We start from the raw sequence: 57671 nt of genomic DNA, 5'->3' as shown, positions 1-57671 counted from the left end.
CACCACGTCATAGCTCGTTGGACCGAACGTGGATAGGGCCGCTGCGAGTGCAAGCAACCCAAGCCCCTCCAACTGACCCGCGCCGCCGCCCGCGCCCGCCATACCCGCTAGCATAGATGCCGCGGTGGAAAAGTCCGGAGCGCGAAACAGAACCCATCCGATGACGACGAAGGCCATCGTTATGGCCCAGGACAACAAAAACGGCAGACGCACGCCGTATTGCCCCCACGCCCGGCAGACGACCAGCCCGACCCCGTGCATGAAACCCCAAGCGATGAACGTCCATCCCGCGCCGTGCCAAAGTCCGCACAGACCCATGGTGAGCATCGTTGCGGCAAGGTAGCTACCTACCCCGTGTTTGCTGCCCCCCAAAGGGATGTAAACGTAGTCACGGAGGTAGCGGGACAGCGTCATATGCCATCGTCGCCAGAAATCGCGCAGATCGACGGCTGCATAGGGTGCACGGAAATTCTCGGGCAATGTCAGACCGAGCATCAGCGCGATTCCGATTGCCATCTCCGAATAGGCAGAGAAATCCAGAAACAGCTGGAATGAAAACGCCAAGGCGCCACTCCACGCTGTCGCCACGTCAGGAATGCCGGAGGAGGCCTGCGTAAAGGCCCGATCAGCGATGGGGGCGAGGCTGTCGGCCAGAAACACCTTCTTCGCGAGGCCGATCGTAAGCAGCGTCGCGCCCTTCGCGAGACGTTCGCCAACGCCGGTTCGCAACGGATCGAGATCAAGCTGCGGAATAATCTCATGATGCCGGACGATGGGCCCCGCGATGAGCCGCGGAAACAAGGATACAAAGACGATAAAGCGCCGTAACGGATAGCGCGGGGCTTGATGCCAGCTTACGTCCGCAAGGTATGAGATAATCTCGAACGTGAAAAAGCTGATGCCGATAGGCAGAAGTATTGTAACCGGCGGCACCTCGATGCCGACGCCGACCAGCACGCTTTCCGCAAAGAATGTCCAGTATTTAAAGAAGCCGAGAATGGCGAGATTGGCTGCGATAGCCAGCCAGATCAGCCAACGCGCCCGCCGGCCGGTGGCAATGAATATAACCGCCACGACCCAGGACAGAATCGTTTGCGCCAACAGAAGGGGCACGAACCGGACGTCCCACCATCCGTAAAATACGAGTGAAAGAGCAATAAGCGCCCATTCGCGTCCCACCACGCTGCCCGCCCGCGCGAGTCCGTACCAGACCGCGAGGACGCAAGGGAGCAACCCGAGGAGAAACTCCTGGCTTTGAAAAAGCATCGGGTGATCCCTGCAGAATGCGGTTTAGAAGGCCATTCAAAATGAAAAGGTGCCCTAAGCAATTGGCGGGAAAACGTCCGACCCTCAAGGATGGAATAAACTTCGGCGTCTTTGTCGCAGTAAGCCGAATGGGACCGCATGCAACGCCGTTGACCGCGGAATCGCCCCGCTCTATAAGGGCCCCAGCCAACAGCCGCCTGGAGTCCGTTCTCCGGGCGGTTCATCTATTGCGCCCTCTCGTTTTATCGGCGAAACGGAATGCCAATTTAGGCAGTGCCGGCGAGATGTGGCATCGAAAAAAGGAACGTAACTTCAATGGCCAACACCAAATCGGCAAAAAAAGCCGTCCGTAAGATCACCACGCGCACCGCCGTCAACAAGTCGCGCCGCTCGCACATGCGTACCGAGATTCGTCGGGTCGAGGAAGCGATCGCCGCAGGTGATCAGGATAAGGCTTTTGAAGCGCTCGGTGCTGCTGCACCCCTGATTGCGCGGGCCGCACAGAAGGGCATCGTTCATAAAAACACGGGTTCGCGGAAGATCTCCCGTCTTACGCAGCGCGTTAAAGGAATGTCGGCACCAGCGTAAACGGTGACAACTTCGCTCCCGAACTGGCTGTGACATGTTCGCCACAAATCAATTTCGGAGTGGGCTCGCTAGATGGTTTTCTGAGTGTCACTAAGTAACGGAAAATACGCCCCTCCCGACTATTCCATCGCCACTACGGCGGCCACCCGACTCGGGGCTGGCGGTCAGCTCATCAAGTAAAATCTACTCTCCTGCGGCGCTTCGTTTCGAGGCGTCGTTTTTGTATCTGATGGCTGTGAATGAACGGCCGCAGGCCTGTGGATTCAGTAGGCTTTTGCACAGTCGGCCACTGCTGGAAAAGGGGTGTGATCGGCCCGCCGAAACGGCACTCTTGAAATAAAATGTGTACGCAACCATAGAAAAACGATGCTTGCCACCGCTGTGGTTAACGTCCTATTAATATCCCTCACCAGCGCCACCGCGTATCAGTAGGCGTTAGGGCGTCGCCGTTCGGCAGCGCGGTCTTGTTAACAGTCCAGCGTAAAGACGTGTCGTGTATCCAGTGCAGAAGAGTAAGTACTCTGGGCCACGCTGGGTCGTCTAAATTTGGCAAAGCTCACTTTTGCGCCTGAATTAGCTCGGTGCGCAGCGGGGAAATTTTGTCAAATACTTGAGAACTGTTGAGTGTACGCGGTCGGAGAGGGCAAGCGGCACTGAGTACATAGCGTGGAGGGGCAAGTGGGGTCTTGTGATTCCATCCACATAGAGGACGTTTCGGTTGAAGAGGCGTGGGCGCGCCTGTCCTCCGAAGCGGACACCATTCTGATCGATGTGCGGACGCGAGCAGAATGGGCATTTGTGGGGCTACCTGATTTGTCGAATCTCGGCAAGCAGGTCGTGCGGATCGAATGGCAATCCTTTCCGGAGAACCAGGTTGATGCCGCATTTTCCGAACGGCTTTCCGAGTTTTTGAGTTCGGCCGGGATCGGCAAGGATGCGGAGCTTCTCTTCATCTGCCGATCGGGCAGTCGCAGCCGCCATGCGGCTGAAGTAATGGCGGCGCAGGGATACCAGCGCTGCCGCAATGTGGCCGATGGCTTCGAGGGACCTCTCGATGCGCATCGGCACAGGGGAACCCAGGCCGGATGGAAAGCGGCTGGGCTCCCGTGGGTGCAAGGCTAACGCGCACCCTTCCGCAAGATCAGATAAGCAAAACGGGCTTCCGCGAGGGCTGGAAGCAGCGGGAAAGCTTTGTCTGAGACTGCGGAGACTGAGGGCAAAAGTAACTGATTTAACTAAGTAAAGCGGGGACTACGAAAATGCAGACGGTGCGGAAGGACGAGTTCGAGATCATTTCGGCGCGTCATGTGGCTAATCCTCAAGGGGCCACTATGACGTCGGTGAAACCTGCGGCGTCAGCGGTCCGCGGCACTGCGGGGCAGAAGGCGCGGGCTATGCTGCGCGCGCGGTTGGGGGACGAAGTCTATACGAGCTGGTTCAATGCGCTTGAATTCGACTCGTATGACGACGGCACGGTACAGGTCTCAGTACCAGTGAAGTTCCTTCGCAACTGGATTCAATCGCACTACAGCGAAGATTTGCTGGCGTGCTGCCAGGCAGAATTTAAGGGCGCTGAGCGCGTCGAAGTCGTATTGCGTCAGCCGGGCGGCGCCGGTCGGTCGCGCACACCAGCGCAGCAGGATGCGCCTCAAGCGCAAAGCTATGAAGCGCATCCGGTTGCTTCGGCCGCGACGAACCATCATGCAGCGGCACCAGTTTTTGTGCCTCCCACGCAGCCGACACGCGTCGGTGGCTTCGAGGGGTCACCACTTGATCCGCGCTATACGTTCGACACGTTCGTGGTTGGCGCATCCAATCGCATTGCGCATGCGGCAGCAACACGTGTTGCCGAAGCTGTTTCCGGTGTAAGCCCCGGGTTTAACCCATTGTTTATCCATGCACCTGTCGGCCTCGGCAAATCGCACCTGCTTCACGCGACCGCCTGGGAAGTAAAGCGCCGTAAGCCTGACGCTCAAGTCCTGTACTTGACGGCGGAAGGCTTCCGCTACCGCTTCGTCGAAGCGCTGCGCAGTGAAGATCCGCTGGCCTTCAAGGAAAAGTTCCGGCAGGTAGATATTCTGCTCATCGACGACCTCGAATTTATGCATGGCGCTCAGACGGAGCAGGAATTCGAGCATATTATCAATGCACTGTTGGATGGCGGTAAGCAGGTGGTTGTCGCATCGGCGCGTCCGCCCGCGCACATTGAGCGTCTGAACGAGCGCATGCGTTCGCGGTTGGCACGCGGACTCGTGACCGAACTCGGCTCGCTGGACTATGAACTTCGCCTGAAAGTGCTCGAAATGCGCCTGGCGGAAAAACAGGCGGTCGACCCAACTTTCGTTCTCGCCCCTGAAGTTCTGCGGTTACTCGCCGAGCGGCTCACCGATAATGGCCGCGAGCTGGAAGGTGCGGTCATACGTCTGTTCGCGAATTGGCAGTACATGCGCACGCAGATCACGATGGATATTGCCGAAACGGTGATCCGCGATCTTGTTCAGGGCATCGAGCCACGCCGCATCAAGATTGAAGATATCCTGCGGATCATCTCGCGACACTTTGGTGTTTCGAAGGGCGATTTGCTCTCGCAACGGCGGCATCGCTCCGTTGTGTGGCCGCGCCAGATCGGCATGTACTTGGCAAAGCAGCTGACGCAGCGTTCGCTGCCTGAAATCGGTCGCCGCTTCGGCAACCGCGATCACACCACTGTTTTGCATGCAATCCGCAAAATTGAGGGGCAATTGTCTGACAATCCGCGGCTGCGCGACGAGATTGAGGAGTTGAAGAAACTGCTCAGTCACTAAGACAGGGTGACGCGTCGAGAACGTTTTTGGGCTTGGCGTGAAGAGGGCACAATGCACGTCCGGCCTAAGCGGGGGGAGGGTGGTGCCGAGGCACCACCCTTCTGCTATTTGCTTATTGGAGGCCCCCAAGGGCCCTCTAATGTCCTCTAGAAGGTGAAAATTGGAAAGGGAGTGGGGCCGGCACGGCACAGGCACCACTTGAAAAAACATCGCTTATCAGATCAAAGTGTCGATCCGCGCGAATCCCTTCCGAACAAAGGCAGTAATTTTACGAGCAGGATGCACCACTTCTCGCGGTGATCTCTCAAACGGCCTACGGTCTTTTTCGAGAGGCTGGTTTTGAAACAAAGAAGATTCGAGGATCAGCCATGCGGCTAGTAATCGAGCGGGGCGAGTTGCTTCGCGCCCTGGGCCACGTGACCAGCGTCGTCGAGCGCCGGACGACTATTCCTATTTTGTCCAACGTTCTGCTAAAGGCATCAGACTCGACCATCTCGTTCAAAGCCACCGACCTCGAACGCGAAGTGATCGAGGAGGCACCCGCATCTGTGGAAACACCGGGTACTTTGACGGTGCCGGCTCATATGCTGCACGACATCGTGCGAAAGCTTCCCGATGGCGCGCAGGTCGAATTACAGCGCGAAGCGGAGCGTGAACGCTTGACGTTGACAGCCGGTCACTCACGGTTCGCTCTTCAGTTGTTGCCGGCCGAGGATTTCCCAGACATTGCCGTTGGGCCCCTGCCGCATACGTTTGAGATGTCATCCGCGGACCTGAAACGGCTGATTGAGAAGACCCGGTTCGCCATTTCGACGGAAGAAACGCGGTACTATCTCAACGGCATCTACCTGCACATGGCTACACGCGATGATGGGGCCATGCTACGCGCGGTCGCGACCGATGGTCACCGACTCGCGCAGGTAGATCTGCCACTGCCTTCCGGGGCCGAAGGCATGCCGGGCGTCATCATCCCGAGGAAGACGGTCAATGAATTGCACCGTCTCCTGGAAGCTTCGGCAGGCTCGGTAACCGTAAGCGTGAGCGACACGAAGGTGCGTTTCGAGATCGGCACGGTCACGCTGACCTCAAAGTTGATCGATGGCACGTTCCCGGATTACGCACGCGTCATTCCGCAGGCCAACGATAAAGAGCTAACAGTCTCCAACTCCGATTTCATGAGTGCCGTCGACCGCGTGTCAACGATCGCCAGTGAGCGCGGCCGTGCCGTGAAGCTCAACGTCGATGGCAACAAGCTGGTGCTGTCGGTCAACAATCCAGAAGGCGGTAGCGCCACGGAAGAGATCGGCGTCGACTATGGTGCTAGCGCCCTGGAGATCGGTTTCAATGCGCGCTATTTGCTGGACATCGCTGGCCAGCTAGAGGGCGATCAGGCGCGCTTCATGCTGTCGGACCCGGGCTCGCCAGCCATGGTCCGCGACAGTAGCGACGGCAGCGCGCTTTACGTCGTCATGCCGATGCGCGTCTAGGATCGCCGTTGTTGAAAATCTGCGTTACGTCTGGCCGCACGCTATGCGTGCCGGATGCGTTACTGAAGCGCAGATGAGATAGGCATGGCTCCAAGCTTGTCCCTCGAGCGGCTCTCGCTCACCGATTTTCGCAACTATGCCCACGTCGTGATCGAGACGGGGCCTGGACCGATTGTGCTGTTCGGTTTGAATGGTTCGGGCAAGACCAATATCCTGGAAGCCATTTCCTTGCTCGCGCCGGGCCAAGGCTTGCGGCGCGCGCCCTATCCTGACTTGCTCCGGGCCGGCGCAAATGGTGGCTGGGCTGTCGCAGCGCGAGTGAATTCCCGAAGCGGCCGGGCCGAGATCGGCACTGGTTTCAGCCCGTCAGCCGCTGCGGGCCAGCGTGCGGGTACGGGGCGTGTTGTGCGCATTGACGGTGAGCCCGCGGGAGGCTCGGGCGCTCTAGCTGACTTTGTCGAGATCGTTTGGCTCACACCTGCCATGGACGGACTGTTTACAGGTCCGGCTTCGGAACGCCGTCGCTTTCTGGACCGTCTGGTGTTGTGCTTCGACCCCGGCTTTCGCTCCCTTGCAGGGCGCTTCGAGCGCGCCACCCAGAGCCGCAATCGGCTGTTGGCGGACGGTGTCCGCGACAATGCCAGGCTCGAGGGAGTGGAAATCATCATGGCCGAAGCGGGCACCGCCATCGCGGCTGCACGGATATCGACCGTACGCAGACTGTGCGATGTCATCGCCGCGCGACGTCTACGCGATCCCGACTCGCCCTTTCCCTGGAGTGGCATCGAACTCGAAGGCAGTTTGGAATCGGCACTCGCCTCTGCTCCGGCCGTCGATGTCGAGGATAGCTATGCTCGACGCCTCGCGAGCATGCGTGAACGCGACCGTGCCGCAGGACGTACCCTCGAAGGCCCGCACCGCTCGGATCTCATTGTCTCTCACGGGCCCAAGAACATGCCGGCGCGCCTTAGCTCTACCGGAGAACAGAAAGCCCTGCTGATCGGTTTGGTTATGGCCGAAGCCGAATTGATAGCGATGCGCCATTCGGGCTCCGCACCGCTGCTTCTGCTCGACGAAATCACGGCCCATCTCGACGATAGGCGACGTGCCGGATTGTTCTCTGAGATCCTGAGATTGGGGGCTCAGGCGTGGATGACGGGTACTGATCTCAGCGCATTTTCTGCACTATCGGGGCAGGCGACAATGTTGCGAGTCGCGGATGCCGGATTGCATTCGGTACACGCCTGAATCTCTATGGCGACAGCATTACGCAGATGAGCATGCAAGGCATTGAAAAAATTGAATTTTAAACTATCTTAATATTGTGCTGCCCCCCCTCGATTTTCGCAACTTTTGCGCGCCGATGTGCTAGGGTGCCGGCTACAAGATGAAACAATTTCAAGGACTGTCACGGCATGAGCTCGATGCCCGCCGAAAACACCCCTATTGCTGAAGACTACGGCGCCGATTCCATCAAGATGTTGAAGGGGTTGGAGGCTGTTCGCAAGCGTCCGGGAATGTACATCGGTGATACTGATGACGGCTCCGGCTTGCACCACATGATTTACGAGGCTGTCGACAACGCTGTCGACGAGGTGCTCGCTGGGCACGCCTCTATGTGCAACGTTACTTTGAATGCGGATGGATCTGCGACCGTACGGGACGACGGGCGCGGGATTCCAGTCGGCATCAAGGACGACGATGATCACGAGCCGAAGCGCTCTGCCGTCGAGATCGTTTTCACAGAGCTGCATGCGGGCGGCAAGTTCGACCAGAATTCCTACAAGGTGTCCGGCGGTCTCCACGGTGTTGGCGTGTCTGTCGTCAACGCTCTATCGACGTGGCTGAGATGCCGCGTGTGGCGCAACGGTAAAGAACACTTCATCGAGTTCAATGATGGTGTTCCTGTAGCGCCGCTGGAAATCGTGGGTGATGCGAACGGTGAACAGGGGACTGAAGTCTCGTTTTTGCCTTCCCCGAATACGTTCACGAAGGTCGAGTTTGACTTCAACACGCTTGAGCATCGCCTGCGCGAGCTGGCCTTCCTCAACTCCGGTGCCAAGATTGTTCTGGAAGACCGGCGCCATGCGGATGTTCGCCGCGTTGAGCTGATGTACGAAGGCGGGACCAGCGCGTTCGTCAAATATCTGGATCGCAGCAAGACGGCGCTCCTACCCGAGCCCATCATGATCCGGGCGGAGCGCGACGGTGTTACGGTGGACGCCGCGCTGTGGTGGAACGAGAGCTACCACGAGAACGTACTCTGCTTCACGAACAACATTCCGCAACGTGATGGCGGCACCCACCTTGCGGGCTTCCGCGGCGCACTGACACGCGTCGTCAACCGCTATGCCGAAGAAAGCGGAATCGCGAAGAAAGAGCGCGTCTCCATGACCGGCGACGACGCGCGCGAAGGGTTGACCTGCATCTTGTCCGTCAAGGTGCCCGATCCAAAGTTCTCAAGCCAAACGAAGGATAAGCTGGTTTCCTCCGAAGTGCGTCCGATCGTCGAAAGCGCCGTGTCGGAAGAACTCGCTACATGGTTTGAAGAGCATCCCAAGGAAGCTCGGAGTATCGTTTCGAAAGTCGCCGAGGCTGCAGCGGCACGTGAAGCCGCCCGAAAAGCGCGCGAACTGACTCGCCGGAAAGGCGCTTTGGACATGGCGAATTTGCCGGGCAAGCTCGCCGAATGTCAGGATCGCAACGCGGCAAACACCGAGATGTTCATCGTCGAGGGTGACTCGGCTGGTGGTTCCGCAAAACAAGCGCGGAATCGCGAATATCAGGCCGTGCTGCCGATCCGAGGTAAGATCCTCAACGTTGAGCGCGCGCGCTTTGACAAGATGCTGTCATCGCAAGAAATCGGTACGCTGATCACAGCAATGGGGACCGGCATCGGCCGCGAGGAGTTCAACCTCGACAAGCTGCGCTATCACAAGATCATCATCATGACGGACGCCGACGTCGATGGCGCGCACATCCGCACGCTCTTGTTGACGTTCTTCTATCGTCAAATGCCAGAGCTTATTGAGAGAGGACATCTCTACATTGCCCAGCCCCCCCTTTACAAAGTGATGCGCGGCAAGTCGGAGACATATCTGAAGGATCATCGCGGTCTTGAAGATTACCTGATCAACAATGGTCTCGAAGAAACGGTACTCATCGACGGTTCCAGCAATGAACGGGCTGGAGCAGACCTGCGCGCCATTGTCGAAGAGGCGCGTCGGACCGCAAAATGCCTAGATGATCTGCATTCACGCTATGCCCGATTCGTGGTCGAGCAAGCGACGATTGCTGGTGCCTTCGATCCTGCTTTGCTGGACGACCCTGCCCGAGCCGCTGAGATCGCAAACGAGCTGGCGCGCCGTCTCGATACGCTGGCCGACGAGACGGAAAAGGGCTGGGAAGGCAGTTTCACCGATGACGGATATCTAGTGACGCGGGAAGTTCGCGGCGTGACCGAGGCGCACGCCCTCGACATGGGGCTGCTACGCTCGCTCGACGCTCGGAGGCTGAACGAACACTATGCGCAATTGCGCGAAGTCTATTCCGCACCGGCCAAACTGCGTCGCAAGTCCGGTACGATCGACATTTTCGGACCACGCGATCTGCTCGAAGCGGTCTTTGAAAGCGGGCGCAAGGGCATCTCGATGCAGCGGTACAAAGGTCTTGGCGAAATGAACGCCGACCAGCTCGCGGAGACGACGCTGGATCGCGAAACACGCACACTGCTTCAGGTGAAGATCGGCGAATTGGATGAGGCCGACGAGATCTTCTCGAAGCTGATGGGGGATGTGGTCGAACCGCGTCGCGCGTTTATTCAGGAAAACGCGCTACTGGTCGGCAATCTCGACGTTTAAAGCTTCTGACATACGTATCCAAAAGCGGGGCTCCTTTGACGGGGCCTCGCTTTTTGCACGCGTCAGTAGCTTTTCCCGTCGACCTTCTGCGGCGAGAGCGTGGCGATATCGATGTCGTCGATGCAACGCAGATTGATCGCGGCTGTTTCTGTACCGTCTGGGCCGGTCCCCATGCCGAAGGGTTGAACACCGCACACCGAGCAGAAGCGATGCGCGATCGCACGTTTGTTGAAACGGTATTCGGTGAGCTTGTCTGCGCCCGAGAGTAGATGGAATTTTTCAGCCGGAGTGAACGTCAGGATGAATCCCTTTCTCTGGCAGTGGGAGCAATTGCATTCCATTGCCTGATTGGGATCGGCTTCGGCTTCAAAGCGTACCACACCACAGTGGCAGCCACCGGTCAGTGTTTTCAATTCCGTCATTCCAGCTCCTCCGCGTCTCTAATTTTGGCGGCTCGTCGTTTGAACTGGGCTTGCTTCATACCTGGTTAGAACTTACCTGAGCTATGCCGCTGCGTTCTTACTGCGCCATGAATCGAGGTACAATGATTGCCAGTATCGAAAACTTCTTGAACGGCTTGATCGGGAATCAGACCGTAGAACAGCTCGACGAAAGAGAACTCAACGTCGCCTGCGCGGCCCTTCTCGTGCACTGTGCCAAGGTGGATGGCGAACAATGCAGGATTGAAGACAAAAAAATACGCGAGATTCTGTCCAACAGCTTCGATCTTTCCGGCTCGGACGTGGACGCCGTCATCGAAACGGCAACGGCGCAGCAGGAGAACGCAGTCGATTTGCATAGATTCACACGCGTGATCCACAAGAGCATGGACCGCGAGGGACGTCTGCGCGTAGTGCGGTTACTCTGGGAGATGGCCAACGCCGACGGCACGATCGGACCTGAGGAGCGTAATCTCGTTTCCGTTATGGCGCAGCTTCTCGATGTTGAGGGTCATGACGCCGTCGCCTTACGGCAGGATGTTCTCGCGCAATCAAAACTCCGCAAAGCCAACGAGTAGGCTCATGCCGTGGCGGCCTGTGCTCCTGCTTATGTAGCCTTGATTTCTGGGATGAGAGGCAGCACGACCTGTGTGCGCCAACCTTTTGGGTCATCGTCATCACTGGGATCGCTGAAATAGATTTCCCAAGGCCCTCCGGCCACCTCACGCTGGTTGGTTGAGACCCATTCAGCAAGCGCGGCGTGCGCCTTACCCAATTCTTCATAATGCCCAATGTGCCAGGTCATCACAGCCGGGCCACCTGGCAAAGGTTTGCTCAGGACCTGGCCGTTGCCCTCAAGCGTGGTCGTCAGCGGGAGCCCGACTTCAACCTCGAGTTCAGGCCCTGCCACGTCCAGATAGCGCGCAAAAGGCGCGCCGGCCATCTCGCCGTTTTGAGATTCTGTGACGTCGAGAACCTGCGGGAGCAATTCAAGAAATTTGCGGCCAAGGTCCTCCGGTCGCGCCCTGAAGCGAACGGAAAGAGCTGGTTGGGCCTCAAGGGTAACGACTTCTATGACGTAACTCATAAAGCACTCCGCTCCGATACGGACCGTAGCCACGGACCACTAGAGCTCTCGCGGCAACTTCGAATGAATGCGGCGCATGCTCATTGAGTACCAATGTTGGGCAAAATATGGAATATCTCTGCAGCGAAGCACTCTTTCGAGAAAAGCTCGCACGGGAACGGAAAATCAAACCACGGATGATTGGCGGCCCGTTCATCCCGCGCGCCGGATAGTACCCTCTGTGATGACGAAATCGGTCGGAATTGAAATCGACCAAATAATACCGGTTTCCGCGAATTCATAGCTGACATCAGCTTCAAGTGCTCGTCCAACAACGCGTGCGACGACCACGTGACCAAAGCCAGTGCGCTGCGGTCGCTTGACCGGAGGTCCCCCATGCTCGCGCCATGTGAACTTCAAACGCCGCTGGTCTTTGTCATCCTCGAAGTACCAGCCGATGTGGACGCGGCCCGTTGGAACGGACATCGCGCCATACTTGACCGCATTGGTCGCGAGTTCATGTAGTGCCAGAGCGATATGTTGAATGGCATGGGCATTGAGATATGCGTTCGGCGCGTCAACTTGCACGACTTTAACGAAACCACCTCCGAAAGGTTTCAGGACCGCGTCGATCAGTTCGCGCAAAGAGGCACCGGCCCAATCCTCTGCGACAAGTAAGTCATGTGACGCCGACATAGCGTGAAGGCGCTGCACCAACTCGTCTTGATAGGCCTCGACATCCGTGCACATCCGCGCCGTCTGCCGAACCATGGAGACAATCACAGCAAGGAGATTCTTTGTTCGGTGAGAGAGCTCCCGGGTCACAAGCCGCATACGTGCGTCTGCGCGCTTACGCTCTGTGATATCCTGGAGAACCGCCGAATAACCGAAGATGCGACCGTCTGGCCGCTGAATAGGCGCGGCACTCACCGCGACGTCAACCGAGGTCCCATCCTTATGACGGCGAACACTGTCGCGGTGTACGCTCTTTCCCTGCTTAAGCTGGAGATAGAGGTTGCGAAATTCAGACTCGCTGCCGTTGGGGTACAGGATGGCCTCTGAGCGTCCGATGATCTCCTCGGCCCCATAACCGAGAAGCCGTTCCGCGCCAGGATTCCAGGAGAGGATAGCCCCCTCAGGTGAGAGTGACATGATGGCATCGGCAGATGTCGAGACGATCGTCGCAAGCTGCGCATTGGTGGCCGCGGCTTCGCGCTCCTTGGTGATGTCGGTGTTGGTGCCGAACCACTGTATAATTCTGCCATCATCATCATGGATCGGCATAGCGCGCGACAGGAACCACCGGTATTGGCCATCGCGACCGCGCAGTTGAAAGGTGTCCTCCCACGCTTCTCCAGATGCGAAGCAATGAGAAACTGTCTTAACGACGTGATCGACATCATCGGGATGCAGGAGTTTATGCCAACCGCAGCCTTCCACCTCATCCGGCCCTGTCCCAGTGTATTCATACCACCGTTTGTTGAACCAGAAGACGTTACCGGTTTCGTCCGCCGTCCATGCGAACTGGGCGATATTGTCTGCAAGCATTCGTAGCCGTGCGTCACTCTCTTCATGTGCGCGTTGAGCCCGAACGCGCGGTGACGTGTCGACAACGACGGCAAGAACGCCGGCCGGTTTTCCAGTTTCGTCGGCGATAGGACTGAAGTCGAGGTCGAACCAGAAATCTCTAGGAGAGTGGTGGGTCTCAATCACGAAATGCTTGTCGTGAAAAGATAGACTTGCTCCGCTCAAAACCTCGTCGAGAATGTAGCGATGGAAGTCAGCTATTTCCGGGAAGTTCTCGAGGACTGTTTTGCCGAGCACTTCAGGGTGTCGATGTCTGGCGATTGCGGCATAGCCATCATTGTAGATCATCGTGCCATCTTCACCCCATAGGATCACCATAGGCACGGGAGATGGAAGGATGAGATCCACGGCAGCCTTGAGACTGGCAGGCCAGCCGTGTCTGGCGCCCACACGCGTCTTCGACCAATCCAGACCGTCAATAACGGTTCTCAGATTGCCGGGCTTCTGTACCGCCGGGAGGGAGGATGGATGAAGCATTACGCGAAACACCCCTCTTACGGATCGGCTTCATTCTTTTGCAAGTGAACACGAAACGCCACGCAAAAAGAATGTGTGCGTTGAAGACACTAACGGAGAAACTGAAGAACCGCTACTAATCTCCGCCCTCACGCTTCCTCACGTCGCGGGAGACGCATTTTGCGCCGACAAAAAGGAAATGAGGCCGAAAGATCGCCTCCAGACTGAATAGGCAGAATATTGAGCCTTGCCCCACGTACCCAATGCCGGCATTATTAGAACGGTTCTAAAATAAGGATGGGGCGAGGACGAATGTTTTCAAGATTCACCGTTGGTCGGCGGCACTTTTCGGATCTTTCCGAGAAGGAGATTCTCGCCCTGGCCATCTCGTCTGAGGAAGACGATGCGCAGATTTACCGGACTTATGCGGAACGGCTGCACGCGGATTTTCCGGATACAACTGCAATTTTTGAGGGCATGGCGGCTGAGGAAGACGTCCACCGCAAGCGTTTGATCGAACGCTTCAAGGCCCGCTTCGGGGACACGATTCCACTCGTCCGCCGCGAGCATGTCGCTGGCTACTACGCGCGCCGTCCTGTGTGGCTTGTCGAGAATCTTGGGATTGATCGCATCCGGCAGGAAGTGAGCAACATGGAGATCGATGCGCACAATTTCTACTTGGCTGCGCTCAGGCACGTAAAGGATGCGGATACACGTAAGCTGCTTGGGGATCTGGCGGCAGCGGAGGCGAGCCATGAAAAACTCGCTTGCCGCCTTGAGCACAAATATCTGGACGAAGAAGCGCGCGCAAAGGAGGACAACGAAGCGCATCGCCAGTTCGTCTTGACCTGGGTTCAGCCTGGCTTGGCCGGCCTGATGGATGGTTCCGTATCAACGCTCGCACCTATTTTTGCCACGGCGTTTGCCACACACGATACCTGGACGACATTCATTGTGGGGCTAGCGGCCTCGGTCGGTGCCGGTATCTCTATGGGCTTCACCGAAGCCGCTTCAGATGATGGAGAGATCTCGGGCCGGGGCTCGCCCGTAAAAAGGGGCATCGCCTCGGGCGTCATGACTGCCGTCGGCGGATTGGGCCATGCCTTGCCATATCTGATCCCGCATTTCTGGACGGCGACTGGCATCGCAGCTGTCGTTGTGTTCGTCGAGCTGTGGGCAATCGCGTGGATTCAGAACCGCTATATGGAGACACCGTTTTTGCGTGCCGCGTTCCAGGTGGTGCTCGGCGGCGCTTTGGTGTTCTCGGCCGGAATTCTAATCGGCAGTGCCTAGCGAAGCGGTAGAAGACTTAGGTTCTAAGGTCGTCGGGTTCGGCACCATATCGGTGAAGATCCATGCCGTAGACCTGTAGCCAATTCTTTGCTTCATCCATGCGCGGCATAGACTGCGCGACAAGCTTCCAAAAGCGAGGGCCGTGATTCATCTCGCGCAGGTGGGCAACTTCATGAGCTGCAACGTAATCGAGGACGAACGGCGGCGCCATGATGAGACGCCAGGAAAACGAAAGCGAGCCCGTTGAAGAGCAGGAGCCCCATCGGCTCTTCTGATCGCGAACAGCGATGCGTTTTGGCTTCAGCCCCAGACGTTTGGCGTGAATGATGACGCTCTTGTCGAGGTCGCGCCGGGCTTCGTCGAAGAGCCATTGCCGGAAGCGCTTCGGTGCTTGCTCTAAGGGACCGGAGACGTGGAGTTCGCGATAGTCCGGTCCCTCCACTGGGGTCACCAACCCGGTGCCCGTACGACGCCCGCAGAAAACGACCCGATGCGGAATGCCACGCAACGGCATCAGCGCACGGTTCACCAACGGCACGGGTTCGGGGATGCTGCCCAAACGTTCCCGAACCCAATCGATATGCCGTTCGACAAATGAATTCGCCTCGTTGATTTCGCATTGCGACGGCAGCGTTACGATAACCGCGCGCTGTGTTCGACTCACCCGCAGCGTCAGGCGACGTGCTTGCGGATGGCGTCGTACTTCAACACGTGCGCCAAGATTTTCGAACTGAGCGTCATCAAGCGACAGCGATGCGGAATCATGTCTCCGCCGCATGGGCAAACCCCCGATGAGACTAATGGATGGACGGCAGTCTTGTGGGCACGACACTTGGGCCAGGATATGTTTGACCCTTGTTCTCCCCCACGAACGCTACGCGCCGAGCAAGCGAGTCGTATCAGCTTCAATCCGCAATAGACCAGCAGGAAAAGTCGATCGGCAAAACGCAACTGAAACGGTGTTGCAAGTGCGCCTCAAGGCATGTGCCTTGCGAGCCACGAGTTTGTGCCTGCGCAATGTGATCTAAAGTGTGAGCGTGTTCCGGTAGTAAATTGAATTATAGGAAGATTCAAGAGGGGCGACCTGTGCGATGATGTTGGGCGGCTGAATCGGAGATGTGTGTATCCAAGTCCTCATGGTTCTCTATTGCAGTCTTCCCGGGAGGACCAAACCAGCCGTCGATCATGAGGCGCCCAAGCAGCCCCCACAAACGAAGCGGCTCGAGATACGCGTTGCTTATCTCGGAGGGCTCGGAATCGTCGGCATACTCGGGCCGGAAGCTCCGGCGTAAGCGGTTAGCCATAGGATCCGGAGCGAGATCGTTCGCCGGCGCGAACGTGAATGCTACGGACGAAATCTCCAGCGAATTGTGGCGCTGCGCTTTCGCAGCAGCTTTGCGCCAATCGACAGGCATTGTGGTGATGTGTCGCGAACGTGGATCATGACAACGCACGAACTGCGCGATTCGCGGCGCAACATCCGAGCGGAAACGTGAACCGTTGAAGATACCGTAGTGCCCAACCTCAGGCACTTCCAAATGAAACTTCCGGTCACTACCGAGCGACGGCGTGAGATTGTGCGCGGCGCGGCATTGTCCAAGACCGGTAATGTCGTCTTTCTCGCCCTCGATCGTCATCAGGCCAACTGAGCGAATCTTGTTCGTGTCGATGGGGCGGCCACGATGGCGCATCTGGCCCTTGGCCAGCGAGTGCCGCACGAAGACGGCATCGATTGTCTGCAAATAGAATTCCGCGGTGAGGTCCATCACCGCGAGATACTCGTCATAGAACGCCCGGTGCTTTGCCGCTGAGTTGCCATCCCCGGTTACGAGATGATGGAACAAATCGTTGTGCGCGCTAACGTGCCGGTCGAGGTTCATCGTCATGAACCCGGTGAGCTGGAGAAAACCAGGATAGACAGCGCGTCCAAAGCCGGCGCTCGGCCAAGGTACGGTTTCGATGACGTTGCTACGGAACCAGTCCGTGCCGCGTTCCTGAGCGAGTTGGTTCACCGCTGTCGGACTGATACGCGTATCGATGGGGCCACCGGCAAGGATGAGCGAGCGTGGAGCGCAAGGATCATCCTCAGCTTCCATAATGGCCGTGGCGGCGAGAGCCGGAACGCTCGGTTGGCAGATGGCGAGAAGATGCGCATCACCATTCAGGTGGTGCAGCATCTCAATCAAGTAGTCGATGTAGTCATCGAGATCGAAGCGCCCGGCACTTACAGGAACGTCGCGCGCATTCGTCCAGTCGGTGATGAAGACCTCGTGATTCGGGAGCAGCTCTTCGATGGTGCCCCGCAGAAGGGTCGCGTAGTGCCCTGACATGGGCGCGACCACGAGAATACGCGGATCGCGCGCGCAAACTTCGGATGGTAAATCGCGCGCAAAATGCAAAAGGCGACAGAAGGGCTTCTGCCAGACCACCTGTTCGTGAACGGCAATCTCTCGTTCACCGATTCGGGTGGTGGGGATGTCAAACGCAGGCTTGTGATAGCGCCGCGTTGTGCGTTCAAACACCTCGCAAGCCGCAGCAGCGTGCCGCCCAACGGCTGTATGCGAGAGCGGGTTGAACGGATTGTTGAAAAACATTCGATAGGAATCTGCTGCAGCCCTTGCGGGCTTCACAGCTGCGTGGCCCAGCTCGTACCAATGATAGAGCACGTGCTGTTTCTCCCTTGCATGCGTTCATTGACGCGACGCAACAGTTCATACGGTGGACAAAAATGATTTGGTCAGTGGACTGTGCGTCATCCTGTCGTTTTGACGCCACGTTCCCATCTTGCAGCGTGAAGTGATTCGCTTCTCTCCGGAAGCGTTATCGCGATGTCAGCAAAGCTCTCGGTCGTGAGATAGTCGACGGCATGTTTGCCGAAAGCCGAACGTCCCATCCGCAATAAAGCGCGAATGCAATCTGGCTAGGATCCAGTTTGGTGGCAACCTTGGCTGCTGTCTGTCTCCCGAGAGACACTTTGATATTTGAAAGAAGGTTCGCCGTTGAGCCCATTTCTTCTAGGTTGCTGGCGTGAGATGCGGCGACGCGGTATAGCCAAATTAGGATGAGCGAGGGCTTGCCGCGCAACCGCTCCCCCGATTCCCAATTTGGTCAGCAAGGAAAAGCTAGGAGTAGCTCGGGTGCTGAGAGAAGCCCAGCCGCGTGAACTCTTTAAACTCGCACAAATTTCCGATGGTCAGGTCCGTTTGGCCACGATCGTTCGGCTGCGTTGGATTGCGGTCGTCGGCCAGCTCTTAGCGATCCTGGTCGTTGCTTTCGGGCTGAAGTTTCCGGTGCCGCTCGCGCATTGTCTGACATTGATCGCTCTGTCGGCATGGCTCAATGTTTTCTTGTCTATCCGGCTTCCCGGCAGCCATCGACTTTCCCCTCCGGTCGCTGCGGCGCTGCTGACCTATGACATCCTGCAGCTCAGCGCTCTCCTGTATTTCACAGGTGGAATTGGCAATCCTTTCGTGGTCTTGATCGTGGCCCCTGTAACCGTTTCGGCGGCCACGCTACCGACTCGCTTCACGATTTTTCTGGGGCTGATTGCGCTGCTCGCAACCTATTGGCTGACCTACGATTACTGGCCGCTGCCCTGGTATCAAAACCTCAAGTTCGAACTTCCGGTGCTCTACAAGTTTGGCATCTTCACTGCCATGGGGGCCGGGATGACGTTCATCGCGCTCTATGTGCGCCGCCTGGCGAAGGAAGGGCGTGAGATGTCGGCAGCTCTTGCCGCGACCGAATTGGTGCTCGCGAGTGAGCAAAAACTGCATGCCCTCGATGGGCTTGCGGCTGCCGCGGCCCATGAGTTGGGAACACCTCTATCCACGATCGTGCTTGTGACGAAGGAACTCGAACGCGAGTTCGGGCCTGATCACCCTCACGCTGAGGACATTGCACTGCTGCGCTCGCAGGCGGCGCGTTGCCGTGAGATTCTGCAGACATTGACGCGTAAACCCAGCGCCTCCGACCCCATGCACGAAACCCAGTCGGTCCGCGAATTGGTCGACGAGGCGGCCTCGCCCTATCTCGAATTCGGCAAGCAGCTACGTATTATTGCGAGCCCGATGGAGGCAGTTGAAGACGACGCCGTTGCCAAACAGCCCGTTGGGGCACGACAACCCGGCGTTCTTTATGGTGTACGCAATATTATTGAAAATGCTGTCGATTTTGCTGCTTCGCGGGTTGATGTCACGGCCAGTTGGGATGCCGACCACGTCGTCCTTGAAATTTCTGACGACGGACCCGGCTTCCCGCCCGAACTCTTGAACGCGCTGGGCGACCCCTATCTCACGACAAAGAGCCAAAACGCCGCCCGCCGGAGTAGCAAAACCTATGGATTGGGATTGGGCTTTTTCATTGCCAAAACGCTGCTCGAACGCTCTGGTGCGACTGTGGAGTGCGGAAATCGCACGGCTGACAAGGGAACTGGAGCTATTGTTAGGATAACATGGCCAAGGTCGTTTTTTGTAGCCCCAGCAACTTGGGCGCAATCAAGCTCTTGAAATTACGTGACGATAGCTGTTTATCTGCATTGAAACCATGAACAAGAATGGCGGACACCATATTTGTAGGCCGGGATTTGGTCGCGCACGAAACTGCGTTATAGTACCGCTGATGAGAAGGACTGAAAGCCAGTGACCGTGAACGAGGATCTGTCGTTTCGCCAGGACGAACTGCCGGAGGACGTGTCGTTGGTCATCGTTGATGATGACAAGGCGTTCTTACAGCGTCTGGCCCGCGCCATGGAAGGCCGCGGTTTCAATGTCCGGACGGGGCATTCCGTTTCGGAAGGTATCGATCTGATCCGCCAATCGAGCCCAGCGTTCGCTGTCGTTGATATGCGGCTCGATGACGGTAACGGGCTTGATGTCATTGCTGAGTTAGCGCGTCTACGCCCTGATGCACGCGCCATCGTGTTGACCGGTTATGGAAACATCGCGACGGCCGTTACGGCCGTGAAGCTTGGTGCTGTAGATTATCTGGCGAAGCCCGCTGATGCTGATGAAGTAACAGACGCGTTGCTCGCCCCCGCCAACACCCAGGCGCCGCCACCAGAAAATCCAATGTCAGCAGACCGTGTGCGCTGGGAGCATATCCAGCGGGTTTATGAGCTTTGCAATCGCAATGTCTCGGAAACGGCACGCCGACTGAACATGCACCGCCGTACGCTCCAGCGTATTCTCGCGAAACGCGCGCCCAAGTAAGGCTGGAAAGTTAGCTGCGGGCTGCGTCTGCGCGCGATACGAGATCGGGATCTGCCAGAACGGATAGTCGTTCAGCTGCGGTTCGCGCGAACCGCAGCATCATCGCTTTGCGCCTGGCGCCGGACAGCGTTTGCGTGAGACTTTCGCGGACGATCTCGCCGCCGAACCGGTCGGCGATGATCAGACCGGCTTCCTCCGGCAGCACATCCACAGGAAAATCGCGTCCCACGGCGAACCATAAGCGGTCGCAATAATCCCAGTAGCTTTGCCACTTCTGGTCGGTCCGAAAATCATTGAGGCAGGATTTGATCTCGACGATCCAGATCTGCCCCTTGTCGGAAACGCCCACGACATCGGCCCTACGACCATTCGCAAGTGGCAATTCAGTAACCGCGGAGAGTCCGCTTGCACGCAAAGCGCGAATGGTCCCACGCTGGATATCAGCCGCCGCAGGCGATTGACGCCCATCACACGGTGGTTCGCTTTTTGGCGAAAATGGGTGTCTCGCCGCAATTGTCATTTAGACGCCATCCCCAAGTGCAAACGGACTTCATCAATTTGCGCAGCTGCGCCTATTCAAAACGCGTGAGGCGCGGCTGCGTCGTGTCCCAGAAGACCACGGGAACAAGCTGCCGCTAGGACGAAAGCTGCGGGACGTACGAGGGCTGGAACAAAACGCATGTTCTTTAAACGCGAGAGAAAAGACAAGCTTAAGGTCGTAGAGGCCGCGACACCGCCGTCGGCGCCACCCCCCGCCCCGCAGGAAAGATCTGAGCAACGTTCACAAATCGCGTCCGTCCACCGCTTACCCGCGATCCGGCCCGCCACCGCGTCAGCAGCGGATCTGCGCCGAACGACCAATCCGCAAACGTTAGGTTTCAAGACAACAACTGAGTTGGAACCCCCAGTGGGGCTGCTGGGGCAGGACCAGGCACTTCAGGCTATCGCCATCGGGGCCAGCATCAAAACGCGAGGCCACAATATTGTTGTCACCGGCGCCGAGAGCCTTGCGGACGTTGCCGCAATCCGGGCCCAGATTCAAACCATAGCTGCCAAGCGCCCGCCGCCGTCTGATTGGGTCTATGTTGCGAATTTCGCTGACGGGCAGGCGCCAACAGCACTGCAATTGCCTGCTGGCCTTGGCTCCGTGCTCGCAACCTCAGTAAATGACGCCATGAGCGAAATGGGCAGCGCCATTCTTTCAGCATTGCGTGGCGACAGCTATCAGGCCCGCTGGCGTGCCATCGATGCAGAATTTCAGGCGAGACACCAGGCAGGTCTTGAAGCCCTGGCACGAACCGCCGACTCACACAGCATCGCTCTTTTGCGCACGCCCATGGGTTACGCCGTCGCCCCGGCGCATGATGGCAGTGTGGTGCTGCAGGAAACCTTCTCCAATATGCCACCGACGATGCAGGCGGATGTGCGCGCCCACATCACGGCGCTCGAAGCGGACCTCGCAGAGCTTCTGGAAAAAGCACCGCAAATAGATCGTCAACGCCGCGCGCGTTTGACGAAGCTCAATCGGGAGGTGATAGCCAGTATTGTTCGGGCTGCGCTTTCCGAACCGCGTGAGCTATTTGCTGAGCATCCGGAGGTTTTGGAGTTTTTTTCTGGAGTCGAAGCGGATGTCGTCGCCAATGCGAACCACTTTTTGCCGACGATCGATCTCACGGATATTCTCGACGCGGATCTGTCGAACTCAATCGATGAAGCCCGCCTCGACCGCTACCGCGTAAATGTTTTCGTAAGTTGGGCGTCTGACGCGAATGCCGCGCCCGTAGTCCAGGAGCCGGCGCCGAACGCCACGAGCTTGTTTGGCAGCGAAATAGCGAGCGGGACTTTAGCCCCGCATATGCTCCTCGTACCCGGTGCGTTGCACTATGCGAACGGCGGGTTTCTGTTGCTCGACGCGCGCGCCTTGACGGCATCAGGCCAAGCCTGGCCGGGGCTGTTGGCCGCGTTACAGGCAGGGGCGGTTTGTTCGGCTCTGGCGGGCGATGGCTCCTCTTCCTCAACATTAGCGCCCGCTATCCCGCTCGACGTCAAAGTTGTGCTGCTGAGCGATGCCGAGCATCTCGCACAGATCCTGTCCGTCGATCCGCGCTTTGCGGAGCTATTCAACGTGCGCGTGGCGTTCGCGGACGTTGTCGAGCGGACCCCCGAAACGGAGCGTGCAATGGCCCGCACGATAGCCGGGCTGATTGGACGCGAGGCCGTTGAACCACTGGAACCCGGCGCAGTCGCGGAATTGATTGAGTTGTCCTCGCGCAACGCGCGCGATGCGGGTCTATTGTCGTTGTGCGTGCGCGATTTCGCCAGCATTCTACACCACGCGAACGCGCGAAGAGCGGCCGCGTCACGCAAGCTTATCAGTCGTGACGATATTGTTGAGGCCCGTGCGGCTCAGGGCTCCTCCAGCGGGAGCGCGAGGAAGACAGCCTCATTTCCTGAGCCAGCAGCCATTGGAAGCGTCGTGGGGCTTAAGTCCGATGGCGCGGGACCGCGGCTCCAGCGCGTTTCAGCCCGGGTCCTTCCCGCTTTCGCACGAGCAGACACGCTCGACGTCAAAGTCCTCACCGGTGTATCGGGCACGCGCGAGGCTGGCAAAGTGATCGCATACCTGGCGTCCGAGTTCGGCCACCGGCATCGCATCGCGCTTTCCGCTCTCATTGATGGTGAGAGTGCCAGCTGCGAGGAAGAGAGTTGTGCGGAATTGGTTGCCGTTCTCGCGGCAATTGGCGAATGGACCCTGTCGTCGTCGATAGCCATAGCTGGAACCTTCGACCCATCTGGACACGTCCGACCGACGGGCGACGTGAGCACCGCAATCGAGGAGTTCTTTGACGTCTGCCGCGCAGCCGGTTTCAACAGTGATGCGGGTGTGGTGATCCCTAAAGCCAATCTCTCCGGCCTGATGTTGCGTAAGGACATCGTCGATGCTGTCGAAGCCGGTACGTTTGCTGTTTGGCCTGCTGCGACCGTCACTGAATGCGTTGCAACCATAACGGGACTTTCGGCAGGATATCGCGAAACCGACGGTGGGTTCGCTGAGGGGGACGCCTACCGGCACATCGACGATCAGCTTCAGCAGCTCAATCAACGCACTAAATCACAATTTGCCGTACCGCCGGTTGAGACGGAGCCCCGGCCATGATCGTGCACGTCGCCGAGGCGGGGGAAGCGCGAGGTCGCGTCGTCCTTCACTGTGGCTACAGCCCGGCGGCAAACGATGCCGCCCTTAAGGTAGCCTTACACATCGCCAAGGCTTACCGCTCCGAACTTGAAGGCTTGCTCGTCGAAAACCGGCAGATTTTAGCGCTCGCCGGTCACACATTCGCGCATGAGATTGCCCTGGCCGATGGGGCTGTCCATGGGCTGGATGCTGGCGATCTGCAGCGTCAACATCGCGCTCTCTACGAGGCAGAGCGCCGCCACATAACCAAGGCAGCGACTGTTGCGGGCGTTGAGGCGCGGGTTCAGACAGTACGCGATGACGACATTGCAGCACTCGTTCGCTGTTGTGCCGCCTTAGGTCCCTGGAATGTGGTTGTTCTGCCGGAACCTATGGATGGCTCTGGCAGCGAAAAGATCGGTCGCATCCTCGACGCCGTCCAGGATGCGACGGGCGTTGTGACCGTGCCCCGCAGAGCGCGCCTTTCAAAGGGCCCCATCGTTGTCACCGTCGAAGACGAAGACCGGATGTCTACAATGCTGCGGACGGCCGAACGCCTCGCGGCTATCACGGGGGCTGAGATCAAGCTCCTGCTGACCACCGCTGGAGACGATGAGCTTCATTGGCTAGAGGCCCAGGCGCGGTTGCTGGTTGCCGACAATAAACGCTGCAGCATTATGTTGAATGATACGACGAGCGCTCCGGCTTCTTCCATCGCGGGACGCGTAGGTGCCATGTCCGCGAGTTTCCTCATCGCGAAGCACGGCGGGTCGGTCCTGCCTTACGAAGATTGCAGATCGCTCACGTCCGTCCTGCGCTGTCCCGTTTTCTGCATCAGGTAGTTTTCGTTTTCAGCGCATCTTTTGAGCTGCCATGCAGGAAGCTGGTGTCGCTTCCCACGATGAGCGGATCAACGGTTCCGATCGCTTTGGCGTCCTTATCCTCGTAGTCATGCCGCGAGAGGATATAGCGGATTACCTCTAGCCGCGCGCGGCGCTGATCGTTGGATCGGACAACGGTCCATGGTGCCATGTTGATGTGGGTAAAGCGAAACATCTCGTCTTTCGCTTCTGTATATTCGTCCCAGAGATTGACCGCGGCCTTGTCCATATCGCTCAACTTCCATTGTTTGAGCGGATTATGCCGCCGTTCATGGAAACGCTTCAGCTGCATTTCCCGCCCGATCGTCAAAAAAATCTTATGAAGACATATACCGTCGCGCACGAGCATGCCTTCGAACTGCGGAGCTTCCCGTAAGAAATCGGCGAGTTCGTCTTCTGTGCAAAACCCCATGACGCGCTCAACGCCGGCGCGATTGTACCAGGAGCGGTCGAACAGTACGATGTCGCCACGCGTTGGCATGTGTTTGGCGTAGCGCTGAAAATACCATTGACCACGTTCTGTCTCATTCGGTTTTGACAAAGCGACGACCCGGGCGTGCCGAGGATTGAGGTGCCGCGTAAATCGCCGAATGCAGCCGCCCTTGCCCGCTGTGTCACGCCCTTCGAAGACAATGACGAGCCGCATCCCTGTTTTTCGGACGTGCGTTTGCAGTTTGACCAACTCATAATGCAACGCGTCGAGTTCAGCGTCGTAGACTTTGCGTTTAAGCGGCGTGTCGTAAGGATATCCGCCGGACTTGAGTGCGATCTCGTTAAAGCCGTCCGGAAGGTTGGGTTGTTCGATATCGATCGCCACCGCCGGTTTATTCATTTCATCTTTTCCAGTCTTGGCTCGCGCGACGATCTTTTTTCCTGTCATCTTAAGTTTACCACTTCTGTAATCCGACGTTCGCCTGTCATGTTGGTACTTCACAATGGTCGCTTCGGTCTGTGTTCGCGGCCAAGACCTTGATTGGAAACGAGGTTAGCTAGGACTTTAAGCCATCCAAAGTTGAACTATGTCTTGGAATGAGATGAAACGATATCGAAATACAAGCCAACCGCGAGAGCGGGTTAACGGTTTGCGACCCAACGAAAGTTTAAAAAATGCTGTCGCCACGTAATCTTGCACTATTGCTGGCTACCGTTGTGGCCACCCTATGGTGCATCTTGTCGACCGGCACCGGTTTGGAGGGCATAGCTTTCGCAGCAGCTATTTTCCCGCCCGCACCGAAAAGTCTCGAAAGCGGGGAAGAAGAAACCTCAAACGACTCAGGAAACTACCAGTCCTGGCGCGCAGTCATCGATGCGCTGCCCGTTGCCGCTCTCGCACTGGACGCGGACAACATCATCGTTCACCACAATGCACTAATGACGGACTTGTTTCCAAGGACGCGCGATGGTCTCGCCCTGTCGCAAGTCTGTCGCAATCCCGAATTGATGGACGCGGTCGGCGAATACGGCAATGCGCCGACGGCCAGTCCAGAGCCTGTCGTTGTGCATCTCGTAGATCGTGTTCCGGTAAATCGCCGCATCCAGGCAACCGTCTCGGTACTGTCGCGCGCCAGCCGCGACCCGACTTTGCCAGCATTGCTCGTAACGTTTCGGGATCTGACGCAACAGGACAAGATCGAGCAAATGCGCGTCGATTTTGTTGCCAACGCGAGCCATGAATTGCGCACACCTCTCGCGTCATTGCTCGGGTACGTCGAGACCCTTCAAGGAGCTGCACGCGACGATGCTAAGGCGCGGGAGCGCTTCCTCGGCATCATGTGGAAGCAAGCGCAGCGCATGACGCGCTTGATAGATGATCTGCTGTCATTGAGCCGCATTGAGATGCGCTTGCACTTGCCTCCCAAGGATGTTGTCGACCTCAACGAAGTCGCGACCTACATCGTGCAAACATTCGAACCTTTGGCGACGCCCCAAAAAATAGCCATTGAGCTGAACAAGCTCGAAGGTCCCGCCCGCATACAGGGCGAAAGAGACGAAATTGTTCAAGTTCTTCAAAATCTTGTCCAGAATGGTGTCAGATACGGCCGCGAAGGCGGGTATGTGCGGGTGTCCGTTACGCGTGAAAAAAGCCAAGGGAACCGTGCGGCACGCCTCAAAGTTGATGTCGCTGACAACGGCGTGGGAATCGCGCCCGAACACCTGCCGCGTCTAACCGAACGCTTCTACCGGGCTAACGTCACGTCGAGCCGGGAAAAAGGCGGGACCGGCTTAGGCCTTGCAATTGTTAAGAATATTGTGCTTCGCCACCGTGGCCAATTGCGCATCGCTTCCAACGTTGGTGAGGGTTCGACCTTCACGGTGATCTTTAATGAACTAGGTCCGCAAGAAACTTGAAAACATCGGGTTTTCAAGCGCCTGAAAAACGCAAAATAAAACAACTATTTATGCTGTCATAAAACCTAAGTACCCCTGGAGTACGACTCGCCCTGCCGGCGCAGAGGGCGCTGGGCGAGATCGGCGGTTCGCCGGTTCCGCAGTTACCCCGGATACTCAGGGAGATCAGCGTGAACAATAAGTTCTTCGCCATGACGGCAGCAGTTGCTGTCGCTGGCTCATTCGCGTTTGCCAATGCGGCTTCGGCACGCGACCAGGTTCAGATTGCGGGTTCGTCGACGGTTCTGCCTTATGCGAACATCGTTGCCGAGCAATTCGGCAAGACCTACGACAAATTCAAGACGCCGGTTGTCGAATCCGGTGGTTCCTCAGCTGGTCTCAAGCAGTTCTGCCAGGGCCTTGGCGAGAAGACGATCGACATCGCGAACGCTTCGCGCAAGATCAAAGACGCCGAAGTGAAGGCCTGCGCCGAAGCTGGCGTTAAGGACATCATGGAAATCCGCTTCGGTTATGACGGCATCGTTTTCGCGACGGACGCGAAGGGCGACGCCTGGGCGCTTGAGCCTAAGGACGTTTATCTGGCTCTTGCTGACAAGATTCCCGTTGACGGCAAGCTCGTAGACAACCCGAACAAGAAGTGGAAGCAGGTCAACGCAAAGCTCCCTGATTGGGACATCGTTGCTTACATTCCAGGCGAAAAGCACGGCACGCGCGAAGTCTTCGAAGTGAAAGTTATGGAAGAAGGCTGCAAGGCTTCTGGCGCTTACGACCTGCACAAGGCTGCCGCTGGCGACGACGAGAAGAAGGCCAAAAAGGCAGCTGAGAAAGCTTGCTTCAAGGTCCGTAAGGATGGCGGCACGGTCGACATCGACGGTGACTATACCGAAACGCTCGCACGTCTTCAGTCGAACCCGACCGGCGTTGGCGTGTTCGGTCTGTCGTTCTACGAGAACAACACCGACAAGCTGAAGGTCGCTACGATGAGCGGCATTGAGCCAAACGTTGAGACGATCTCGACCGGCAAGTATCCGGTTTCGCGCCCGCTCTTCTTCTACGTCAAGAAAGCGCACATCGGCACGATCCCTGGTCTCAAGGAATACGTCGAATTCTTCACGTCGACGAAGATGATCGGTCCTGACGGCCCGCTCGCTGAGTACGGTCTCGTTCCAATGCCGAAGAATGAACTTGATGAGCTGCAGAAGGCCGTCAAGTCAGAAGAGATCATGTAATTCGCCGGGAGGTGGGGCAGGGCTGCCCTGAGTAGCTTGGCCCCGCCTCTGGCGATGTCTGACATGGCATTTCGATCCGGGTCGCTGGCTGGTTAAGTCGCGGCCCGGGTTGACCCGGGTAAGAGACCCGAATGGGAAAAGTGAAAACGATGGCGAAGGCATATTTTGCACAGGGGGTCGTGTGTCTACCTCGATGATCCTACTCGGATTGCTGATAGCAGCAGCCCTTGCTTACATCGTCGGTATCGTCCGGTGCCGCGCTTCTACAGGCGGTGATGTCGCGAAATTGCATTCGCGGACCGGCTATTATGGTTCCTACCTTGCGATCTGGACCGTTCTTCCCGCACTTTTCTTAACGATCATATGGGCTGCCGCAGAGCAGCCAGTCATCCGCCACTTGGTCGAGACCTCATTGCCGGCGCACGCTGCCGGGGTAGAGAACGATGCACTGATGTCGCTGACATTGGGCCGCATTAATTCCGTCGCCGAAGGCCTGCCAAAACTGTCTCAGAGTGAATTCAAAACCATAGAAAATGCCCGCCTCGGGTTTACGCCCATGTTAGAGGCGCAACGCCTACTGCAGGAAAAAGGCGTGATTCTGGGGGCGGAGCCTGAACCCTACATAATCTCTGCGGCCTACGACGAGGTCATCTACAGACATACGAGCAGCTGGTTGATCACTGGCCTCGCCGCACTCGCCGCATTGGCTGGATTTGTCTACGGCTTCACGCAAATTAGGCCACGCCTGCGGGCCCGAAACACAGTTGAAAGGGTGGTTCTCGCGGCCCTTATCGGAGCCTCGACGGTCGCGATTCTGACGACTGTTGGGATCGTGTTCTCGGTGCTCTTTGAAACGATCCACTTCTTCCAATCTGTCCCCACTTTCGACTTCTTCTTCGGAACTGTCTGGGACCCACGCTTTACGTCCGCAGGTCGCGAAGGTGGTGCCAGCGGTCAATTCGGCCTTCTGCCCTTGCTGTGGGGCACGCTCTTCATCTCCTTTGTGGCTCTGGCCGTGGCGGTTCCCATTGGGCTGTATTCGGCGATCTACATGTCGGAATACGCCGGACCGAAGTTCCGTGGCTTTGCCAAACCGCTGCTTGAGATCCTCGCTGGCATCCCCACCATCGTCTATGGCCTGTTCGCATTGATCACGTTCGGACCGTTCCTACGCGACACAGGCGCCATGGTGGGTCTGGATATTGCCGCTTCGAGTGTGCTGACGGCGGGCATCGTGATGGGGATCATGATCATCCCCTTCGTCTCGTCGCTGTCCGACGATATTATTTCCGCAGTGCCACAGTCGCTGCGCGAAGGATCATACGGCCTTGGCGCGACGAAATCGGAAACGATCCGCAAGGTCGTCCTGCCTGCTGCTTTGCCAGGTATTGTGGGTGCGGTCCTCTTGGCGGCGTCCCGCGCCATCGGCGAGACGATGATCGTCGTGCTTGCCGCTGGTATCGCGGCGAACCTCACGCTCAACCCGTTCGAGTCGGTGACCACAATCACCGTCAAGATCGTCAGTCAGTTGACCGGTGACCTTGAGTTCAATAGCCCGCAAACGCTGGTTGCGTTCGCACTCGGCCTGACGTTGTTCGTGATCACGCTCGCCCTTAACGTCTACGCGCTCTATATCGTGCGCAAATATAGGGAGCAGTACGAATAATGGCGACGACACAGGATACCCTGCACGCGGCCGCCGACGGTCGTAAGCTCAATGATCCGGCTATGCTCAAGCGCCGCTACGCAGCGGAATGGCGGTTCAAGGCATACGGGCTCGGTGCTTTGGGCATAGCGCTCTTCTTTCTCGTGGTACTCTTCTACTCGATTATCTCTCAAGGCTGGACGGCATTCCTGCAAACGAACATTAAGCTGGAGGTCGCGCTCAACGAGGCGGACTTTCAGGACGCAGATGGCCAAATTACTGAACAGTCGATCCGTGTAGCCGACTACACGAAGATGGCGCGCGACGCCCTTCAGAGTACGCTCGGTCTGGAAAGTCCCACACGCCCAGAGAAGCGAGATTTGCGCGGTCTGCTGTCTCGCGGCGTTGATGTGCAGATCCGCAACAAGATCGAATCGGATCGCAGCTTGATCGGTCAGACCGTGCCCGTCTGGGTTCTCGCCAACGGTGAGGTAGATGCCCTTATCAAGGGCTCGATCGATCGCAACACCCCTGAGGAGCGTCGCCAGCTCAACAACAAGCAGTTGGCGTGGATCGACAAGCTTATAGCCGAAGGGCGCCTGGAGAAGCAGTTCAATACAGGCCTCTTCACTTATGGCGCATCTAGCCAGCCGGAAACCGCCGGCCTCGCCGTCGCGCTTATCGGCTCATTCTTCATGATGCTGATTGTGGCACTCGTTGCGGTTCCCATCGGTGTAGCGGCCGCAGCCTACCTGGAAGAATTCGCGCCAAAGAACACGTTTACCGACATCATCGAGGTTAATATCAACAACCTCGCTGCGGTCCCGTCCATCGTGTTTGGCCTGCTCGGATTGGCGGTTTTTATTAACTTTATGGGCCTGCCACGATCAGCTTCCCTGGTCGGAGGTCTCGTGCTATCGCTCATGACACTGCCGACCGTGATCATTGCGACGCGCGCCGCTATTCGCGCTGTGCCGCCATCGATCCGGGAGGCTGCGCTAGGTGTTGGCGCGTCGAAGATGCAGACCTTGTTCCACCACGTACTGCCGTTGGCGCTTCCCGGTATTCTAACGGGAACCATCATCGGTCTTGTTCAAGCGCTTGGTGAGACTGCACCGCTTCTGATGATCGGCCTCGTGGCGTTCGTTGTCGACTATCCGACAACGCCCTTGGACCCGGCGACGGCTTTGCCGGTGCAGATTTACATGTGGGCGAGTTCCGCCGAGCGCGGGTTCGTCGAGCGAACGATGGGCGCGACGATTGTCCTGCTGATGTTCCTCTTCGTGATGAACGCAGCGGCCGTCTACCTGCGGCGCAAATTCGAACGGAAATGGTAATTGAGATTGGCGGCTGATATGGAACAGATTGCAACCAGCACAACGGCGGAAACCGCACCTATGAGCGGCGTCGCCAACGGCGAAGCTCCAAAGGTCACGGCGCGTGATGTTTGCGTTTTCTACGGTGCCAAGCAGGCTCTGTTTGATGTAAACCTCGACGTTCCGCGCAACTCCGTGACGGCGCTGATTGGCCCCTCGGGCTGCGGTAAGTCAACGTTCCTGCGCTGCTTAAACCGCATGAACGACACGATCCCGATCTGCCGGGTAACTGGTAAGATCGAACTCGATGAGCAGGACATCTACGATCGCGATCTCGACGTCGTGGAGTTGCGCGCCCGCGTTGGCATGGTCTTCCAGAAACCGAATCCATTCCCCAAGTCGATCTTCGACAACATTGCGTATGGGCCGCGCATTCACGGCCTCGTTCGCGACAAAACCCACCTCGAAGAGATCGTTGAAACGAGCCTTGAAAAGGCGGGTCTCTGGAAAGAAGTCAAAGATCGCGTCCATGAGCCCGGTACGGGCCTCTCGGGCGGCCAGCAGCAGCGTCTCTGCATTGCTCGAGCCATCGCCACGACCCCAGACGTTATCCTCATGGACGAACCCTGTTCGGCACTCGACCCGATCGCAACAGCGAAGGTTGAAGAACTGATCCATGAACTGCGCCAGAACTACACGATCGTAATCGTGACGCACTCCATGCAGCAGGCGCGTCGCGTCTCGCAGAAGACGGCGTTCTTCCACATCGGTTATCTCGTGGAAGTGGGCGATACAGAGCAGATCTTTGAAAACCCGCAGGACAAGCGGACTCAGGATTATATCATGGGACGCTTCGGCTAAGCCTAAACTGGCCGGGAACTGACCCGCGATATTGGCGGCGAGACCCCAGGGGGGTGGTTTGCCAAAAGGAGAAGAGCGATCATGGTCGGCGATTCATCGCAAACCGTGAAATCTTACGAAGAGGAGCTTGCCCTCCTCGACAAATCGATAGCCCAGATGGGTGGCTTGGCTGAGCACGTCCTCGGCCTTGCCTTCGATGCGTTGGAGCGGCGTGACCCGCATCTCGCCGAGAAGGTGGTCGAAACCGATCGGCAGATCGACGCCCTCGAGCGGGGCATCGAGGCGAAAGTCGTCGCGATGATCTCCCGGCGTCAACCGAGCGCTGGGGAACTCCGCCATATCCTCGGGGCCATGCGTATCGCGAGCGATCTCGAACGCATTGGCGATCTCGGGAAGAACATTGCAAAGCGCGCGCACGCCATCGCCAGTCAGCCCCATCCCAAGCCGTTGATCACGGGGCTGCGTCATATGGTGGAACTCGCGCTCAGCCAGCTTAACGACGTTCTCGATGCCTACGCGGAGCGCGATGCCGAGCGCGCGCTTGCGGTCTGGCGCGATGATGAGAAACTCGATGCTGTCTACAACTCTTTGTTCCGCGAACTCCTCACCTACATGATGGAGGATCCGCGCAACATCGGGATTTCCACGCATCTTCTGTTTGGCGCTAAGAACATTGAGCGCGTTGGAGATCACACAACCAATATCGCTGAGACCATCCAATTCTTGGTCAGCGGCGAGGCCATATCCGACGATAGGCCGAAGAGTGACGACACCAGTACGACGCTGATCACGAGTCAGGGTGCAGTAAACGGGTCGCATACCTAATCGCTCAATGACCGGAAAATTGGATCATGTCAGCTAAGGTCTTGATCATAGAAGACGAACTTCCGCTTGCTGAACTCCTCCGTTACAATTTGGAAGCCGAGGGCTATCGGGTCAGCCACGCCGAAACCGGTGAGGAAGCAGAGATTATGGTCTCTGAGGAACTGCCCGATCTCATGGTTCTGGATTGGATGCTACCGTCAGTGTCAGGCATTGAGCTGTGCCGTCGGATGCGGTCCAAAGCCGAGACGCGTAACGTCCCCATCGTCATGCTGACCGCGCGCGGCGAGGAAGCTGACCGCATTCGTGGTCTCTCTACCGGCGCCGACGACTACGTGGTCAAGCCCTTCTCGCTTCCTGAACTGATGGCACGCGTGAAGGCCATTCTGCGGCGGGCTGCACCGGAACGGACGGCCGAGGTTCTCCGCGTAGCCGAGGTCGAACTCGACCGTGCCGCCCACAAGGTGTCTCGCGGTCTTCGGGAAGTTCGCTTGGGGCCGACGGAATTTCGCCTCCTCGAATTTCTTATGGAAAGTCCCGGGCGCGTCCTCTCCCGTTCGCAATTGCTGGATGGCGTCTGGGGGCGCAACGCCTTCGTCGATGAGCGGACCGTTGACGTCCACATCGGAAGATTGCGCAAAGCGTTAATCCGCGGCAAAGAGCGCGACCCTATTCGCACGGTGCGCGGCGCTGGATACGTGTTCGGTGAGCGCACAACCAATCGCCAGTTTCACTTTTGACGAAAGATTACAACGCGGGACCAACATTAGGATGATGTGGGCTCCCGCGTGGCACATTATTGATTGCTTTTTAATTTCAATGCCCAGGGCAGGTGCGCCCGGCGTCTAAAGCCGTTTATTAGCGGCAATCAGCAAGCTTCTTTTCCGCCTGAATGCCCAATGAACACCATATTGCATGCGGGTTCAGTCGATCTCTGCCATTTTTCTCCTCCATGATCGTCGCCGGTAACCATGAGGCGCACTTTTTGTTCGTTCGGGACGCTGGTCATCAGTCGGAAATTCTGCGCCAGCGACGGAAATCACCATACCTCTGACGTTAAGCAGAGCGAAAGTGATGGAGGGGAAGGAAATGCGGCTGATAACCCGCGCAATTTCGGGGCTTATGATCGTCGCCGTTACCTTGGGACTATTGGGGGTCGCGGGGTGGCGTGTGCATTCAGTGATGACGGCCGAGAAGTCAGGCCGCAAAATGCAAGCCCGAGAGCGCGAGTTTTCCGTGCAAGGCGGTCAATTCGAAGCGCAAGATTTAACGCCAGTCATTACTGCATACGGCCAGATTCACGCGTGGGAGACGCTGGAAATCCGGGCCGCTGCGTCCGGGCCAATCACTGAGATCGCTGACAATTTCCGCGACGGTCGCGCAGTCGAGGCTGGTGAATTGTTGTTCCACATTGACCCCGATACGGCGCAACGGCGCGTCACCGACGCCGAGGCTGCCCTTATGCAGGCGCGCTCCGAACTCGCCGAAGCCGAGGCCGCTTTAAGCTACCTGCGAGCCGACGAAAATCTCGCCCGCACTCAACTTGACGTTCGGAAAGCGGATTTAGAGCGCAAGCAGCAACTCCATAAGAAAGATATCGTAACAGCCGCCACGCTGGACGAGTCGACAATGGCGGTCTCATCCGCTGAACAGTCGCTCGCGGCGAAGACGCAGGCAATTGTAGCGGGTGAAGCTCTCAATGATCGCGCACAAAAGAACCTCGAGCGCGCTGGCATCGCATTGAAGGATGCCGAACGCGCGCTGCGTGACACAAGCTACCGCGCACCCTTTGCCGGCCGTTTGACATCGGTCGCAGCCACCCTCGGCCGCCGCGTCTCGCAAAACGAAAAGCTAGCCGACCTTATTGATCCCACCGCTCTGGAGGTTTCTTTCCGCGTGCGCAACAGCGAATTTGCGCGCTTAATTGATCCGAACGCGCCAGATAGGATCCTCCGCCAGCCCATCAAGGCACGTCTGGATCTGCAAGGCTATACGGTCGAAGTTGAGGGCGTTCTCGATCGGCCTGCTGCCGTCGTTGACATCAATCAGGGCGGGAGGACTGTGTTTGCGCGCTTGAAGGGCGTCGCATTGTCGGCGTTGCGTCCAGGTGACTTCGTCACCGTCGAGGTTTTTGAGCCAAGGCTACAGAACGTTGCTCTGGTTCCTCACTCCGCTGCCACTGAAGATGGGCGCATGCTTATTATCGAGGGTGATCGCCTCGCAGAGGTCAAGGTCGACATTAAACGCCGTCAATCGGACGGTCTCATCGTCAGCGGCTTTCCGGCGGATAAGAGCTACGTGATCACACGCATGCCCTATCTTGGTCCCGGCATCAAAGTGAAGCCACCAAGGCAGCAACCGAAGGACGGCAGCTCAGACCCCGCGATCGCGGCCCTACCTCAGCCCGACAACCTGGTCGCACTGAGCGAAGAGCAACGCGTCGCCCTGATCAAGCATGTTCGCAGCTCCACGCGCATGTCGGAACAGCGTCGCAAGGAAACAATTGAGGCACTGTCCAACGCCACCGCGCCGAAGGACCTGGTTGATCGCCTGCAGCGGCAACTCCAGCGTCGGGAGAGCCGCTCATGAGCGCGCACAATGCACCCCACGATCGCGGCGGCATGAGCAACACCGGCTTTATTGGATACTTCGTACGGCACCGCACAGCGGCGAACCTTCTCCTGACGCTTATTGTTGTCTGTGGCGTCGTGGCCGGGCTCCGTATCCGTGCGCAGTTCTTCCCCGATATCGCCATTGAGACCGCGACCGTAAGCATCGTTTGGCGCGGCGTCGGTCCCAAGGAAATGGATGACGCGATTGTCGCGCGCGTCGAGCCGAAATTGCGGGCCATTGAAGGCGTCAAAACTGCAAAGGCCGTCGCGCGAGAAGGCGCAGCATCATTCACGCTCGAATTCCAGCCCGGTTGGGACATGGCAACCGCCATGGACGAGGTGAAAGCGGCTGTCGACGAAGTGCGCGACCTGCCTGAAGACGCCGAAGAACCGGTCATCAAGCGCAAGCGTTGGCATGACACGGTCACCGACGTCGTAATTTCTGGCGACGTTGGCATCGGATTGCTTGAGCGTTACGCCGAACAGCTCAAGACGCGATTGTTCCAACTGGGAATTACCAACACGGAGATCGACGGGATATCGGACCCTGAAATCCGTATCGACGTTCGCCCGGAAGCGCTCGAGCGTTATGGCATCACCCTTCAAACGGTTGCGAACGCCATCAAATCTGAGACCGGGACGCAGCCCGTTGGAGAAATCCACAAAGGTGCTGCACGGATACGCACAGCCGCACAGGAATTGACGGCCTCTGCGGTCGGCGCCGTCGCGGTGCGGTCGTTGCCCGATGGCACGAAACTCCGCGTTGCCGACATTGCGAACATTATCGAAGAAGGTCTTGATCGCGAAATCGCCATGTATCACCAGGGTGTCCCTGCCGTGGTGCTGGACATCAGTCGCGATGCCAACGGCGATGCCATCCGCATGCAGCGTCAAGTGGAAGCCGCGATCGCAGAATTTCAACCGACGCTTCCGGAGGGCGTAAAGGTCTTCCTCGCACATCCGCGGGCGCAACAAATCATCGACCGTCTTGACCTGCTGATTGACAACGGCATCACCGGCCTGGCCATCGTTGTCGTATTGCTATTCCTGTTCCTCAACGCCCGCACGGCGGTGTGGGTGGCCGCGGGCATCCCCGTCGCGATGGCGGCAACCGTGGGCCTGATGTACGCCTTCGGCTTCACCTTCAACATGATCTCGCTGTTTGCGTTGATCATCTGCCTCGGCATCGTTGTCGACGACGCCATCATTATCGGCGAGCACTCCGACCACCTCGCACGTAAGGGGCTCTCGCCTGCGGTGGCTGCCACAACGGCGGCAGAACGCATGCTCGCGCCGGTGTTCTCAGCTGCGATCACGACCGTCATCGCTTTCGGTGTGCTCTCCCTGATCGGGGGACGCTTTGGCCGCATGCTCTCGGATATGCCGTTCACCGTTGCGGTCGTTCTGCTGGCAAGCCTGATGGAGTCGTTCCTGATCCTGCCAGCCCACATGCGGCACGCCTTGATGCATACAGGTCAGCGCTCTTTCATCGACCTGCCGAGCGAATACGTAAACCGGGGCTTTGCATGGTTTCTCGAACGCGTATTCCGGCCATTGATGCGTATCGTGATGACGTTGCGTTATCCCGTCGTCGCCGCTGCCGTCCTTCTGCTGGCTTTCTCGGTGACGGCGCTGATGGATCGTACAGTGACCTGGCGCTTTTTCTCATCGCCGGAGCGCCCGACCGTGCGGGCCAACCTCGCGATGACGGAAGGGGCCACCCGCGCCGACACCCGGGCGATGATTGCCGAACTGGACCGAGCGTTGAAGGCGGTGAATGACCGCTATGAGAAGGAGTACGGCACGGCTCCCGTGAAAATGGCGCTCGCTAAACTCGGCGGGAATACCGGGCGCGGCTTGAAGGGGGCGGACACGAAGGAACCCGATCAGTTGGCCGGCTACGATATCGAGCTGATTGATCCGGATCTGCGTCCTTATTCCGCCGCTCAGTTTATTGCCGACTGGGAAGCGGAAGTCCGCCCGACACCATTCTTGGAGACACTCGCTTTACGCGGGGACCGATCCGGGCCGGGCGGCGATGACATCAGCGTCCTTCTCGCTGGATCTGATGAAAACGTCTTGAAATCAGCCGCAGAAGCGCTGAAGGCCAGCCTCGCGAGATTCCCTGCAGCCACCGGCGTCGAAGACGATCTGGCATATGATAAGCCAGAACTCGTCGTGACCTTGACGCCGAAAGGCGAAGCATTGGGCTTCACCACAGAGACGGTGGCCCGGGCATTGCGCGAACGCCTCGACGGTATCGAGGCCGTCACGCTGGCACGCGGATCGCGCGAGATTATAGCCAGGGTTCGGCTGTCCGACGCCGACACAGGCCGAGATTTCTTGCATCAAGCCTTTTTGCCCATCCCCGATGGCGGCTTTGCTCCGATCAATGAGATCGCCACGATCACGGAATTGCATGGCTTCTCATCAATCCGCCGCGAGAACGGTTTGCGTCGCGTAACCGTCTCCGGTGATCTCCCTGATGATGCCGTCGCCGCGGAAGAAGTCATGAGAGCTTTGCGGGATGAAATCCTTCCCGGGATCGCGGGCCAGTTCGGTGTGGAGTGGTCCATGGGAGGGCTGGCCGAGCAGGAGGGAGAGTTCTTCACCGAGGCTTTGACCGGTTTCCTCCTGGCGATGGTGGGAATTTACGCCGTGTTGGCCTGGGTGAACGGGTCCTGGACACGTCCCGCTACCATAATGCTCGTTATTCCGTTCGGCCTTATTGGCGCGATTTGGGGGCACTGGCTGCACGATGTCCCGATGAGCATGTTTTCGGTCGTGGGCTTGATCGGGATGGCGGGTATCATAATCAATGACTCCATCGTACTCGTAACGACTGTTGATGAGCGTGCTACGCGCCAGGACATGACGAGTGCAATCGTCGACGGCACGTGCGACCGCTTGCGGGCGATCTTCCTGACAACGGCAACAACTGTTGGCGGTTTGGCTCCGCTGGCGTTCGAAACGAGCCGGCAAGCCTTGTTCTTGAAGCCGACGGTGCTGTCACTCGGCTATGGGCTTGGCTTCGGCATGTTGCTCGTGCTGCTCGTCACGCCGTCCATGCTGGCGATACAGCATGATATCGGCATGAGCCTCAAGAGCTTCCGGCGCTATGCAAAGGTTCGCCGCCGGGCGCGCAGCGGAGCACGCTTGGCGCGGGTCGCCAGCTGAGCGATGCGGCCGATCCTTGAATAAAAAAGGTTGGTTGCCCGTAGGCAACCAACCTTCCCCCGCTGCCTAGCGCCCACTGAGAGGTGCTGGCAAAATTCCCTCTAAACAAAATCAGGCGTCAGTCGTTTCCGTTTCATTGCGGGCTTCATTGCGCGCCAAGGCAACACGAACTGTTTCGACCTGCTCGCGCTCGCGACGCCGCGGTTGCGGCGGCTGGAACGCACGCCGGGCGTGGTGTTCGCAGTACGGAAGACCAGGAACTTTATCCTTCCCGCAGAAATGGAACTCAGCCGTTTGCGGATCGCCGATTGGCCAACGGCAGCACGATCCAGTCAGTGTCTGGATGCTTTTGCGTTCAGCCATCGGAATTACAAGTTCTTCGACGGTTGGGGTGAATGGCTCGGCGTCCGGAGAATAAAGTGCACGGACAGCAGGATTGCCATTGGTCGGAAAACGGGCCGGACGGGTCTGCCGCTTGGCAGCGTTTGCCAGGCGGGGTCGCGGGCGGTGCGACTTTATCCGCGAAGTCGTTGCCCGACCGGACAATCCCAGCCGATGCACTTTGCCGATGACTGCGTTGCGCGTTACGCCGCCGAGACGTCCGGCGATCTGGCTCGCGCTCAACCCCTCCGACCAGAGCCTCTTAAGAAGCTCAACTCTTTCGTCGGTCCAGGCCATGCTTGTCGCTCCCTTGAGAATCACATCACAATCGCGCTCCACCCGAAGGGGGCGCGGAAAAAGACCGACCGGCCGAAATGGCGCTCGAAAACGCGCTATAAGGCGCGCAATGAGCGGAACTCATGCCGACGCAATCGGATTACGAACGCTACTTGGAAGTACGCTTGACAAACTCACGCGAAACAAAAGGGGCGCTACTCAGCCACCAAACGCGTGCGGGACGAAAACTCTGTGGCGTCGCCAACTCAGCGACATCTCGTGCCCGGACCCCTTCACAGTACAACATCCAGATTTCGCGCTACAAGCATTGAGGTTCGGGTAAGACACCCGTTGACAACGCCACGTGGCGTCTTCGCAACACAAATGATTCGTACGGCAGTGTTTTGGCGAGCACCGAACACTGCTATAGAGCTAACCCCGGAAAGTACGCGGAGCCATAACGGTCTGCGTTGACAGGTGCTAATATGCCGCTTATCTCATGGGCTTCCGTGGGCCGCCGGCAAAGGCGGCCATTTTTATTTGGTACAGGAGGGATCAGTTCGCATGACTGAGCCCCTGACAGCTGCGCCGGCAGCAGGAGCGAATAGCCAAAACTCCCCGGTATTAATGTTCACCTACGCGCGCCAGGATGTTGCCTTTGTGCGCGGCGAAGGGGCTTGGCTGTTTGCCGCTGACGGCGAGCGCTATCTCGACTTCGGTTCCGGCGTTGCTGTCAACGTGCTGGGGCATGCGCACCCTCATCTTGTCGAGGCCCTGACCGAGCAGGCAACGCAGCTCTGGCACACGTCTAATCTCTACCGGAGCCCCGGTCAGGAACGGTTGGCGCAGCGTTTGTGTGCGACGACCTTCGCCGACAGGGTCTTTTTCTGCAATTCCGGCACTGAAGCGTGCGAGGGCGCGATCAAGGCTGCCCGCCGCTACCACTATGTTAATGGGCATCCGGAACGCTGGCGGGTCATTACCTTTGAAGGCGCCTTCCACGGCCGCACGCTGACGGCGTTGGCCGCAGCAGCCAATCCGAAATATCTGGAAGGTTGCGGCATCGCAGCAGACGGCTTCGACAACATACCCGTATCGGAGCCCGAAGCGCTGCAAGCGGCTATCGGTCCCGAGACGGCCGCCATCATGGTCGAGCCGGTCATGGGAGAAGGCGGCGTCAGAGTGGTCCCGGCAGAAGACCTGCAGCTGATGCGGGCGCTCTGTGACGAGCACGGTCTGCTTTTGATTTTTGATGAGGTGCAAACGGGTGTTGGGCGTACCGGGCGGCTGTTTGCCCACGAGCACGCAGGCATAGAGCCCGATATTATGGCCATAGCCAAAGGGATCGGCGGCGGCTTTCCGCTTGGCGCGATCCTGGCCACCGAAAAGGCGGCATCAGGCATGACCGCAGGATCCCATGGGTCCACATTCGGGGGCAATCCTCTGGCAATGGCTGTCGGCAACGCCGTCTTGGACGTTGTCTTGGAACCTGGGTTCTTGGAAGAGGTGTCCCGCAAGGCCGCGCGCTTGCGTCAATCCCTCGCTGAAATCAAAGACCGCTTTTCTGACCTGGTTCTAGAGGTTCGGGGCGAAGGCTTGTTGATGGGCCTGAAGCTCAATCCCGATGTTCCCGTAGCCGATTGCGTCAAGGCGGCGCTCGCTGAGCACCTTCTTCTAATCACCGCGAGCGACAACGTCGTTCGGATTCTCCCACCGTTGAACATCAGCGAAGACGACATCGTAGAAGGCACAGCTCGCATAGCCCGTGCCCTTTCGAAGCTTACTGTACCTGCCCGCTAGCAACCCTAATCTTTTCCGCACTTGGAGATCGACTCCGAGCCATGGCCGTTCGCAATTTTATTGATCTAGATAACATCGACGCAGCTATTCTGCGCACGATCCTCGATTCCGCCCACGCTATGAAGCGCGCCGGTAAGCGTGTTCCAGACAAATTGCGTCCGGCCGGCATTGAAGACGACGTGCTCGTCATGATCTTCGAAAAGCCCTCGACGCGCACACGTGTCTCATTCGATGTCGCCATGCGTCAGCTCGGCGGGCAGACAATCGCGCTCAACCACACGGACCTGCAGTTGGGGCGCGGGGAAACGATCGCGGATACGGCGCGTGTTTTGTCGCGGTACATCGACGCCATCATGATCCGCGCGAACAGTCATGACACCGTGATGGAGCTGACGCGTTACGCAACCGTTCCCGTGATCAATGGTCTGACCGACCGTAGCCATCCCTGTCAGGTCATGGCGGATCTGATGACATTCGAAGAGGCCAAGGGCCCGTTGAAGGGGCGGTCTGTAGCGTGGGTGGGTGACGGAAACAACGTCGCGGCCTCCTGGATGCATGCAGCTGTGAAGTTCGATTTCGAGCTGCGCATTGCGTGTCCCGAAGAGCTGCGGCCCGATCCTGATGTCACCGCCTGGGTCAAGCGCGAGAAGGGCCGTGTTCTGATCACAGATAGCGCAGAGGAGGCTGTCGACGGCGTCGATTGCGTAGTGACGGATACCTGGGTTTCAATGGGCCAGAGCGATGCGCCGCGTCGCAAAACGCTGTTGGCGCCATACGTGGTGGACGACGCATTGATGAGCAAATCAGCAAGCGACGCGATATTCATGCACTGCTTGCCGGCGTATCGCGGGCATGAAGTCACTGAAGAGGTCCTCGAAGGACCTCGTTCAGTGGTCTTTGACGAGGCCGAAAATCGATTGCACGCGCAAAAGGCCATTCTGGCCTGGTGTCTTGGAGGATAGAGGGATTGGCTGCTGGGCAGGATGCAGAGCGCATCGCCGGGATTAACGGATCGGCAATCCCAGATGATCTGGTCATCCCGTTTCGGACCGTCCGTTCCGGTGTAGCCGGGCGGCTTGTGCGCCTGGGCAAGAGCGTAGACCGTATTCTGCAACGTCACAGCTATCCCGCGGCTGTCGGACAGGCGCTTGGTGAGGCTTTGGCGCTGACGGCGCTTTTGGGAACGGGATTGAAGATCGAAGGACGACTGATCCTGCAAACGAAGAGCGATGGAGCTCTCGGATTGGTCGTCGTGAACTACGATACGCCCGGACATTTACGCGGTTACGCCAGTTTCGATGCAGAGCGCACTGCGGAGATTTCAAACGGCAATGGTGTCGTTGATCCAGAGGCCCTCTATGGCACGGGCCATCTCGCTATGACGATTGACCCTGGCGGTGACATGGATAGATACCAGGGGATCGTTGCGCTGGAGGGCCAGCCGCTGACCGATGCCGCGCTCACCTACTTCCGTCAGTCTGAACAGCTGCCGACGTTCCTGCGGCTGGCCGTTGCTCGTGTTTATGTCCCGGGCGAGAACGAAGGTGCCGATGATTGGCATTGGCGGGCGGGCGGCCTACTTCTGCAAAATCTCGCGCGAGAGGGCGGCCAGGGCCTGGATGAGAACTTCAGTGAGAGCGAAGCCGAGCCCTATGGAGAGGCACTACCGCTCGAAGATGACGATGATGACGGCTGGCAGCGCACACGCATTTTGGCAGCTACCGTCGAAGATCATGAGTTAATCGACCCGATGTTGGCGCCCGATCGGCTATTGTACCGGCTCTTCCACGAGGAGGGTGTGCGGGTTCACGACGCCCACGCGATCGAGGAACGGTGCCGCTGCTCGCGCGAACGCGTCGAGTCCTTCCTGCGTAGGTTTGAGGGCGCTCAACTTGATGAGATGCGCGAGCCTGACGGAGCAATTTCTGTAACCTGCGAATTCTGCAGCACAACCTATCGCTTCGAGCCGGGTGAAATCGGCTAAAGCGGGTTCGTCCTCAGTTGACCTTCGCGATTAAGGGACCCGGCTGTGCGTCTGCACTATTGTGCGGCAGGCGGGAATCTTAGGCCGATAGCCGATCAGAGAGCCGCCCCAAAAATTCCATACACCGGTCAAGCTCGCTGGCTTCGATCCATTCGTTCGCAGTGTGCGCCTGCGCGATATCGCCGGGACCGCAAACAACGGATGGCGTGCCTGCATCTTGGAACAGACCGGCTTCCGTCGCATAGGAAACCGCGTGGGTATGGTTGCTCTCGGCTAATTCCAGCGCCAATGACACCACCGGTGAATCGGCATCGACTGCAAACGGCGGAACACAGTTGGTTTGCTGGATACTGATTCCGGCTTCTTTGGCAACAGCGTGCATTGGCGCAAGCAGGCGGCTGGCGTAGTCCTTGACGCGTTGTTCGATGGCATTCGTGTGCAATCCGGGAAGCGCGCGCACTTCGAACCCAAAATTGCATGAGACGGGCACGATGTTCGTAGCAGTACCGCCCTTGATCAGCGTAACCTGCAATGTGGAATAAGGAGGATCGAAACGCGTGTCCCGACTGGTGTTTGCGAGATGCTCTTCAATCGCCGCGAGTTCTCCCAAAAGTCGGCCGGCATAGGAAATCGCGTTGACGCCCAATGGGGCCATGCTGGAATGGACAGCCCGGCCGTGCACGTCCACGTCCCATCTCACCGGACCTTTGTGCGCGGTTACAACACGCATTCCCGTTGGTTCGCCGACGATGACCATTTCAGGTTTGATGAGATCATTGCCCAAACGAGCAATCATTGGACGGACGCCTGTGCACCCGATTTCCTCATCGTAGGAAAACAGGATATGGACCGGTTTGCTGAGGCGCCGGCTTTGCAGCATCGGAACAGCCGCCAGCACACACGCAAGAAACCCCTTCATGTCCGTCGTGCCGCGTCCATAGATGCGGCCGTCACGCTCTGTCATCCGGAACGGATCGGTGTCCCAATTCTGGCCGGCTACCGGAACGACGTCGGTGTGCCCCGAAAGACCAATCCCGCCAATGTCCTGCGGCCCAATCGTCGCGTAGAGGTTTGCCTTGTCGCGCTCCTCATTAAAGGTGAGCGAGCTCGCCAGCCCATGCTGAGCCAGATAATCTTCGACAAAGCGTATCAGGGGCAGGTTCGTCTTATGGCTGGTGGTGTCGAAGCTGATGAGCCGATCAAGCAGCTCCTTTGCCGAATATGTTGGGCCGGGCATGAGCGCGTTGTTTCTCGCGTATAGTTGATCAAGTAAGGACGAGCGTCGGCAGGGGCATTGCGCAGTTCAGCAAACCCCGGGCGCGCTCAGTTCACCGAGTGAGTCTCGTAGGGGCAGTCGAGCGAAAAGGCTGGGATAGCAACGTCGAACAAGATGCCATCCTGATCGGCCATTTGATAGCTGCCCACCATGATGCCCGAAGGCGTTCCGAGCGGACATCCAGATGTGTAGGTGAAGGTTTCGCCGGGCCCGATAACGGGCGTTTGGCCGACAACGCCCGGCCCGCGCACCTCTTCGGTGACGCCGCGCGCGTCCGTAATTTGCCAGAACCGCGAACGAAGCTGCACGCGGTGTTCACTCTCGTTGGTTATTTCAACGGTATAGGCCCAGAAGAAATAACCCTCATCAGGCGAAGACTGGTCTTGGACGAACGCTGGCTCGACGCGAATCCGAATGCCGCGAGTGACTTTCTCATACATGTTAGTGCTGTTTTCCATGTGACGCGATCGTGTGACCGGACGGCGCCCCGCTTGCCCGAGAGGGGATTGTCCGCCACCCTTGCCTTCCGGTCAACACCGGCATCGGAAACCCGATGCGCGTTTTAGCTTCGTGCCGCGCGCACAGCCCGTTCGAGGTCAGCAGCCAAGTCATCTGGATCTTCAAGCCCGATCGAGAGCCGCACCATACCATCTGTGATCCCCAACTCGGCCCGAGCGTCAGGCGTAAGCCGCTGGTGGGTTGTGGTCGCGGGGTGCGTAACGAGGCTCTTGGCATCCCCAAGATTATTGGAGATCTTTATGATTTTCAGGCCGTTGAGGAATTTGAAGGCAGCCTCCTTGCCGCCATCCAGATAGACCGGAACGACCTGCCCGCCGCCCTTCATTTGCTTTTTAGCAACCTCGGCCTGCGGGAAGTCGGCCCGCGTCGGGTAGAGCACCCGCTGAACGCCGGAGAGTCCGACCAGATGATCTGCGAGCCGCGCCGCGGTGTCGCACTGCGCCCGAACGCGAAGCGCGAGCGTTTCGAGGCTTTTCAGCATAACCCAGGCGTTGAACGGGCTGATCGATGGGCCCGTCTGGCGGATGAAGGTGTGCAGATGGTCGTTGATATACTCCTTTGAGCCGAGAACGACACCGCCGAGGCAGCGGCCCTGACCGTCGATGTGCTTTGTCGCCGAATAGACGACAACGTCGGCGCCATGTTCAATCGGCCGCTGCAGCATTGGAGTTGCGAAAACGTTGTCGACGACCGTGACGGCGCCAATCCGCTTCGCGATGGCCGAAACCGCAGCGATATCGACTAGGGCAAGAGTTGGGTTTGCCGGCGTTTCAAAGAAGAACAGCTTGGTATTCGGCCGAACGGCTTCTTCCCAGGCATCAACGTTCGATCCGTCGACCAGAGTGGCTGAGATCCCGAAGCGTGGACAAAGATCCTCCACGACGTAGCGGCAGGAGCCGAACATTGCTGCCGACGCCACCACGTGATCCCCGGCCTTAAGGTAGCAAAGAAGCGCGGACGTAACCGCGGCCATACCCGTGGCCGTAGCCCGGGATTCTTCAGCGCCTTCCAGAAGCCGCATCCGCTCTTCAAACATCGTCACGGTCGGATTAGAAAAGCGGCTGTACTGATAGCCCGGTTCTTCGTTCTTGAAGCGACGCTCTGCCTGCTCGGCACTGTCGTAAACGTACCCCTGCGTTAAAAACAGGGCTTCCGATGTCTCGTTGAATTGAGAACGGAGCGTTCCGCCATGCACCAGCCGCGTCGCCATGGCAAAGTCTTCGCAATCAGCTTCTGGATCGATCGATTTCGGATTGGTCACGCGCTTCTCCCTTCGCATCAGTCAAGCTCTGCACCGCAATCGCGCGCAGAAATCGCCATGGACCGCCCAACGAGCGGACGTAACGGGCCCGCTGAGCGTCGCAACTAAGTGGGCCGGGCGCTTGATAACGGGGGACTGCACCAGAAATGCGCGCGGCCTTTTAGCAAGTTGTTTTTACGTGGCTGCAAGCCGGCCGGCCAAATCACCACGGTAGTAGGAACGGGGATTAGCGCCGATTGCCGCTTGGCGTCAAGCATCACGTGTTCTATGGCACTGAGATCGAAGGAGGGCGCGACGTGAGCAATCCAGCCCGGATCGAGGATAAAGACGTGAACGCGCAGAGCGGCATAGAGCCTGCGGGCGTACTGCCCGTGCAGGCAATAGAAAAACTGCTGGCGGAAGGCGCTATCTCTGTGGCTGAGCCGCTGATTGATGGCCAAATCCAGCCGGCGAGCCTTGATCTGCGTTTGGGCCCGAAGGCCTATCGCGTCCGTGCAAGCTTCCTGCCGGGGCGAGCAGTATCCGTAGAAGCGCGTCTTGCGGACCTCAAACTTCACGAAGTAGACCTCAGCCAAGGCGCCGTGTTGGAAACCGGATGCGTCTACGTCGTCCCGCTGCTGGAAAGTTTAAACCTACCTGAGACTTTGTCGGCATCGGCCAATCCAAAAAGTTCGACCGGACGTCTTGATGTCTTCACACGCGTAATTGCCGATCGTGTGACGGCCTTCGATCAGATCCCTGCTGGATACCAAGGCCCGCTCTATGCGGAAATCTGCCCTCAGACGTTCCCGATCCTCGCGCGCACGGGCAGCCGCTTGACTCAGATTCGGTTCCGTCGCGGCATGCCGCAGGATACCGATGCCGAGTTGGCCGCCCTCCATGAACGCGAACGACTCGTCAACACGGCGAATCCCGATATCTCCGGCGGTATTGCGCTTTCCGTTGATCTGACCGGATCTGAAACGGGCCTTATCGGCTATCGCGCGAAGCGCCATTCCGGTCTGGTTGACGTGGATGCGCCGGGCTCCTGCGCCATTGCGGAGTATTGGGAGCCGATCAACGTCGGCAAGCAACGACGGCTCATACTCGATCCCGATCAATTCTACATATTGGCCTCGAAAGAAGCAGTTCATGTCCCCCCGACACACGCGGCCGAAATGATGCCCTTCAACCCGCTCGTCGGCGAATTTCGCGTGCACTATGCAGGCTTCATGGACCCTGGCTTCGGTCATGCGCCAGCTGGCGGTGAGGGCTCGCGGGTTGTGCTCGAAGTCAGAAGCCACAAGGTCCCCTTCATCCTCGAAGACGGTCAGATCGTCGGGCGCCTTATATACGAACGCCTGACAGAGATTCCCCGCCTACTCTATGGTCGCGATTTGGGATCGAACTATCAGGCCCAAGGCTTGAAGCTTTCCAAGCACTTTCGCTGAACAGACAAAGAAAACGGCTGGCCCCAGAGGACCAGCCGCCAAAACTTTCGACACTCAAAGCCTGATCAATCGCACGCAAAGTCGAGCTTGACCCACGGCAGATCGAGTTTGCAGCGTCCGTCCGCGGTCTTGTTGAAATATTTGTCGATCGGCAGGTCACCCAAACTCGGGCCGTCTTCCACATCGGGAGGTGGGGCTGCGTTCGCCATTTCTTTTTTCTGGGGAGCAGCAGGTTTCTGTGCCGGGGGGGAGGCCGCGTCTCCGGTATCCTTTTGCGGCTCAGTCATTGGTGCTTCTGCAGTGTCCGCAGCGGACGGCGAGGCAGCGTCAGGTTTGGCTGCTGTCGTCGCAGGCGGAGCGTCTGATGTTACGTCGGGCGGTGTCGCAGGTTGCAGCGCCGGAGCCGATTCAGCGGCAGGCTCCGTCTTTTTGGCATACACGGCATCGTCGCAACGAGTGAGAGTGTCCGGAGCCTTCGTCCAAACCATGGTCTTGGAAAAGAACTTCGTACCCGCATACCCTTTCACGCGAAGCTGATTATCGCTGAGCAATTTCAGTTCGACGCTGTATTTCTTTTTACGCTCGGGACTGTAAATCCAGCCGTTGTCCCAAATGCCTGAACCCGTGGCGCTGACATTGCCAATGATCTGCTTGCCGCAACCGCGCGTGTCGTTCGTGTCTTTGACCCAAACCACGTAGCCGCAGTAGTCGTCGCCGCACGGTTTAATTTCAATCGCACCGCGGCCCTTGTCGTCGAGCCAGACACCGGATGGGTCTGTCGCCGCCTGCGCGATGCTTGGCAGCGTCATTGCTGCAAGGATGAACGCGCCGGCAGTAGTTAGATAAGATCGCATGATCTACGCCCTTCTCTGTCCTGTTTCGCGGCATAAGCTGAAGCATTAGCCGTCGCAGTGCTGTTCTCTGGGGAACATGCAACCTAAGAATATGGCGAACGCCCGGCGCCCATATGGGTTTCATCACATGGTGTGGCAAGCCGAGCCCTTAAATGATCACACGATAACAGGAAAGGGCGGCACCGCCCGGGATGCCGCCCTTATTTGTAAAAACCTGCTGAAACCGGCTTGCAGCGCTATAAGCTATTGATTTGCCGGGCCATAATTATTGGCGTCGGCAGGCATACTAGGCGCTTCAGGCAGAGCGGAAGGCTCCTCGTAGTAGAGCTCGCCGTCCTCGATTGACACGATGTCGCCTGCGGCAATTTCGTAGGCATCCGGGTCATCATCAAAGAACAGGCTGCACGAAGACGAGCACAATTCATCCAGCTGCTGAGAAGGTTCAGCCGTGACGACACGCTCCTGATCCCCTTCGACGATGCGCAGGTTGTGCGCCGAAGGGTCGCGGTTGATGATCGTCGTGGCTTGCGCCGCGGAAAGCCAAAATGCGCTTGCGGCGACTGTACCCAGCACCAGTTTCAACGCGGTCATGCAGATCTCCGAGGTCGTCTTACTTAGCCCGCTTGGCTGCCGGCTTTTTCGCAGCCTTAGCGGCCTTTGCCGGCGGAGCTGCAGCGGCTGCTGCAGGGGCTGCTTTTTTTGCGGCGGGTTTGCTTGATTGAGTTTTTTTCATCTCAATAGGTTCCAAGGTTTGCTGTTTTGAGTGCGATTTCTACTCAACACATTCGAGATATGAGTGAGTTGGTAAATTCGTACAAACGAATTAATGTGAATGTTTGAATGAAGATCTTTGAACTAAGAACCTGCCTATTCACGCCATAACCCTTTTTTGGGCCGCATGGACATCACGCTCGCGAAAACATTTCTGGCTATCGTGGAGGCGGGAAGTTTCAAGGACGCAGCCGAAAAGCTGTGCGTAACTCAGTCTACGGTGTCTATGCGGGTCAAGGCGCTGGAGGAGGCACTCGCTCGAACTCTGTTTGAACGCGCCAAGAGCGGCACGCGTCTGACCCCGGCCGGAGAGCAATTCCAGCGTCACGCCAGCGCGCTCTTGCGCGTATGGAACCACGCTCAGCTTGAGGTCGCGCTCGCCGACCATCACACGGATCATCTGGCTGTCGGTGGTCAGATCAGTCTGTGGGAAGGGTATCTGCTCAAATGGGTGGCGTGGCTGCGCGGTGCGCGCGGCGATATTGCGGTAACGGCAAGAATGGGAACGTCACGCGCGCTTATCGAGCAACTTCTCGAAGGCTCGTTGGATCTTGCCGTCGTTTACCGCGCAGAGTCGCGTCCGGGTTTGATCGTCGAGCACATTTTCGACGATGAACTTGTGCTCGTAACGAGCTCCACGTCGTCGGCACGGAGCCGCCGTAAAGGCTACGTGTTCGTCAATTGGGGGCCCGAATTTGCGGCAGATCATGCCGACACGTACCCTAATCAGACGCACACCAGTCTGCACTTTGATCTTGGCGCGGTTGCCTTAAGCTACCTCTTTGATACCGAAGCGTCGGGATATTTTCCGAGGCGTCTGGTCCAAAGTTATCTGGAAGACGAGCGCCTAAAGCTCGTCGAGCGCGCCCGCCGCTTCGTGTACCCGGTCTACGCAGTATACCCGGAAGATCACAACACAGATGCTTATCCAGAATTTCTGGCAGGGCTGCGGCGTATCTCCGATGAGCTGTCGGAATGAGGCGAGCGGGTGAATTAGGAGGATGAGCTCAGCACGGCCGTGAGAAGACCCGGAAACCTTTGGTCAATGTCGCTCCGTCGCAGAACATTGACGACTTCGGTCCCGCGCCGCTCCGACGTAATCAGACCCGCTTCCCGCAGCACTTGATAGTGATGCGACTGCGTCGACTTCGGAAGCTGTGCCGGTGCAGCAGTGGAACAGTTCATTGGACATCCACCGTTCGCGAGCGTGCGCACGATCGCTAGACGCGCGGGATCAGCCAGCGCGTAAAGAACATTCTCTAATCTGACGTCCGCAATGGACGGATGTATGAACGGTCGTTGCATGACGACAATATGCGACCTAACGGGCGATTGTTCAATGATCCCAAAGAGCCGAACAAGACCGTCCAATGGGGAGTTGGGTGAAAGCGGTTAGGCGGCCGCGAAAAATCGCTCCAAGAAGCGCGTGTAGATGGCGGTAAGAGCCGAGAGGTCGCTGACCGGAACGTGCTCGTCGACTTTGTGGATCGTGGCGTTAACGAGGCCGAATTCGATCACTGGGCACGCGTTCTTGATGAAGCGCGCATCGGACGTACCGCCGCCGGTAGTAAGCGCAGGCGTTACCCCACTGACGTCGCGAACCGCGGCAACCAGCGTGTCGAGTAACGGTCCCGGCTCAGTGCAGAAGGCGTCGCCTGAAAAGGAGAACGTAAGCCGCATATCGGCCTCGACCTCTGCCGCGCTTGCTTCGCAACAGCTACGAATAGCGTCTTCCAGACGTTCGCGTGTCCAATTGTCGTTGAAACGCACATTGAAGGCCGCGCGCGCCTGCCCCGGTATGACGTTCGTCACGGTATTGGGGACCGAAATGATGGTGACCTCGAGATTGGAGCGCTCAAACCGCTCACTGCCTTCGTCGAGCGGAAGCACCGACAGCCGGTCGATGATGCGCGCGAGCTTGGGAACGGGATTGTCGGCCAACGCAGGATAAGCGCTGTGTCCTTGCCGGCCGTTGACAATGATTTCGCCATTGAGTGATCCACGCCGTCCGACTTTGATCTCATCGCCAATGCGGCGCGGATTGGACGGTTCCCCGACGATGCAGGCATCGATCTGCTCGCCCTGCTGCTTGAGCCAGTCGAGCACTTTGACCGTGCCGTTGATCGCCGGTCCTTCTTCGTCTCCCGTGATGAGGAGCGAAATGGCCCCCCGACGTTGGGTGTCCGATTGCGCAAGGTAGGCCGCCGCCGCAGAAACGAAGCAGGCGATTGCACCCTTCATGTCGACGGCGCCGCGACCGAAAAGAATGCCGTCACGAATTTCGCCTGCAAAGGGTGGAACGCTCCAGGCATCTTCTTCGCCGGGAGGTACGACATCCGTGTGCCCGGCAAAGCAGAGGTTCGGTCCGCTGGTTCCGATCCGTGCATAGAGGTTTTCAATATCCGGCGTGCCGGGCTCCGAAAACGTGAGACGGTGGCAGACGAATCCAAGTTCGGTGAGAACGTTCTCCAATAGCGTCAGCGCACCCCCCTCAGCCGGGGTTACGCTCGGGCAACGGATCAACGCCTGAGTAAGACGGGTAACGTCAGTCGGCAGATCGGCGGACATGCAAGCAAGCCTCTATGGCGACGGAGGGAGCCATTGGCCTCGAGAGGCAATGACACGGCTGAACGGGTACGACGATGCGTTTAGATCGATTCCCACCTGCGGTCTTAGCCGTCAAGTCGCCGGAGTTGAGACAGTCGTCGCGCCATCCAGTTGCGTCACGCCTTCGGAAAGAGCTGAGGGCCCCGCAGCTGGGCTGTCGATCTGCGCCTGCACAAGGGTAATCTTCTGCCAGATTTTGCTGGAGAGATAGGACGTTGTCTGGCCCAGATCGCTGGCGGTTTCGATAACGATGGGATCTCGCGTGCCCTGCGCATAAAGCGCGGCAATTTTGGCGGCGAGAGACAGCATCTCGGAGCAGTAGTCGAGGTAGCGAACGAGTTCGAATGGTGTCATCACCCGTTGCGGCGACGAGGGCGTTGCAGTGCCGACCGTCGAAACCCTGCCGGGATCTTTAGTCAATTGGTGCATGTCGATAACATGCACGATGGACCGCAATTCGTGGAGATCATCGAGCGCTTTTTGCCGGTGCCAACGCCCTTCAAGCGTCGATAAGAAGAATACGCCCGCGCCCATAACAACCAGTGTATTGACCGCGGCATCGATGCCCTCCAACACGCCGAACAGGTTTTCGTCTCCGTGTTTGAGTTCGATGATCGAACCGACATAGATGAGCAAGGCCACACCGAGGCCCAGGACGAGGGCGATACCAAAGCGTAGCGGCAGATTGGGCTCGGAAACCGCTGCGGCCTTTTTCTGGCTGGTCTTGGCGATATCGAGAAGCTCTGAACAGACCTTACGCAGTCCGCAGCCAGGAAAACGTTCACTAATGCGACGATCAAGCGTTGCAACTGTCTCGATAATTTTGTCTGGGTCCAGCGTTCTGTATGGCATGGCGTCGTGGATGGCATGCGATCACGGCGCTTATTCGCCGTAAATGCGCTGGCGACGAGGTCGGATCATGTCCGGCGCGCATGTCGTAAAACACGCGCACCGGAATGCAGGTTAGTCGCGCAAAAGCTCGTTGATCGACGTCTTCGAGCGTGTTTTCTCGTCCACGCGTTTCACGATCACGGCGCAATAAAGCCCAGGTCCAGGCGAGCCATCCGGAAGAGGCTTGCCTGGCATAGTACCCGAGACGACGACGGAGTATGGGGGGACGCGGCCCATGAAAACTTCACCCGTTGCCCGGTCGACGATTTTTGTCGAAGCGCCGAGGTAGACGCCCATGGACAACACCGATCCCTCACCGACGACAACACCTTCCGCGACTTCGGCACGTGCGCCGATAAAGCAATTGTCTTCGATAATCACGGGGCCGGCTTGCAACGGCTCGAGTACGCCACCGATTCCGGCGCCACCCGAGATATGGCAATTCCGGCCGATTTGCGCGCAACTGCCGACCGTTGCCCAGGTGTCTACCATCGTACCGCTGGCAACATAAGCGCCGAGATTTACGAACGAAGGCATCAGAACGACGCCCGGAGCGATATACGCGGACCGGCGCACGATACAGTTGGGCACGGCACGGAAGCCGGCCTTCTTGAAATCGGCTTCGGTCATCCCGGCGAATTTGGATGGAACCTTATCCCACCAGGCAGCGCCGCCAGGACCGCCAGAAATTGTCGTCATGTCATTGAGACGGAATGACAATAGGACAGCTTTCTTGAGCCACTGGTTGACCTGCCAATCTCCGCCCGGAGTCGGCTCGGCAACACGGGCTTTTCCGCTGTCGAGCAGATTGAGCGCTTCCTCGACGGCTTCCCGCACGGGGCCCACGGTTTGGGGTGTAACGTCGTCGCGGGCCTCGAATGCGGCCTCAATCGTCTTCTGCAAGTCGTCGTGCGACATTGCGCGCTCCCTCGTTATTCTTAAGAGTCACTTGAGTGAAACGCGTTGTGGCGGGAAGCCGCGAAGGTGTCAATCGCCGGTCCCGTTGTTCCTGCGGGCAGATGTGATCAGTCCTAACGGCTCAAGCGCTCAGTTGCCGTCTTATTGTTGACGGTCCGCCGTGCTAGCGGGCGTCAAGCCGAAGAAATTAAGACCCAAGAGAGCATAAGGATCATTAGCCATGAGTCAGGATCGATCGCTGACCGCGAGTTTCTTTCTGGGAATCGTGACGACAATCATGGCGATTGCGGGCTTCGCTGTATTGCTCGTCATCGAACTTGTCGCAGCTATGTTGGCCTATATCTACTTGGCCATCTACAACACCGAACTGTTTGGATATCTCGTGCGAGAAGCGAGACAGGTTCTTGATGTCTTCAGCACCCAGTTCGAGACGTTTTTCCCAGATTCAGCGAATGCCGCTTATGCGACGCTACTCGGTGAGCTAGGGCCTAAATCCATCCTTCTATTGCTCATTGGGCTCGCTGTTGGGGCGCTCATTCGGCTGGCTTTTTGGATGATAACCCGCATTTTTCGGGCATTCGCTGCGTAACCTTAGCGCCGGCCGCTAGGGTAGGTGCGCCTTGATGAGGCGCACGGCGTCAGCACTGTCCCACTCCGCCGGGCCGACAAGCCGTCCAATCTCGCGGCCGTCCGCGTCAATGAGCAAGGTCGTCGGCATGCCGATAACCTTCAGAACAGACGAAGATCCAGCCTTCTCGTCCACGTAGAGGGTCAAACTCTGAACGTTGATTTTGTCGAGAAACTGCTGGGATTTCTCCGCGCCTCCGCGATCAACGCTCAAAGCCACGACCTCGAACTTATCACTACCCAGTTGATTTTGCAGACGATCGAGCGCCGGCATCTCTTCCCGGCACGGTGCACACCAAGTCGCCCACAGATTGAGAAGGATAGTTTTGCCCTTAAAATCAGCCAGGGTTACCGACTGGCCAGTGCCGTCCTTGAACGAGACATCCCCGAGCGTTTCAGGCTCCGGCTTGAAAATAAAGGCCGCCATGTGCCCGGAATTGAGTTTTCCTCCCTCATTAGGCATGGCATTTGGGGTTGGAGCGGCCGTCTCGCCCGTCTTTGTCGGAGCCGCCATAGGCTTTGCCTCGGCGGTCGTCGGAGAATTGGCGATGCCCTCGCCGTTGTCAGACGGTGCCATCGTCCAGTATACCGCCGCAAACCCGATGACGGCTGCGATCGCCGCAATCCAAAGGTAGCTGGCTGGTGATGTTCGTTTCACCGCAGTCGAACTATCTTTGCTCATGGTCCTCAGTCTTCTTGTCTCATCCGCTTTTCTAGCCGGAGCTAAACCGTGACCGATACTAACGCCAACCGCATGTGGGGTGGCCGCTTCCAGATGTCACCCTCTGAGATCATGGAGGACATCAACGTCTCCATTGAGTTCGACAAGCGCATGGCCTTTGAGGATATTGCCGGATCCAAGGCACATGCCGCCATGTTGGCGGCGCAAGGCATCATCGGTGCTGAGGATGCGAAAGCCATCAGCGAGGGGCTTGATCGCATTCTCGGTGAGATCGAGCGTGGCGAGTTCGAATATTCTCGCGCGCTGGAAGATGTTCACATGAACATAGAGTCGCGCCTGAAGGAGATGATTGGAGAGCCTGCGGGGCGCCTTCACACGGCGCGCTCGCGCAACGATCAGGTTGCGACGGATTTCCGCCTCTACATTCGGGCCTGCATTGATGCCTTCGACGTGGCTCTGCGTAACCTCCAGCATGCATTGGTGACGAAGGCCGCAGCACACGCAGGCACCATCATGCCCGGTTTCACGCATTTGCAGCCCGCCCAGCCCGTCACCTTTGGCCATCATTTGCTGGCGTATGTCGAGATGTTGGCGCGCGACCGGGGTCGCTTTGCTGACGCTCGCAAACGTTTGAATGAATGTCCGCTCGGCGCCGCTGCGCTTGCCGGCACCTCGTTCCCGATCGACCGTCACGCGACGGCAGAGACGCTAGGCTTCGATCGGCCGACGGCGAATTCGCTCGATAGTGTTTCCGACCGCGATTTCGCCCTTGAGACGCTCTCCGCGGCCACGATCTGCGCGTTGCACCTGTCGCGCTTCGCTGAGGAAATCGTGATCTGGTCAACGCCGCAGTTCGGCTTCATCAAACTGAGCGACCGTTTCACGACGGGCTCGTCAATCATGCCGCAGAAGCGGAATCCGGACGCCGCTGAGCTTTGCCGCGCGAAGGTCGGTCGTATCGCTGCCGCTCTGCAAAGCCTGGCAATGGTGATGAAGGGGCTGCCGCTCGCTTACTCAAAGGACATGCAGGAAGACAAGGAAGTCACCTTCGACGCGCTTGACAGCTTCCGCCTCGTCGTCGCGGCAATGGCTGGCATGGTCGAGGATATGGAGCCAGTCCCGGCGACAATGCATGCGGCTGCCGGGGCGGGTTATTCCACTGCGACCGATCTGGCCGATTGGCTTGTCCGCGAACTCAATCTGCCCTTCCGACAAGCGCACCACGTCACAGGAGCGATTGTGGCCATTGCTGAACGCCGTGGCGTAGCGTTGGAAAACCTCACGCTCGACGAGATGCAGGCGGTGGAAAACCGCATCACGAAAGCCGTGTTTTCGGTGCTCAGCGTGGAAAATTCGGTGAAAAGCCGCTCCAGTTATGGTGGAACTGCGCCACAGAACGTAGCAAAAACAGCTGCGGATTGGGTCGCGAGGTTGGAAACGGAAGCCAACTCGGGCTAGAAAAGCCCAACATGGGCATGGCTTCCCAAGCTATGCTTTGGCATGCCTTGCCGTTTCATGGGCATTGGGGAAGCGGCGGGCATCAAGGCTGAACGGCAAATGAGGGACAGCGTCAACATGTTGAGCGCGTTTCGAAAAGGCCTCCTGCTTGCAGCTGTTTCGTTAGCTGTTGCGGGATGCGGCATACGCGGCTCGCTAGAGGCGCCTGCGGAAGCTAAGGCGGCCGGCACCGCAACCTCACCCGAAGCCCAGGATCCGGGCAAGAACTCCGCTGCACCGGAAAAGGAGCATCGGCCCTTCATTCTCGACGGTCTGTTGCGCTAGGATCGCTCACCGGGGGCCGGGTCCGGTGTCAGATCGCACTGGCTCACGTTCCAAAAAACGGCCTGATCTGCGATAAAATTCATCATGCATCATTTTGCCTATAGGGACGGCGTCCTCACCGCCGAAGGCGTCAGCCTCGTCGATATCGCGGAAGCCGTTGGCACGCCTTTCTATTGCTATTCGACCGCGACGTTGACGCGCCACTACGAGGTTCTGTCCCAGGCCTTTGATGGTCAGAACGCATTGATTTGCTACGCGGTCAAGGCGAACTCCAACCAAGCTGTCCTGGCCACGATGGCGCGCCTTGGTGCGGGCATGGATGTCGTGTCTGAAGGCGAGTTGCGGCGGGCGCGGGCAGCAGGTGTCCCCGCAAGTAAAATCATTTTCGCCGGAGTCGGAAAGACGCGGTCCGAAATGGCCTACGCGCTCTCGGAGGGCATTCTCGGGTTCAACGTCGAAAGTGAACCGGAGTTGTTGGCTCTAAGCGATGTCGCTGCGGAAATGGGGCTGCGAGCCCCCGTAGCGATCCGCGTAAACCCGGACGTAGACGCTGGAACTCACGCTAAGATTTCTACGGGCAAGGCCGAGAACAAATTCGGCGTGCCTTTTGCTGCGGCACCCGAACTTTACGCCAAGGCCGCAAAACTGCCGGGCATCGAGATCACCGGCGTACACATGCATATCGGCAGCCAGATCACCGATTTAGCGCCATTTCGAGCGGCGTTCGCCCGCATGCATGAACTCGTCGTCATGCTGCGCGCCGCGGGGCATAATCTGCGCCACCTGGATATTGGGGGCGGTCTCGGAATCCCCTACCGCGGGACGAACGATACACCACCCCATCCCGACGAATATGCGCGCGTCGTGCGGGAGGCTCTCGGAGATCTTGGTCTGAAGGTCGTTCTTGAGCCGGGACGAATGATTGTCGGCAACGCTGGTGTGCTCGTAACGCGCGTAATCTACGTCAAGGAAGGATCTGACAAGACCTTCACGATCGTAGATGGCGCGATGAACGATTTGATCCGGCCGACGCTTTACGAGGCGTATCACGATATCTGGCCGGTCCTTGAAGCGCGCGCCCAGAATCCCGCTGTCATGCAGGATGTCGTTGGCCCGGTATGCGAAACCGGCGACTTTCTGGCCGAAGATCGCAAATTACCGCTCTTGCAGCCGGACGATCTGATCGCCGTTATGAGCGCCGGCGCGTACGGTGCGGTAATGTCATCGACCTACAACTCTAGATTGCTGATCCCTGAGGTTATGGTCTCAGGAGATGCGTATGCTGTGATCCGGAGCCGGCCGACATATGATGACTTGATTGCGATGGACACGCTTCCGCCCTGGCTGTCGAAAGGCTGAAGAGCTACGGGAAAGGCGTGAAAAGAAGCCTCTGGTGCCTGCGCCTCGCCTCTATTACATGCAATAGATTGTGACATCCGCAAGCGTATTTGCCGGATGCGCTGATCGTTTGCCATGATAGGCTGGCCG

Annotated in this window: 49 protein-coding genes and 1 riboswitch (1 of these 50 running past the window's edge); of the genes, 30 read left to right on the top strand and 19 right to left on the bottom strand. The window is 58.1% G+C overall.

Annotated elements, in window-relative coordinates:
* On the bottom strand, positions 1-1266 hold the 5' portion of the coding sequence (locus K5845_RS02570) for an MBOAT family O-acyltransferase (RefSeq protein ID WP_046477358.1). Its footprint begins 117 nt before the window's first position; only the first 1266 of its 1383 coding nucleotides appear in the window; it begins with the start codon at positions 1264-1266; its stop codon lies beyond the left edge, outside the window.
* 315 nt (positions 1267-1581) lie between these two features.
* Here K5845_RS02570 and rpsT point away from each other — a divergent pair, with 315 nt between their 5' ends.
* The 6 genes from rpsT to gyrB all read left to right on the top strand — a co-directional run bounded on the left by rpsT (position 1582) and on the right by gyrB (position 10005).
* The gene (rpsT, locus tag K5845_RS02565; protein ID WP_046477359.1) at positions 1582-1854 is read left to right on the top strand and encodes a 30S ribosomal protein S20; all 273 of its coding nucleotides are present in this window, start codon (positions 1582-1584) and stop codon (positions 1852-1854) included.
* Positions 1855-2532: 678 nt separating this feature from the next.
* On the top strand, positions 2533-2976 hold the full coding sequence (locus K5845_RS02560; protein ID WP_090226833.1) for a rhodanese-like domain-containing protein: 444 nt from the start codon (positions 2533-2535) through the stop codon (positions 2974-2976).
* 137 nt (positions 2977-3113) lie between these two features.
* Positions 3114-4658, top strand: coding sequence for a chromosomal replication initiator protein DnaA (gene dnaA / locus K5845_RS02555; protein ID WP_046477361.1), 1545 nt, complete (start codon positions 3114-3116; stop codon positions 4656-4658).
* Positions 4659-5026: 368 nt separating this feature from the next.
* Positions 5027-6145, top strand: a complete 1119-nt coding sequence (gene dnaN, locus K5845_RS02550) for a DNA polymerase III subunit beta (protein WP_046477362.1) — start codon at positions 5027-5029, stop codon at positions 6143-6145.
* An 84-nt stretch (positions 6146-6229) separates the two neighbouring features.
* Positions 6230-7393 (top strand): DNA replication/repair protein RecF, encoded by a 1164-nt coding sequence (recF, locus tag K5845_RS02545; RefSeq protein ID WP_046477363.1) that lies wholly within the window; start codon positions 6230-6232, stop codon positions 7391-7393.
* 167 nt (positions 7394-7560) lie between these two features.
* Positions 7561-10005: a DNA topoisomerase (ATP-hydrolyzing) subunit B gene (gene gyrB, locus K5845_RS02540; RefSeq protein WP_046477364.1), complete on the top strand. Its 2445-nt coding sequence runs from the start codon at positions 7561-7563 to the stop codon at positions 10003-10005.
* A gap of 62 nt (positions 10006-10067) precedes the next feature.
* Here the strand turns inward: gyrB and K5845_RS02535 are convergent, their stop codons facing one another.
* The gene (locus K5845_RS02535; protein WP_046477365.1) at positions 10068-10427 is read right to left on the bottom strand and encodes a GFA family protein; all 360 of its coding nucleotides are present in this window, start codon (positions 10425-10427) and stop codon (positions 10068-10070) included.
* Between the two features lie 122 nt (positions 10428-10549).
* Here K5845_RS02535 and K5845_RS02530 point away from each other — a divergent pair, with 122 nt between their 5' ends.
* Positions 10550-11023, top strand: a complete 474-nt coding sequence (locus K5845_RS02530; RefSeq protein ID WP_046477366.1) for a tellurite resistance TerB family protein — start codon at positions 10550-10552, stop codon at positions 11021-11023.
* A gap of 29 nt (positions 11024-11052) precedes the next feature.
* On the opposite strand, the gene K5845_RS02525 is transcribed toward K5845_RS02530, so the two are convergent.
* Both K5845_RS02525 and K5845_RS02520 read right to left on the bottom strand, forming a co-directional pair.
* Positions 11053-11532 (bottom strand): GyrI-like domain-containing protein, encoded by a 480-nt coding sequence (locus K5845_RS02525; protein WP_052743738.1) that lies wholly within the window; start codon positions 11530-11532, stop codon positions 11053-11055.
* A gap of 192 nt (positions 11533-11724) precedes the next feature.
* Positions 11725-13575 (bottom strand): PAS domain S-box protein, encoded by a 1851-nt coding sequence (locus tag K5845_RS02520; RefSeq protein WP_090226825.1) that lies wholly within the window; start codon positions 13573-13575, stop codon positions 11725-11727.
* Between the two features lie 291 nt (positions 13576-13866).
* Between K5845_RS02520 and mbfA the strand changes: the two genes are divergently transcribed.
* Positions 13867-14847, top strand: a complete 981-nt coding sequence (gene mbfA / locus K5845_RS02515) for an iron exporter MbfA (protein WP_090226823.1) — start codon at positions 13867-13869, stop codon at positions 14845-14847.
* Positions 14848-14863: 16 nt separating this feature from the next.
* On the opposite strand, the gene K5845_RS02510 is transcribed toward mbfA, so the two are convergent.
* Positions 14864-15625, bottom strand: a complete 762-nt coding sequence (locus tag K5845_RS02510; RefSeq protein WP_052743739.1) for a M48 family metallopeptidase — start codon at positions 15623-15625, stop codon at positions 14864-14866.
* Between the two features lie 292 nt (positions 15626-15917).
* Positions 15918-17513 (bottom strand): polyhydroxyalkanoate depolymerase, encoded by a 1596-nt coding sequence (locus K5845_RS02505; RefSeq protein WP_287958312.1) that lies wholly within the window; start codon positions 17511-17513, stop codon positions 15918-15920.
* A gap of 471 nt (positions 17514-17984) precedes the next feature.
* Between K5845_RS02505 and K5845_RS02500 the strand changes: the two genes are divergently transcribed.
* Positions 17985-19355 (top strand): ActS/PrrB/RegB family redox-sensitive histidine kinase, encoded by a 1371-nt coding sequence (locus K5845_RS02500; RefSeq protein WP_244512360.1) that lies wholly within the window; start codon positions 17985-17987, stop codon positions 19353-19355.
* A gap of 132 nt (positions 19356-19487) precedes the next feature.
* Positions 19488-20057, top strand: coding sequence for an ActR/PrrA/RegA family redox response regulator transcription factor (locus tag K5845_RS02495; protein WP_046477370.1), 570 nt, complete (start codon positions 19488-19490; stop codon positions 20055-20057).
* A 10-nt stretch (positions 20058-20067) separates the two neighbouring features.
* Here the strand turns inward: K5845_RS02495 and K5845_RS02490 are convergent, their stop codons facing one another.
* Positions 20068-20577 carry an MmcB family DNA repair protein gene (locus tag K5845_RS02490; protein WP_046477371.1) on the bottom strand — a complete coding sequence of 170 codons (510 nt, stop codon included), beginning with the start codon at positions 20575-20577 and terminating at the stop codon, positions 20068-20070.
* 159 nt (positions 20578-20736) lie between these two features.
* Between K5845_RS02490 and K5845_RS02485 the strand changes: the two genes are divergently transcribed.
* Positions 20737-23214, top strand: coding sequence for an AAA family ATPase (locus K5845_RS02485; RefSeq protein ID WP_287958308.1), 2478 nt, complete (start codon positions 20737-20739; stop codon positions 23212-23214).
* Positions 23211-24074: a hypothetical protein gene (locus K5845_RS02480; RefSeq protein WP_046477373.1), complete on the top strand. Its 864-nt coding sequence runs from the start codon at positions 23211-23213 to the stop codon at positions 24072-24074. The genes K5845_RS02485 and K5845_RS02480 overlap by 4 nt, the downstream gene beginning before the upstream one ends.
* Here the strand turns inward: K5845_RS02480 and ppk2 are convergent.
* Positions 24067-24945, bottom strand: coding sequence for a polyphosphate kinase 2 (ppk2, locus tag K5845_RS02475; protein ID WP_090227408.1), 879 nt, complete (start codon positions 24943-24945; stop codon positions 24067-24069). The two genes, K5845_RS02480 and ppk2, sit on opposite strands and share 8 nt — an antisense overlap.
* 275 nt (positions 24946-25220) lie before the next feature.
* On the opposite strand from ppk2, the gene K5845_RS02470 reads away from it, so the two are divergent.
* The 9 genes from K5845_RS02470 (at position 25221) to K5845_RS02430 (ending at position 38124) form a co-directional block, all read left to right on the top strand.
* Entirely contained in the window at positions 25221-26462 is a 1242-nt protein-coding gene (locus tag K5845_RS02470) for an ATP-binding protein (protein WP_090226814.1), read from the top strand.
* A gap of 191 nt (positions 26463-26653) precedes the next feature.
* The gene (locus tag K5845_RS02465; RefSeq protein WP_046480045.1) at positions 26654-27691 is read left to right on the top strand and encodes a PstS family phosphate ABC transporter substrate-binding protein; all 1038 of its coding nucleotides are present in this window, start codon (positions 26654-26656) and stop codon (positions 27689-27691) included.
* 181 nt (positions 27692-27872) lie between these two features.
* The gene (gene pstC, locus K5845_RS02460; RefSeq protein ID WP_090226811.1) at positions 27873-29357 is read left to right on the top strand and encodes a phosphate ABC transporter permease subunit PstC; all 1485 of its coding nucleotides are present in this window, start codon (positions 27873-27875) and stop codon (positions 29355-29357) included.
* A gap of 62 nt (positions 29358-29419) precedes the next feature.
* Positions 29420-30673 (top strand): phosphate ABC transporter permease PstA, encoded by a 1254-nt coding sequence (pstA, locus tag K5845_RS02455; protein ID WP_287958420.1) that lies wholly within the window; start codon positions 29420-29422, stop codon positions 30671-30673.
* A gap of 60 nt (positions 30674-30733) precedes the next feature.
* The gene (gene pstB / locus K5845_RS02450) at positions 30734-31513 is read left to right on the top strand and encodes a phosphate ABC transporter ATP-binding protein PstB (protein ID WP_046480047.1); all 780 of its coding nucleotides are present in this window, start codon (positions 30734-30736) and stop codon (positions 31511-31513) included.
* Positions 31514-31594: 81 nt separating this feature from the next.
* Complete coding sequence (phoU, locus tag K5845_RS02445) at positions 31595-32338, top strand: phosphate signaling complex protein PhoU (RefSeq protein WP_046477375.1); 744 nt, start codon at positions 31595-31597, stop codon at positions 32336-32338.
* Positions 32339-32364: 26 nt separating this feature from the next.
* The gene (gene phoB / locus K5845_RS02440; RefSeq protein ID WP_046477376.1) at positions 32365-33075 is read left to right on the top strand and encodes a phosphate regulon transcriptional regulator PhoB; all 711 of its coding nucleotides are present in this window, start codon (positions 32365-32367) and stop codon (positions 33073-33075) included.
* Between the two features lie 349 nt (positions 33076-33424).
* On the top strand, positions 33425-34924 hold the full coding sequence (locus K5845_RS02435; protein ID WP_287958306.1) for an efflux RND transporter periplasmic adaptor subunit: 1500 nt from the start codon (positions 33425-33427) through the stop codon (positions 34922-34924).
* Positions 34921-38124, top strand: a complete 3204-nt coding sequence (locus K5845_RS02430; protein WP_210183999.1) for an efflux RND transporter permease subunit — start codon at positions 34921-34923, stop codon at positions 38122-38124. The genes K5845_RS02435 and K5845_RS02430 overlap by 4 nt, the downstream gene beginning before the upstream one ends.
* Positions 38125-38235: 111 nt before the next feature.
* Here the strand turns inward: K5845_RS02430 and K5845_RS02425 are convergent, their stop codons facing one another.
* A complete protein-coding gene (locus tag K5845_RS02425; protein ID WP_046480050.1) occupies positions 38236-38802 on the bottom strand; it encodes a GcrA family cell cycle regulator in 567 nt (188 codons plus the stop codon).
* 543 nt (positions 38803-39345) lie between these two features.
* Here K5845_RS02425 and K5845_RS02420 point away from each other — a divergent pair.
* The 3 genes from K5845_RS02420 to K5845_RS02410 are packed head-to-tail and all read left to right on the top strand — an operon-like array spanning position 39346 to position 42565.
* Entirely contained in the window at positions 39346-40581 is a 1236-nt protein-coding gene (locus K5845_RS02420) for an aspartate aminotransferase family protein (protein WP_502814116.1), read from the top strand.
* Positions 40582-40622: 41 nt separating this feature from the next.
* Positions 40623-41543, top strand: a complete 921-nt coding sequence (gene argF / locus K5845_RS02415) for an ornithine carbamoyltransferase (RefSeq protein ID WP_046477378.1) — start codon at positions 40623-40625, stop codon at positions 41541-41543.
* A gap of 5 nt (positions 41544-41548) precedes the next feature.
* On the top strand, positions 41549-42565 hold the full coding sequence (locus tag K5845_RS02410; protein ID WP_287958304.1) for an Hsp33 family molecular chaperone: 1017 nt from the start codon (positions 41549-41551) through the stop codon (positions 42563-42565).
* 79 nt (positions 42566-42644) lie between these two features.
* On the opposite strand, the gene argE is transcribed toward K5845_RS02410, so the two are convergent.
* From argE to metZ, 3 genes are all read right to left on the bottom strand, one after another.
* A complete protein-coding gene (argE, locus tag K5845_RS02405) occupies positions 42645-43802 on the bottom strand; it encodes an acetylornithine deacetylase (protein ID WP_287958302.1) in 1158 nt (385 codons plus the stop codon).
* 86 nt (positions 43803-43888) lie between these two features.
* Complete coding sequence (apaG, locus tag K5845_RS02400; RefSeq protein WP_046477380.1) at positions 43889-44281, bottom strand: Co2+/Mg2+ efflux facilitator ApaG/CorD; 393 nt, start codon at positions 44279-44281, stop codon at positions 43889-43891.
* A gap of 122 nt (positions 44282-44403) precedes the next feature.
* Positions 44404-45570 carry an O-succinylhomoserine sulfhydrylase gene (gene metZ / locus K5845_RS02395; protein WP_082101238.1) on the bottom strand — a complete coding sequence of 389 codons (1167 nt, stop codon included), beginning with the start codon at positions 45568-45570 and terminating at the stop codon, positions 44404-44406.
* A 191-nt stretch (positions 45571-45761) separates the two neighbouring features.
* Positions 45762-45840, bottom strand: a riboswitch (SAM riboswitch).
* Positions 45841-45950: 110 nt separating this feature from the next.
* Between metZ and K5845_RS02390 the strand changes: the two genes are divergently transcribed.
* Positions 45951-47051, top strand: coding sequence for a 2'-deoxycytidine 5'-triphosphate deaminase (locus K5845_RS02390; RefSeq protein ID WP_432264130.1), 1101 nt, complete (start codon positions 45951-45953; stop codon positions 47049-47051).
* 65 nt (positions 47052-47116) lie between these two features.
* On the opposite strand, the gene K5845_RS02385 is transcribed toward K5845_RS02390, so the two are convergent.
* Both K5845_RS02385 and K5845_RS02380 read right to left on the bottom strand, forming a co-directional pair.
* A complete protein-coding gene (locus K5845_RS02385; protein ID WP_090226797.1) occupies positions 47117-47905 on the bottom strand; it encodes a DUF2147 domain-containing protein in 789 nt (262 codons plus the stop codon).
* Positions 47906-48148: 243 nt separating this feature from the next.
* The gene (locus K5845_RS02380; protein WP_046477383.1) at positions 48149-48496 is read right to left on the bottom strand and encodes a hypothetical protein; all 348 of its coding nucleotides are present in this window, start codon (positions 48494-48496) and stop codon (positions 48149-48151) included.
* 307 nt (positions 48497-48803) lie between these two features.
* On the opposite strand from K5845_RS02380, the gene K5845_RS02375 reads away from it, so the two are divergent.
* On the top strand, positions 48804-49655 hold the full coding sequence (locus tag K5845_RS02375; RefSeq protein ID WP_046477384.1) for a LysR family transcriptional regulator: 852 nt from the start codon (positions 48804-48806) through the stop codon (positions 49653-49655).
* Between the two features lie 14 nt (positions 49656-49669).
* On the opposite strand, the gene K5845_RS02370 is transcribed toward K5845_RS02375, so the two are convergent.
* From K5845_RS02370 to dapD, 4 genes are all read right to left on the bottom strand, one after another.
* Positions 49670-49981: an ArsR/SmtB family transcription factor gene (locus tag K5845_RS02370; protein ID WP_046477385.1), complete on the bottom strand. Its 312-nt coding sequence runs from the start codon at positions 49979-49981 to the stop codon at positions 49670-49672.
* An 87-nt stretch (positions 49982-50068) separates the two neighbouring features.
* Positions 50069-51244: a succinyl-diaminopimelate desuccinylase gene (gene dapE, locus K5845_RS02365; RefSeq protein ID WP_090226793.1), complete on the bottom strand. Its 1176-nt coding sequence runs from the start codon at positions 51242-51244 to the stop codon at positions 50069-50071.
* 111 nt (positions 51245-51355) lie between these two features.
* Positions 51356-52135: a hypothetical protein gene (locus tag K5845_RS02360; protein ID WP_046477387.1), complete on the bottom strand. Its 780-nt coding sequence runs from the start codon at positions 52133-52135 to the stop codon at positions 51356-51358.
* Positions 52136-52246: 111 nt separating this feature from the next.
* Positions 52247-53092 (bottom strand): 2,3,4,5-tetrahydropyridine-2,6-dicarboxylate N-succinyltransferase, encoded by an 846-nt coding sequence (dapD, locus tag K5845_RS02355; protein WP_046477388.1) that lies wholly within the window; start codon positions 53090-53092, stop codon positions 52247-52249.
* Positions 53093-53312: 220 nt separating this feature from the next.
* Here dapD and K5845_RS02350 point away from each other — a divergent pair, with 220 nt between their 5' ends.
* The gene (locus K5845_RS02350) at positions 53313-53681 is read left to right on the top strand and encodes a hypothetical protein (protein WP_046477389.1); all 369 of its coding nucleotides are present in this window, start codon (positions 53313-53315) and stop codon (positions 53679-53681) included.
* A 15-nt stretch (positions 53682-53696) separates the two neighbouring features.
* Here K5845_RS02350 and K5845_RS02345 read toward each other — a convergent pair whose 3' ends face one another.
* The gene (locus K5845_RS02345; protein ID WP_287958299.1) at positions 53697-54401 is read right to left on the bottom strand and encodes a TlpA family protein disulfide reductase; all 705 of its coding nucleotides are present in this window, start codon (positions 54399-54401) and stop codon (positions 53697-53699) included.
* Positions 54402-54473: 72 nt separating this feature from the next.
* On the opposite strand from K5845_RS02345, the gene argH reads away from it, so the two are divergent.
* From argH to lysA, 3 genes are all read left to right on the top strand, one after another.
* On the top strand, positions 54474-55859 hold the full coding sequence (gene argH, locus K5845_RS02340; RefSeq protein WP_287958418.1) for an argininosuccinate lyase: 1386 nt from the start codon (positions 54474-54476) through the stop codon (positions 55857-55859).
* Between the two features lie 57 nt (positions 55860-55916).
* The gene (locus K5845_RS02335) at positions 55917-56183 is read left to right on the top strand and encodes a lipoprotein (RefSeq protein ID WP_287958298.1); all 267 of its coding nucleotides are present in this window, start codon (positions 55917-55919) and stop codon (positions 56181-56183) included.
* Between the two features lie 84 nt (positions 56184-56267).
* Positions 56268-57542, top strand: a complete 1275-nt coding sequence (gene lysA, locus K5845_RS02330; RefSeq protein WP_287958297.1) for a diaminopimelate decarboxylase — start codon at positions 56268-56270, stop codon at positions 57540-57542.
* Positions 57543-57671 lie beyond the last annotated feature (129 nt).

This window comes from Filomicrobium sp., from assembly GCF_025698805.1.
GTDB lineage: Bacteria > Pseudomonadota > Alphaproteobacteria > Rhizobiales > Hyphomicrobiaceae > Filomicrobium > Filomicrobium insigne.
The sequence above is the reverse complement of the archived record's forward strand: the minus strand, read 5'-3'. Positions and strand labels throughout refer to the sequence as shown.

Coding starts and splice junctions, on each gene's coding strand:
- K5845_RS02350 (WP_046477389.1), top strand. CDS start 53,313: ATGAGTCAGGATCGATCGCTGACCGCGAGTTTCTTTCTGGGAATCGTG.
- phoB (WP_046477376.1), top strand. CDS start 32,365: ATGTCAGCTAAGGTCTTGATCATAGAAGACGAACTTCCGCTTGCTGAA.
- K5845_RS02520 (WP_090226825.1), bottom strand. CDS start 13,575: ATGCTTCATCCATCCTCCCTCCCGGCGGTACAGAAGCCCGGCAATCTG.
- K5845_RS02375 (WP_046477384.1), top strand. CDS start 48,804: ATGGACATCACGCTCGCGAAAACATTTCTGGCTATCGTGGAGGCGGGA.
- K5845_RS02360 (WP_046477387.1), bottom strand. CDS start 52,135: ATGCCATACAGAACGCTGGACCCAGACAAAATTATCGAGACAGTTGCA.
- K5845_RS02335 (WP_287958298.1), top strand. CDS start 55,917: ATGGGCATTGGGGAAGCGGCGGGCATCAAGGCTGAACGGCAAATGAGG.
- K5845_RS02490 (WP_046477371.1), bottom strand. CDS start 20,577: ATGACAATTGCGGCGAGACACCCATTTTCGCCAAAAAGCGAACCACCG.
- K5845_RS02525 (WP_052743738.1), bottom strand. CDS start 11,532: ATGAGTTACGTCATAGAAGTCGTTACCCTTGAGGCCCAACCAGCTCTT.
- recF (WP_046477363.1), top strand. CDS start 6,230: ATGGCTCCAAGCTTGTCCCTCGAGCGGCTCTCGCTCACCGATTTTCGC.
- dapE (WP_090226793.1), bottom strand. CDS start 51,244: ATGTCCGCCGATCTGCCGACTGACGTTACCCGTCTTACTCAGGCGTTG.
- K5845_RS02535 (WP_046477365.1), bottom strand. CDS start 10,427: ATGACGGAATTGAAAACACTGACCGGTGGCTGCCACTGTGGTGTGGTA.
- K5845_RS02485 (WP_287958308.1), top strand. CDS start 20,737: ATGTTCTTTAAACGCGAGAGAAAAGACAAGCTTAAGGTCGTAGAGGCC.
- argH (WP_287958418.1), top strand. CDS start 54,474: ATGTGGGGTGGCCGCTTCCAGATGTCACCCTCTGAGATCATGGAGGAC.
- argF (WP_046477378.1), top strand. CDS start 40,623: ATGGCCGTTCGCAATTTTATTGATCTAGATAACATCGACGCAGCTATT.
- dnaN (WP_046477362.1), top strand. CDS start 5,027: ATGCGGCTAGTAATCGAGCGGGGCGAGTTGCTTCGCGCCCTGGGCCAC.
- dnaA (WP_046477361.1), top strand. CDS start 3,114: ATGCAGACGGTGCGGAAGGACGAGTTCGAGATCATTTCGGCGCGTCAT.
- argE (WP_287958302.1), bottom strand. CDS start 43,802: ATGCCCGGCCCAACATATTCGGCAAAGGAGCTGCTTGATCGGCTCATC.
- K5845_RS02430 (WP_210183999.1), top strand. CDS start 34,921: ATGAGCGCGCACAATGCACCCCACGATCGCGGCGGCATGAGCAACACC.
- K5845_RS02345 (WP_287958299.1), bottom strand. CDS start 54,401: ATGAGCAAAGATAGTTCGACTGCGGTGAAACGAACATCACCAGCCAGC.
- K5845_RS02370 (WP_046477385.1), bottom strand. CDS start 49,981: ATGCAACGACCGTTCATACATCCGTCCATTGCGGACGTCAGATTAGAG.
- K5845_RS02420 (WP_502814116.1), top strand. CDS start 39,346: ATGACTGAGCCCCTGACAGCTGCGCCGGCAGCAGGAGCGAATAGCCAA.
- K5845_RS02425 (WP_046480050.1), bottom strand. CDS start 38,802: ATGGCCTGGACCGACGAAAGAGTTGAGCTTCTTAAGAGGCTCTGGTCG.
- pstA (WP_287958420.1), top strand. CDS start 29,420: ATGCTCAAGCGCCGCTACGCAGCGGAATGGCGGTTCAAGGCATACGGG.
- ppk2 (WP_090227408.1), bottom strand. CDS start 24,945: ATGAATAAACCGGCGGTGGCGATCGATATCGAACAACCCAACCTTCCG.
- apaG (WP_046477380.1), bottom strand. CDS start 44,281: ATGTATGAGAAAGTCACTCGCGGCATTCGGATTCGCGTCGAGCCAGCG.
- K5845_RS02510 (WP_052743739.1), bottom strand. CDS start 15,625: ATGCGGCGGAGACATGATTCCGCATCGCTGTCGCTTGATGACGCTCAG.
- K5845_RS02465 (WP_046480045.1), top strand. CDS start 26,654: ATGACGGCAGCAGTTGCTGTCGCTGGCTCATTCGCGTTTGCCAATGCG.
- K5845_RS02380 (WP_046477383.1), bottom strand. CDS start 48,496: ATGACCGCGTTGAAACTGGTGCTGGGTACAGTCGCCGCAAGCGCATTT.
- K5845_RS02470 (WP_090226814.1), top strand. CDS start 25,221: ATGCTGTCGCCACGTAATCTTGCACTATTGCTGGCTACCGTTGTGGCC.
- pstB (WP_046480047.1), top strand. CDS start 30,734: ATGAGCGGCGTCGCCAACGGCGAAGCTCCAAAGGTCACGGCGCGTGAT.
- rpsT (WP_046477359.1), top strand. CDS start 1,582: ATGGCCAACACCAAATCGGCAAAAAAAGCCGTCCGTAAGATCACCACG.
- metZ (WP_082101238.1), bottom strand. CDS start 45,570: ATGGCGACGCGGCTGGTGCATGGCGGAACGCTCCGTTCTCAATTCAAC.
- lysA (WP_287958297.1), top strand. CDS start 56,268: ATGCATCATTTTGCCTATAGGGACGGCGTCCTCACCGCCGAAGGCGTC.
- phoU (WP_046477375.1), top strand. CDS start 31,595: ATGGTCGGCGATTCATCGCAAACCGTGAAATCTTACGAAGAGGAGCTT.
- K5845_RS02385 (WP_090226797.1), bottom strand. CDS start 47,905: ATGCGATCTTATCTAACTACTGCCGGCGCGTTCATCCTTGCAGCAATG.
- mbfA (WP_090226823.1), top strand. CDS start 13,867: ATGTTTTCAAGATTCACCGTTGGTCGGCGGCACTTTTCGGATCTTTCC.
- K5845_RS02435 (WP_287958306.1), top strand. CDS start 33,425: ATGCGGCTGATAACCCGCGCAATTTCGGGGCTTATGATCGTCGCCGTT.
- dapD (WP_046477388.1), bottom strand. CDS start 53,092: ATGTCGCACGACGACTTGCAGAAGACGATTGAGGCCGCATTCGAGGCC.
- K5845_RS02480 (WP_046477373.1), top strand. CDS start 23,211: ATGATCGTGCACGTCGCCGAGGCGGGGGAAGCGCGAGGTCGCGTCGTC.
- K5845_RS02530 (WP_046477366.1), top strand. CDS start 10,550: ATGATTGCCAGTATCGAAAACTTCTTGAACGGCTTGATCGGGAATCAG.
- gyrB (WP_046477364.1), top strand. CDS start 7,561: ATGAGCTCGATGCCCGCCGAAAACACCCCTATTGCTGAAGACTACGGC.